This window comes from Pseudomonas sp. NPDC098740, assembly GCF_044760065.1.
Taxonomy (GTDB): domain Bacteria; phylum Pseudomonadota; class Gammaproteobacteria; order Pseudomonadales; family Pseudomonadaceae; genus Aquipseudomonas; species Aquipseudomonas rossensis.
This window is the reverse complement of the sequence record NZ_JBIWAM010000027.1, coordinates 1-56813: the sequence shown is the minus strand read 5'-3', so window position 1 is coordinate 56813 and position 56813 is coordinate 1. Positions and strand designations below refer to the sequence as shown.

Annotated in this window: 51 protein-coding genes and 5 pseudogenes (1 of these 56 running past the window's edge); 26 read left to right on the top strand and 30 right to left on the bottom strand. The window is 59.8% G+C overall.

What is annotated here, in order from left to right; all coding sequences use genetic code 11:
- From ACIQU2_RS24780 to ACIQU2_RS24760, 5 genes are all read left to right on the top strand, one after another.
- On the top strand, positions 1-2769 hold the 3' portion of the coding sequence (locus ACIQU2_RS24780) for an EAL domain-containing protein (RefSeq protein ID WP_403144615.1). It extends 1080 nt beyond the left edge of the window; only the last 2769 of its 3849 coding nucleotides appear in the window; its start codon lies beyond the left edge, outside the window; it ends in the stop codon at positions 2767-2769.
- A 220-nt stretch (positions 2770-2989) separates the two neighbouring features.
- A complete protein-coding gene (gene glyA / locus ACIQU2_RS24775) occupies positions 2990-4243 on the top strand; it encodes a serine hydroxymethyltransferase (protein ID WP_123367763.1) in 1254 nt (417 codons plus the stop codon).
- Between the two features lie 361 nt (positions 4244-4604).
- On the top strand, positions 4605-5918 hold the full coding sequence (locus tag ACIQU2_RS24770) for a C4-dicarboxylate transporter DctA (protein ID WP_347805736.1): 1314 nt from the start codon (positions 4605-4607) through the stop codon (positions 5916-5918).
- A gap of 67 nt (positions 5919-5985) precedes the next feature.
- The gene (locus ACIQU2_RS24765) at positions 5986-6690 is read left to right on the top strand and encodes a FadR/GntR family transcriptional regulator (protein WP_347805737.1); all 705 of its coding nucleotides are present in this window, start codon (positions 5986-5988) and stop codon (positions 6688-6690) included.
- Between the two features lie 25 nt (positions 6691-6715).
- Entirely contained in the window at positions 6716-7432 is a 717-nt protein-coding gene (locus tag ACIQU2_RS24760; protein ID WP_403144610.1) for a GntR family transcriptional regulator, read from the top strand.
- 98 nt (positions 7433-7530) lie between these two features.
- Here the strand turns inward: ACIQU2_RS24760 and yjiA are convergent, their stop codons facing one another.
- The 3 genes from yjiA to ACIQU2_RS24745 form a co-directional block, all read right to left on the bottom strand.
- Positions 7531-8502, bottom strand: a complete 972-nt coding sequence (yjiA, locus tag ACIQU2_RS24755; protein WP_403144608.1) for a GTPase — start codon at positions 8500-8502, stop codon at positions 7531-7533.
- A gap of 171 nt (positions 8503-8673) precedes the next feature.
- The gene (locus ACIQU2_RS24750; RefSeq protein WP_008154232.1) at positions 8674-8871 is read right to left on the bottom strand and encodes a YbdD/YjiX family protein; all 198 of its coding nucleotides are present in this window, start codon (positions 8869-8871) and stop codon (positions 8674-8676) included.
- 14 nt (positions 8872-8885) lie between these two features.
- The gene (locus tag ACIQU2_RS24745) at positions 8886-10952 is read right to left on the bottom strand and encodes a carbon starvation CstA family protein (RefSeq protein WP_403144605.1); all 2067 of its coding nucleotides are present in this window, start codon (positions 10950-10952) and stop codon (positions 8886-8888) included.
- 158 nt (positions 10953-11110) lie between these two features.
- Here ACIQU2_RS24745 and ACIQU2_RS24740 point away from each other — a divergent pair, with 158 nt between their 5' ends.
- The gene (locus ACIQU2_RS24740; RefSeq protein ID WP_150658218.1) at positions 11111-11479 is read left to right on the top strand and encodes a PilZ domain-containing protein; all 369 of its coding nucleotides are present in this window, start codon (positions 11111-11113) and stop codon (positions 11477-11479) included.
- A gap of 132 nt (positions 11480-11611) precedes the next feature.
- Here the strand turns inward: ACIQU2_RS24740 and radA are convergent, their stop codons facing one another.
- Positions 11612-12979: a DNA repair protein RadA gene (gene radA / locus ACIQU2_RS24735; RefSeq protein ID WP_008149143.1), complete on the bottom strand. Its 1368-nt coding sequence runs from the start codon at positions 12977-12979 to the stop codon at positions 11612-11614.
- A 637-nt stretch (positions 12980-13616) separates the two neighbouring features.
- On the opposite strand from radA, the gene mscL reads away from it, so the two are divergent.
- Positions 13617-14042, top strand: coding sequence for a large-conductance mechanosensitive channel protein MscL (gene mscL / locus ACIQU2_RS24730; RefSeq protein ID WP_403144601.1), 426 nt, complete (start codon positions 13617-13619; stop codon positions 14040-14042).
- Positions 14043-14075: 33 nt separating this feature from the next.
- Here the strand turns inward: mscL and ACIQU2_RS24725 are convergent, their stop codons facing one another.
- Positions 14076-14852, bottom strand: coding sequence for a ferredoxin--NADP reductase (locus ACIQU2_RS24725; protein WP_403144598.1), 777 nt, complete (start codon positions 14850-14852; stop codon positions 14076-14078).
- 343 nt (positions 14853-15195) lie between these two features.
- Between ACIQU2_RS24725 and ACIQU2_RS24720 the strand changes: the two genes are divergently transcribed.
- Together ACIQU2_RS24720 and ACIQU2_RS24715 are read left to right on the top strand one after the other, a co-directional pair.
- The gene (locus ACIQU2_RS24720; protein WP_403144596.1) at positions 15196-15927 is read left to right on the top strand and encodes an autoinducer binding domain-containing protein; all 732 of its coding nucleotides are present in this window, start codon (positions 15196-15198) and stop codon (positions 15925-15927) included.
- A 175-nt stretch (positions 15928-16102) separates the two neighbouring features.
- Positions 16103-17227, top strand: coding sequence for a methyltransferase (locus ACIQU2_RS24715; RefSeq protein WP_403144593.1), 1125 nt, complete (start codon positions 16103-16105; stop codon positions 17225-17227).
- A gap of 83 nt (positions 17228-17310) precedes the next feature.
- Here the strand turns inward: ACIQU2_RS24715 and ACIQU2_RS24710 are convergent, their stop codons facing one another.
- From ACIQU2_RS24710 to ACIQU2_RS24700, 3 genes are read right to left on the bottom strand one after another with little or no spacing between them, the layout of a single operon-like run.
- Positions 17311-17481 carry a DUF2474 domain-containing protein gene (locus ACIQU2_RS24710; protein WP_082555883.1) on the bottom strand — a complete coding sequence of 57 codons (171 nt, stop codon included), beginning with the start codon at positions 17479-17481 and terminating at the stop codon, positions 17311-17313.
- A 57-nt stretch (positions 17482-17538) separates the two neighbouring features.
- Positions 17539-18546 carry a cytochrome d ubiquinol oxidase subunit II gene (cydB, locus tag ACIQU2_RS24705; protein WP_140893751.1) on the bottom strand — a complete coding sequence of 336 codons (1008 nt, stop codon included), beginning with the start codon at positions 18544-18546 and terminating at the stop codon, positions 17539-17541.
- A 3-nt stretch (positions 18547-18549) separates the two neighbouring features.
- Positions 18550-19989, bottom strand: a complete 1440-nt coding sequence (locus tag ACIQU2_RS24700) for a cytochrome ubiquinol oxidase subunit I (RefSeq protein WP_347803853.1) — start codon at positions 19987-19989, stop codon at positions 18550-18552.
- A gap of 360 nt (positions 19990-20349) precedes the next feature.
- Here ACIQU2_RS24700 and ACIQU2_RS24695 point away from each other — a divergent pair, with 360 nt between their 5' ends.
- Positions 20350-21588: an MFS transporter gene (locus ACIQU2_RS24695; protein ID WP_403144588.1), complete on the top strand. Its 1239-nt coding sequence runs from the start codon at positions 20350-20352 to the stop codon at positions 21586-21588.
- 22 nt (positions 21589-21610) lie between these two features.
- Here ACIQU2_RS24695 and ACIQU2_RS24690 read toward each other — a convergent pair whose 3' ends face one another.
- Together ACIQU2_RS24690 and ACIQU2_RS24685 are read right to left on the bottom strand one after the other, a co-directional pair.
- The gene (locus ACIQU2_RS24690) at positions 21611-22162 is read right to left on the bottom strand and encodes a DJ-1 family glyoxalase III (RefSeq protein WP_403144586.1); all 552 of its coding nucleotides are present in this window, start codon (positions 22160-22162) and stop codon (positions 21611-21613) included.
- 66 nt (positions 22163-22228) lie between these two features.
- On the bottom strand, positions 22229-22684 hold the full coding sequence (locus ACIQU2_RS24685) for a DUF4879 domain-containing protein (protein ID WP_403144583.1): 456 nt from the start codon (positions 22682-22684) through the stop codon (positions 22229-22231).
- A gap of 214 nt (positions 22685-22898) precedes the next feature.
- Here ACIQU2_RS24685 and ACIQU2_RS24680 point away from each other — a divergent pair, with 214 nt between their 5' ends.
- Both ACIQU2_RS24680 and trmA read left to right on the top strand, forming a co-directional pair.
- Positions 22899-24194 carry an NCS2 family permease gene (locus tag ACIQU2_RS24680; protein WP_403144581.1) on the top strand — a complete coding sequence of 432 codons (1296 nt, stop codon included), beginning with the start codon at positions 22899-22901 and terminating at the stop codon, positions 24192-24194.
- Entirely contained in the window at positions 24191-25270 is a 1080-nt protein-coding gene (gene trmA, locus ACIQU2_RS24675) for a tRNA (uridine(54)-C5)-methyltransferase TrmA (RefSeq protein WP_347803848.1), read from the top strand. Before ACIQU2_RS24680 ends, trmA begins: the two co-directional genes overlap by 4 nt.
- A 54-nt stretch (positions 25271-25324) precedes the next feature.
- On the opposite strand, the gene ACIQU2_RS24670 is transcribed toward trmA, so the two are convergent.
- The 3 genes and pseudogenes from ACIQU2_RS24670 to ACIQU2_RS24660 all read right to left on the bottom strand — a co-directional run.
- Positions 25325-25771 carry a DUF2442 domain-containing protein gene (locus tag ACIQU2_RS24670; RefSeq protein WP_403144577.1) on the bottom strand — a complete coding sequence of 149 codons (447 nt, stop codon included), beginning with the start codon at positions 25769-25771 and terminating at the stop codon, positions 25325-25327.
- Positions 25768-26196, bottom strand: coding sequence for a hypothetical protein (locus ACIQU2_RS24665; protein ID WP_056744643.1), 429 nt, complete (start codon positions 26194-26196; stop codon positions 25768-25770). Before ACIQU2_RS24665 ends, ACIQU2_RS24670 begins: the two co-directional genes overlap by 4 nt.
- 213 nt (positions 26197-26409) lie before the next feature.
- Positions 26410-26508: pseudogene (locus ACIQU2_RS24660) on the bottom strand (4-oxalocrotonate tautomerase family protein); the annotation flags it as partial.
- A 97-nt stretch (positions 26509-26605) separates the two neighbouring features.
- Here ACIQU2_RS24660 and ACIQU2_RS24655 point away from each other — a divergent pair.
- The 3 genes and pseudogenes from ACIQU2_RS24655 to ACIQU2_RS24645 all read left to right on the top strand — a co-directional run.
- Positions 26606-27517, top strand: a complete 912-nt coding sequence (locus tag ACIQU2_RS24655; protein WP_095130673.1) for a LysR family transcriptional regulator — start codon at positions 26606-26608, stop codon at positions 27515-27517.
- A gap of 140 nt (positions 27518-27657) precedes the next feature.
- Positions 27658-27951, top strand: a pseudogene (locus ACIQU2_RS24650) (type II 3-dehydroquinate dehydratase); the annotation flags it as partial.
- Positions 27951-28346 (top strand): annotated as a pseudogene (locus ACIQU2_RS24645) (shikimate dehydrogenase); the annotation flags it as partial. The pseudogenes ACIQU2_RS24650 and ACIQU2_RS24645, both read left to right, overlap by 1 nt.
- Positions 28347-28435: 89 nt before the next feature.
- On the opposite strand, the gene ACIQU2_RS24640 reads toward ACIQU2_RS24645, so the two are convergent.
- Positions 28436-29113, bottom strand: a complete 678-nt coding sequence (locus ACIQU2_RS24640; protein WP_403144572.1) for a TetR family transcriptional regulator — start codon at positions 29111-29113, stop codon at positions 28436-28438.
- Positions 29114-29215: 102 nt separating this feature from the next.
- Positions 29216-29359, bottom strand: a pseudogene (locus tag ACIQU2_RS24635) (hypothetical protein); the annotation flags it as partial.
- 9 nt (positions 29360-29368) lie between these two features.
- Between ACIQU2_RS24635 and ACIQU2_RS24630 the strand changes: the two are divergent.
- The 3 genes and pseudogenes from ACIQU2_RS24630 to ACIQU2_RS24620 all read left to right on the top strand — a co-directional run.
- Positions 29369-29953, top strand: a pseudogene (locus ACIQU2_RS24630) (FAD-binding protein); the annotation flags it as partial.
- Between the two features lie 291 nt (positions 29954-30244).
- Positions 30245-31132: a neutral zinc metallopeptidase gene (locus ACIQU2_RS24625; RefSeq protein WP_403144569.1), complete on the top strand. Its 888-nt coding sequence runs from the start codon at positions 30245-30247 to the stop codon at positions 31130-31132.
- Positions 31133-32089, top strand: coding sequence for an alpha/beta hydrolase (locus ACIQU2_RS24620; RefSeq protein ID WP_403144566.1), 957 nt, complete (start codon positions 31133-31135; stop codon positions 32087-32089). It abuts the gene before it with no gap.
- Positions 32090-32109: 20 nt separating this feature from the next.
- Here the strand turns inward: ACIQU2_RS24620 and ACIQU2_RS24615 are convergent, their stop codons facing one another.
- The 3 genes from ACIQU2_RS24615 to ACIQU2_RS24605 form a co-directional block, all read right to left on the bottom strand.
- A complete protein-coding gene (locus tag ACIQU2_RS24615; RefSeq protein ID WP_403144564.1) occupies positions 32110-32703 on the bottom strand; it encodes an HAD family hydrolase in 594 nt (197 codons plus the stop codon).
- Positions 32700-33569, bottom strand: a complete 870-nt coding sequence (tesB, locus tag ACIQU2_RS24610) for an acyl-CoA thioesterase II (RefSeq protein WP_008149206.1) — start codon at positions 33567-33569, stop codon at positions 32700-32702. Before tesB ends, ACIQU2_RS24615 begins: the two co-directional genes overlap by 4 nt.
- Positions 33570-33672: 103 nt before the next feature.
- Entirely contained in the window at positions 33673-34242 is a 570-nt protein-coding gene (locus ACIQU2_RS24605; protein WP_403144562.1) for a GNAT family N-acetyltransferase, read from the bottom strand.
- Between the two features lie 87 nt (positions 34243-34329).
- Here ACIQU2_RS24605 and ACIQU2_RS24600 point away from each other — a divergent pair, with 87 nt between their 5' ends.
- On the top strand, positions 34330-35250 hold the full coding sequence (locus ACIQU2_RS24600) for a histone deacetylase (protein ID WP_403144560.1): 921 nt from the start codon (positions 34330-34332) through the stop codon (positions 35248-35250).
- Positions 35251-35521: 271 nt separating this feature from the next.
- Positions 35522-36763, top strand: coding sequence for a TIGR03862 family flavoprotein (locus ACIQU2_RS24595; RefSeq protein WP_403144557.1), 1242 nt, complete (start codon positions 35522-35524; stop codon positions 36761-36763).
- Between the two features lie 134 nt (positions 36764-36897).
- On the opposite strand, the gene ACIQU2_RS24590 is transcribed toward ACIQU2_RS24595, so the two are convergent.
- Together ACIQU2_RS24590 and yedA are read right to left on the bottom strand one after the other, a co-directional pair.
- Positions 36898-38232: a DEAD/DEAH box helicase gene (locus ACIQU2_RS24590; RefSeq protein WP_403144555.1), complete on the bottom strand. Its 1335-nt coding sequence runs from the start codon at positions 38230-38232 to the stop codon at positions 36898-36900.
- 78 nt (positions 38233-38310) lie between these two features.
- Entirely contained in the window at positions 38311-39237 is a 927-nt protein-coding gene (gene yedA / locus ACIQU2_RS24585) for a drug/metabolite exporter YedA (protein WP_347803837.1), read from the bottom strand.
- Between the two features lie 163 nt (positions 39238-39400).
- Here yedA and ACIQU2_RS24580 point away from each other — a divergent pair, with 163 nt between their 5' ends.
- A complete protein-coding gene (locus tag ACIQU2_RS24580) occupies positions 39401-39859 on the top strand; it encodes an Lrp/AsnC family transcriptional regulator (RefSeq protein ID WP_347803836.1) in 459 nt (152 codons plus the stop codon).
- A gap of 124 nt (positions 39860-39983) precedes the next feature.
- On the opposite strand, the gene ACIQU2_RS24575 is transcribed toward ACIQU2_RS24580, so the two are convergent.
- The 3 genes from ACIQU2_RS24575 to ACIQU2_RS24565 form a co-directional block, all read right to left on the bottom strand.
- Positions 39984-40595 carry a PolC-type DNA polymerase III gene (locus tag ACIQU2_RS24575; RefSeq protein ID WP_403144552.1) on the bottom strand — a complete coding sequence of 204 codons (612 nt, stop codon included), beginning with the start codon at positions 40593-40595 and terminating at the stop codon, positions 39984-39986.
- A 22-nt stretch (positions 40596-40617) separates the two neighbouring features.
- Positions 40618-41097, bottom strand: a complete 480-nt coding sequence (locus ACIQU2_RS24570) for an NYN domain-containing protein (RefSeq protein ID WP_010467410.1) — start codon at positions 41095-41097, stop codon at positions 40618-40620.
- Positions 41098-41234: 137 nt separating this feature from the next.
- Positions 41235-41990 carry a DUF2076 domain-containing protein gene (locus ACIQU2_RS24565; RefSeq protein ID WP_403144549.1) on the bottom strand — a complete coding sequence of 252 codons (756 nt, stop codon included), beginning with the start codon at positions 41988-41990 and terminating at the stop codon, positions 41235-41237.
- A gap of 178 nt (positions 41991-42168) precedes the next feature.
- On the opposite strand from ACIQU2_RS24565, the gene ACIQU2_RS24560 reads away from it, so the two are divergent.
- Both ACIQU2_RS24560 and ACIQU2_RS24555 read left to right on the top strand, forming a co-directional pair.
- Entirely contained in the window at positions 42169-42843 is a 675-nt protein-coding gene (locus ACIQU2_RS24560; protein WP_347803834.1) for a YciC family protein, read from the top strand.
- 257 nt (positions 42844-43100) lie between these two features.
- Positions 43101-44180 (top strand): endonuclease/exonuclease/phosphatase family protein, encoded by a 1080-nt coding sequence (locus ACIQU2_RS24555; RefSeq protein WP_403144545.1) that lies wholly within the window; start codon positions 43101-43103, stop codon positions 44178-44180.
- 7 nt (positions 44181-44187) lie between these two features.
- Here ACIQU2_RS24555 and ACIQU2_RS24550 read toward each other — a convergent pair whose 3' ends face one another.
- From ACIQU2_RS24550 to ACIQU2_RS24530, 5 genes are all read right to left on the bottom strand, one after another.
- Positions 44188-45024 (bottom strand): ABC transporter ATP-binding protein, encoded by an 837-nt coding sequence (locus tag ACIQU2_RS24550; RefSeq protein WP_403144542.1) that lies wholly within the window; start codon positions 45022-45024, stop codon positions 44188-44190.
- Entirely contained in the window at positions 45012-45815 is an 804-nt protein-coding gene (locus ACIQU2_RS24545; protein ID WP_192410829.1) for an ABC transporter permease, read from the bottom strand. Before ACIQU2_RS24545 ends, ACIQU2_RS24550 begins: the two co-directional genes overlap by 13 nt.
- A 9-nt stretch (positions 45816-45824) precedes the next feature.
- Entirely contained in the window at positions 45825-46811 is a 987-nt protein-coding gene (locus ACIQU2_RS24540; RefSeq protein WP_347803831.1) for an ABC transporter substrate-binding protein, read from the bottom strand.
- 398 nt (positions 46812-47209) lie between these two features.
- Positions 47210-48580 carry an aspartate aminotransferase family protein gene (locus tag ACIQU2_RS24535; protein WP_403144538.1) on the bottom strand — a complete coding sequence of 457 codons (1371 nt, stop codon included), beginning with the start codon at positions 48578-48580 and terminating at the stop codon, positions 47210-47212.
- Positions 48581-48611: 31 nt separating this feature from the next.
- Positions 48612-50105, bottom strand: coding sequence for an aldehyde dehydrogenase (locus ACIQU2_RS24530; protein WP_403144536.1), 1494 nt, complete (start codon positions 50103-50105; stop codon positions 48612-48614).
- A gap of 225 nt (positions 50106-50330) precedes the next feature.
- Here ACIQU2_RS24530 and ACIQU2_RS24525 point away from each other — a divergent pair, with 225 nt between their 5' ends.
- Entirely contained in the window at positions 50331-51245 is a 915-nt protein-coding gene (locus ACIQU2_RS24525) for a LysR substrate-binding domain-containing protein (protein WP_095130716.1), read from the top strand.
- Positions 51246-51353: 108 nt separating this feature from the next.
- Here ACIQU2_RS24525 and hrpB read toward each other — a convergent pair whose 3' ends face one another.
- Complete coding sequence (hrpB, locus tag ACIQU2_RS24520) at positions 51354-53873, bottom strand: ATP-dependent helicase HrpB (protein WP_403144533.1); 2520 nt, start codon at positions 53871-53873, stop codon at positions 51354-51356.
- Positions 53874-54236: 363 nt separating this feature from the next.
- On the opposite strand from hrpB, the gene ACIQU2_RS24515 reads away from it, so the two are divergent.
- Positions 54237-54656, top strand: a complete 420-nt coding sequence (locus ACIQU2_RS24515) for a polyribonucleotide nucleotidyltransferase (RefSeq protein ID WP_403144531.1) — start codon at positions 54237-54239, stop codon at positions 54654-54656.
- A gap of 41 nt (positions 54657-54697) precedes the next feature.
- Positions 54698-55603 carry a cation diffusion facilitator family transporter gene (locus ACIQU2_RS24510; protein WP_403144529.1) on the top strand — a complete coding sequence of 302 codons (906 nt, stop codon included), beginning with the start codon at positions 54698-54700 and terminating at the stop codon, positions 55601-55603.
- Here the strand turns inward: ACIQU2_RS24510 and ACIQU2_RS24505 are convergent.
- Entirely contained in the window at positions 55588-56604 is a 1017-nt protein-coding gene (locus ACIQU2_RS24505; protein ID WP_403144526.1) for a DUF6515 family protein, read from the bottom strand. The genes ACIQU2_RS24510 and ACIQU2_RS24505 overlap by 16 nt on opposite strands.
- Positions 56605-56813: the final 209 nt, after the last annotated feature.

The window sequence follows — 56813 nt, the reverse complement described above, 5'->3', positions numbered from 1 at the left end:
CTCAACGTCAACGCTTGCGATCAAGCCTGGAAACTGCTGATCGACGGCAACCCGCAGGACGGCGCCGCCATCGGCTATCAAGTGCTCGACGCGGTGCTCAACCAGCAGAAACAGCTTGAACTGGAAATCAAACTGCAGGACGCCAATGGCCGCGACCAGCACCTGTGGCTGGTCCTGCGTCTGCCGGAAGACCAGGACGACTATAAAGCGGTGATCCTGAGCATCACTGACATCACCAGCCGCAAGCTCGTCGAACTGTCGCTGTTGGAGCGTGAAGGATTCTGGTCCGATGTGGTGCGCACCGTGCCGGATCATCTGTACGTGCAAGATGTGATCAGCCAGCGAATGATTTTCAGCAACCACCACCTGGGCCAGACGCTCGGTTACAACCGTACCGAACTGCACCAGATGGGCGAGTACTTCTGGGAAATTCTGCTGAACCCCGAAGATGCCGACTTCTACCACCGCTCACGCCAAACCCAGCGGCAGGCCGGTTACAGACAATTGATGCAATGCCAGCTGCGCTTTCGCCACCGGGACGGTAAATGGCGGCGCTTCGACATCCGCGAACAGGCGCTGGCGCGGGACAAGCACGATCAGGTCACGCGGATCATCGGCGTGGCCAAGGACATCACCGATCAGATTGAAGCCAGTGAGTCCCTGCGCGACAGCGAGCAGCGTTACCGGATGCTCGCCGAAAGCATCAGCGACGTGATTTTCTCAACCGACAGCAAGATGGCGCTCAACTACGTCAGCCCATCGGTGCAAGCCGTGCTGGGCTACGACGCCGACTGGATTTTCCAGAACGGCTGGCAATCGACCATCGCCAACCCCCAACAACTGACCGGCATTTACAGCCTGATGGACCGGGTCAGCAAAGCGCTGAATAAACCCGACCAACTGGCGATGTTGCGCAGCCAGGTGCAGACCCAACTGTTTTTGTTCGACTGTCTGCGGGCCGACGGGCGCAAGATTCCTATCGAACTGCGGCTGGTGCTGGTCTGGGATGAACACGGTGCATTCGAAGGCGTGCTGGGCGTCGGTCGCGACATCAGCCAGCAACGCCGGGCCGAAAAAGACCTGCGCATGGCCGCGACCGTTTTTGAGCACTCGACCTCGGCGATCCTGATCACCGACCCGGCCGGCTACATCGTCCAGGCTAACGAAGCCTTCAGCCGTGTCAGCGGTTATGCAGTGGAGCAGGTGCTGGACCAGTTGCCGAACATGCTGACCGTTGACGAGGAGCAGGAAGCGCATCTGCGTTATGTGCTCAAGCAATTGCATCAGCACAGCACGTGGGAAGGCGAAGTCTGGCTCAAACGACGCAATGGCGAGCATTACCCGGCCTGGGTCGGGATTACGGCGGTGCTGGATGACGAAGGCGATCTGGCCAGCTACGTGTGCTTCTTCAGCGATATCAGCGAACGCAAGGCCAGTGAACAGCGGATTCACCGCCTCGCCTATTACGACGCCCTGACCCACCTGCCCAACCGCACACTGTTCCAGGATCGCCTGCACACGGCGCTGCAATCGGCCGAACGGCAGAAGTCCTGGGTGGTGCTGATGTTCCTCGACCTGGACCGCTTCAAACCGATCAACGACTCCCTTGGCCACGCCGCCGGCGATCGCATGCTCAAGGAAATGGCCACGCGCCTGCTCGGCTGTGTCGATGATGACGATACTGTGGCGCGCATGGGCGGCGATGAATTCACCTTGCTGCTGCAACCGCGGGCCAACCGTGAAATTGCCTTGAACCGGGCGATTCATGTGGCCGAACAGATTCTCGCCAGCCTGGTGAAACCGTTCGTGCTTGAAGGCCGCGAGTTCTTCGTCACCGCCAGTATCGGCATCGCCCTGAGCCCTCAGGACGGTAACGAACTCAGCCAGCTGATGAAAAACGCCGACACCGCGATGTATCACGCCAAGGAGCGTGGCAAGAACAACTTCCAGTTCTATCAGGCCGATATGAACGCCAGCGCCCTGGAGCGTCTGGAGCTGGAAAGCGACTTGCGTCACGCCCTGGAGCAGGACGAATTCGTCCTCTACTACCAACCGCAGTTCAGCGGCGATGGCAAACGCCTGACCGGCGCTGAAGCCTTGCTGCGCTGGCGCCATCCGCGACGCGGTCTGGTGCCGCCGGGAGACTTCATTCCGGTGCTCGAAGAGCTCGGCCTGGTGGTGGATGTCGGCGACTGGGTGATCAGCGAGGCCTGCCGTCAGCTCAAGACCTGGCATCAGGCCAAGGTCCGGGTACCGAAGGTGTCGGTGAACATCTCGGCCCGGCAGTTCTCCGACGGCCAACTCGGGACGCGGATCGCCACCATCCTCAAGGAAACCGGTCTGCCGCCGGCGTGCCTGGAGCTGGAACTGACCGAAAGTATCCTGATGCGCGAAGTCAGCGAAGCGATGCAGATTCTCGCCGGGCTGAAAAATCTCGGCCTGAGCATTGCGGTCGACGACTTCGGCACCGGTTACTCATCGCTCAACTACCTCAAGCAGTTCCCGATCGACGTGCTGAAAATCGACCGCACCTTCGTCGACGGCCTGCCGTCGGGTGAGCAGGATGCGCAGATTGCCCGCGCGATCATCGCCATGGCCCACAGCCTCAATCTGGCCGTTATCGCCGAGGGCGTGGAAACCCACGAGCAACTCGACTTCCTGCGTGAGCATGGTTGCGACGAGGTTCAGGGGTATCTGTTCGGGCGGCCGATGCCGGCGAGCCGGTTTGAGGCGCAGTTCAGCAATGATGCGTTGTTCATGTTCGACTGAATCTTCAGCGCTGCTGATGGCCCTATCGCGAGCAAGCTCGCTCCCACAGGGGAACGCATTCCAAATGTGGGAGCGAGCTTGCTCGCGATGAGGCCGGCATGATCACCGCTGATCTCGTCATGAAGCCCACTTGTCTGCGACATGATGTCCTTTCATATGCCATCTAAAACCCATTGGGTTAGAATGCCCCCCTTTTCTGCCCCGATCCTTGAGGACCGCCATGTTCAGCCGTGATTTGACTATTGCCAAGTACGACGCCGATCTCTTTGCCGCCATGGAGCAAGAAGCTCAGCGCCAGGAAGAGCACATTGAGCTGATCGCTTCGGAAAACTACACCAGCCCTGCGGTCATGGAAGCTCAAGGCTCGGTACTGACCAACAAGTACGCCGAAGGCTACCCGGGCAAGCGCTACTACGGTGGTTGCGAGTTCGTCGACGTGGTCGAGCAACTGGCCATCGACCGTGCAAAAGAACTGTTCGGCGCCGATTACGCCAACGTTCAGCCGCACGCCGGTTCGCAAGCCAACAGCGCCGTTTACCTGGCTCTGCTGCAAGCGGGCGACACCATCCTGGGCATGAGCCTGGCGCACGGCGGTCACTTGACCCACGGTGCCAGCGTTTCCTCCTCCGGCAAGCTGTACAACGCCGTTCAATACGGCATCGACGGCAACGGCCTGATCGACTACGACGAAGTCGAGCGTCTGGCGGTTGAGCACAAGCCGAAAATGATCGTGGCCGGTTTCTCTGCCTACTCGCAGATCCTGGACTTCCCGCGTTTCCGCGAAATCGCTGACAAGGTTGGCGCCTATCTGTTCGTCGACATGGCCCACGTGGCCGGTCTGGTTGCCGCTGGCGTCTACCCGAACCCGGTTCCTTTCGCTGACGTCGTGACCACCACCACGCACAAGACCCTGCGCGGTCCACGTGGCGGCCTGATCCTGGCTCGCGCCAACGCCGACATCGAGAAGAAGCTGAACTCCGCGGTATTCCCGGGCGCCCAGGGTGGCCCGCTGGAGCACGTGATCGCCGCCAAAGCGATCTGCTTCAAGGAAGCCCTGCAGCCTGAGTTCAAGACCTACCAGCAACAAGTGGTGAAGAACGCCAAGGCCATGGCCGGTGTGTTCATCGAGCGCGGTTTCGACGTGGTGTCGGGCGGTACTGAAAACCACCTGTTCCTGCTGTCGCTGATCAAGCAGGAAATCTCCGGTAAAGACGCCGACGCCGCTCTGGGCAAAGCGTTCATCACCGTGAACAAGAACTCCGTGCCAAACGATCCACGCTCCCCGTTCGTCACCTCCGGTCTGCGCTTCGGTACTCCGGCCGTGACCACTCGTGGCTTCAAGGAAGCAGAGTGCAAAGAACTGGCCGGCTGGATCTGCGACATCCTGGCGGATCTGAACAACGAAGCGGTGATCGACGCCGTTCGTGAGAAGGTCAAGGCCATCTGCAAGAAACTGCCGGTATACGGCGCTTAATTGCCCCGCAAACCGCAGCAATGAAAAAACCGGTCAGTGATGACCGGTTTTTTTTCATCCGTCATAAAGATCAAAAGATCGCAGCCTCCGGCAGCTCCTACAAAAACTGTATACACCCGTGATTTCGCGAACATACGCACCTTTGTAGGAGCTGCCGAAGGCTGCGATCTTTTGATTTTCAACGGGATCAACTCAACCGGTCAGACCGGTCATGCCAATTTTTCTATTTCCACTTGTAATCCTGAAAAAACCCAGCGTAGACTGCGCCTGCACTGGACATACCGGTAAGACCACAATAATTAAGTCCTGAATCTGATGCGCGAAGCGCACGGCAGCCAGGACACCGACCAGGATTCCTCCCATGCTCAGATGGTGCTCGCGTTCAATCTTCCTCCAAGTGGTTCTCGGACTGGTGCTCGGCATCGTCTGCGGGCTGACCCTTCCTGAATACTCCGCCCAGCTCAAACCGCTCGGCGATGGCTTCATCAAACTGATCAAGATGCTCATCGGTCTGATCGTGTTCTGCGTGGTGGTCAGCGGCATCAGCGGTGCCGGCGACCTGAAGAAGGTCGGACGCATCGGCCTGAAATCGGTGATCTACTTCGAAATCCTGACCACCATCGCCCTGGTGATTGGTCTGGTGTTCGCTTTCACCACCGGCATCGGCAGCGGCGCGAACATTCATCTGGATCAGCTTGCCGCTGCCGACATGGGCGACATCGCCCAGCGCGGTCAGCACATGCAAACCACCTCCCAGTTCCTGATGAACCTGATCCCGACCTCGGTAATCGGCGCCTTCGCGGAGAACAACATTCTGCAAGTGCTGCTGTTTTCAGTGCTGTTCGGCAGTGCGCTGAACCTGGTGGGCGAAGCAGCGTCGGGTATTTCCCGGCTGATCAATGAGCTGAGCCACGTGATCTTCCGCATCATGGGCATGATCGTGCGTCTGGCGCCGATCGGCGTGTTCGGCGCCATCGCTTTCACCACCAGCAAATATGGCCTGGATTCGCTGCAGCACCTGGGCAGCCTGGTTGGCCTGTTTTATCTGACCTGTGTGGCGTTTGTGACATTGATTCTCGGCCTGGTGATGCGCCTTTCGGGCCTGAAGATGTGGCCGTTGCTCAAGTACCTGCGCGAAGAACTGCTGATCGTCATGGGCACCGCCTCCTCCGACGCTGTGCTGCCACAAATCATGCGCAAGCTTGAGCATCTGGGCATCGGCAGTTCGACGGTCGGGCTGGTCATTCCAACCGGTTACTCGTTCAACCTGGACGGTTTCTCGATCTACCTGACCCTCGCCATCGTGTTCATCGCCAATGCGACCGGCACGCCGCTGGCCATGACCGACCTGCTGACGATTCTGCTGGTGTCGTTGATCACCTCCAAAGGTGCTCACGGGATTCCTGGCTCGGCGCTGGTGATTCTCGCGGCGACACTGACGGCGATCCCGGCGATTCCGGTGGTCGGCCTGGTGCTGGTATTGGCAGTGGACTGGTTCATGGGCATCGGCCGGGCGCTGACCAACCTGATCGGCAACTGCGTCGCCACCGTGGCCATCGCGCGCTGGGAAAAGGACATCGATATCCAACGGGCGAACAAAGTACTGTCCGGCCATGTGGGTTATACCTTCCAGCCGAGAAAGCCTGTCGGCCCGGCGCATCAGCAGGAATTCTGAATAATCGCCGTGCCTGCCCACGGGCAGGCACGGTCATCAATCGTTTTGGATGCTCATGGAGCGAAAAGTGATCACCACATCAACCGTCGTCAATTCAGTCGTAGAAAAACTCCGGGCCGCTTTGGCCCGTGGTCAGTGGCGCTCCGGCGAGATGCTGCCGGGGCAGCGTGAACTGGCCGAACAACTGGGCATCAGCCGCCCGAGCCTGCGTGAAGCCGTCATCGTGCTGGAAACCCTCGGGCTGGTGCGCTCCATGCCGGGTAAAGGCGTGGTGGTGCTGGAGGCCAATCTCAGCGACAGCCAACGCCACGACAGCGCAGTCGCCGGTGCGAGCCTGGAAGATGTGTTGCAACTGCGCTACACCCTCGAACCGTTCATTGTCGGTTTGGTGGCGCAGTCGATCAGCAGCAAGGAAGTCGGGCAACTGCGCCTGACCCTGATGGACATGCGCGAAGCGCTGGAGGCCAACGACAGCGAAGCCGGGGTAAACGCCTACATCGCGTTCCACGAAGAACTGTTCACGCTGACCTCGAACCCGATTTTCCAGAGTGTGGTGCAACAGACCAGCAACGCCCTCAAGCAAAGCGCCGACGTGCTGCGCAACTCCCCGGAGCATTTGGCTGAGCGCCTTGAGGAGAACGAAGCCGTGGTGCGCGCTATTCGCAGCAAAAACAGCGCCCAGGCCAGCGCCGAGATGCGTCGGCACATCCTTCGGGAAGGCCAGCGGATGGGCATCGAATTGAATATTCCGGACGACAACCTCGTCAGTTGAATCCGCTTCGAACTGGAGACAAGCCATGAACAGCTTCGCCTCACCGCAAACACTCACTGCCCTGCCCTTCCCGCGGACGAACACTGGGAAGCCGTCGGCGGATGATCTCTACTCACGGGTATTCGATGCCATTCTCGAACAGCGCATCGTCCCCGGCAGTCGCTTCACCGAAGAAAGCCTGGGAGACATGTTCGGGGTGAGCCGCAGCAGCATCCGCCAGGTACTGACGCGCCTGTCTCATCAGCAGATCATCATCCTTCGCACCCATCATCGTCCCCGGGTCGCCGCGCCAGATGTCGAGCAAACTCGGCAGACGCTTCACGCCCGGCGACTGACCGAGCTCACGCTGGTGCGGCTGGCCTGTCAGCAGCCTCGCCCACAAGACCTGAATCGTCTGCGCGACTTGATCGACAGCGAGCGCCGGTGTCTGGAGCGCGATCAGCGTGGCCCGGCGATTCGGTTGTCCGGGGAGTTTCATTTGCAGTTGGCCGAAATGGCGGGGAATGCACCTTTGGCGCATTTTCTTGGCAGTTTGGTACCGCTTACTTCATTGGCGATTGCGCAGTTCGATGCGCAGGCCGAGGGTTATTGCGTGTGGCAGGCGCATGAGGGGATTCTGGATGCGGTTGAGCGTGGGGATGCTCGGAAGGCCGAGACACTAATGAGCCGGCATCTGAATCATCTAGAGGCGACATTGCTGAACGCTGGATCGAGATCCAGCCAAGATCGTGCTGCCGGTTAGATCGCTATCGCGAGCAAGCTCGCTCCCACAGGGGAATGCATTCCAAATGTGGGAGCGAGCTTGCTCGCGATGGGCTCATAGCAGACGCCGACAATGCTTCAGGTTGCTGCCACCCGCGCAAACCCCTCACGGATTTTCTCTTCCGGCAAATCATCGGCAATGAACACGATCACGCTTTCGCGCGTTTCATCGTCCGCCCACTCGGTGTCCCAATCGAATCCGTATAACTTCAACACACCCTGAAACACCATGCGCCGCGGCTCGCCAAGGATGTTCAACACGCCTTTGTAGCGCAGCAATTGCTTGCCATGGTCCTCCAGCAGTTCGTTCATGAACTCGCTGAGTTTGTCGATATCCAGCGGCTTTTCGGTGCGCAGCACCAGGCTGGAAATGCGGTCGATGGACGGCGCTTTGCTCACCGGGCGCAGGCTGACGCCGCCGCCAAGGTCGGCATTGAGATTGAAACCGCGCACGTCGAGCAATTCGGCCAGATCGATCTTGCCGTGCTCGACCACGCGGATCGGTGCGCGACGGTTGATGCGGGTCAGGCGCTCGCTGAGGGCGTTGAACGTCGCCTCGTCCACCAGATCGCGCTTGCTCACCAGTAAGCGGTCGGCGAAACCGATCTGCGCCTGGGCGATGGTTTGAGTCAGGTGAATGTCAGCGTGCGCTGCATCGACCAGGGTGATGATGCCGTCGAGGATGTAGCGCTCGCGCAGCTCTTCATCGATGAAGAACGTTTGCGCCACCGGTGCCGGGTCGGCCAGGCCGGTGCATTCGATCACCAGACGGTCGAAGGCGATTTCGCCGCTGTCCAGGCGTTCGAGCAGCAGGTACAAAGCCTTGGTCAGGTCGGTGTGGATGGTGCAGCAGACACAGCCGTTGGACAGCGTCATCACTTGCACCGGTTCGTCGCCCAACAGTTGGGTGTCGATACCGGCGTCACTGAATTCGTTCTCGATCACGGCGATTTTCAGGCCGTGTTCGGCTTTGAGCAGATGGCGCAAGAGCGTGGTTTTTCCCGCGCCGAGAAAGCCGCTGAGGATCGTGACTGGGATGGGAGAGGACAAACTGGATCTCCTTCTACTACACAAAAAAATGGGAGCGGTCCTGTGGGAGCGAGCTTGCTCGCGATGGCATCACCACGGTTTTAACGATAAACCGAGTTGCCTGCATCGCGAGCAAGCTCGCTCCCACAAAAAACCGCCCCACATCACATCTGATAACACGCCGCTAGTAGATCAACAGCACTTCGGCCCACCCTTGCCACCGTAACGAGCTTCTTGGCGTTCCCGAAAGAACATTTCGTAGGTCATCACCGGTTTGTCCGGGTGTTTGGTTTGCATATGCTCGACGTAATTGTCGTAGTCGGGCATGCCGACCATCAGGCGCGCGGCCTGACCGAGGTATTTACCGAGGCGACTCAGGTCATTGAACATGCTGCAATCCTCGATTACGCATCCGGCAGAGCCTGGAATGGCGCTTCTTTATCCGTACGTTCTTTGCTGCCCCAGGCGGAAATACCGACCTTGAGCGCATAGAACAGGATACTGAATACCACGAACAGGAACAGCGCAGTCAGCGTTGCGTTGGTGTAGGCGTTGAAGATCACGTGCTGCATTTGCGTAATGTCCTTGGCCGGGGCGAGGATCTGACCGTTGGCCAGCGCATCGCTGTACTTCTTGGCCAGCGACAGGAAGCCGATCGCCGGATTGGCATCGAACAGCTTGATGAAGCCGGCGGTGGTGGTGCAGATCAGCAGCCACACGGCGGGCAGCATGGTGACCCAGACATAACGCTGGCGTTTCATTTTGATCAGCACGACGGTGCCGAGCATCAGCGCGATACCGGCCAGCATCTGGTTGGAGATACCGAACAGCGGCCACAAGGTGTTAATGCCACCCAGCGGATCGATCACGCCCTGGTACAGCAACCAACCCCACATCGCCACGCACCCGGCGGTTGCGATCAGGTTGGCGGTCCAGGATTCGGTGCGTTTGAGCGCCGGCACGAAGGAGCCGAGCAAGTCCTGCAGCATGAAACGGCCGGCGCGGGTACCGGCATCGACTGCCGTCAGGATGAACAGCGCTTCGAATAGAATCGCGAAGTGGTACCAGAACGCCATGGTGTTTTCACCCGGCAGGACACTGTGCAGGATCTGCGCGATACCAACCGCCAGGGTCGGCGCACCGCCAGCACGGGCCAGGATCGTGGTTTCACCGATGTCCTTGGCCACCGCTTGCAGCGCTTCCGGGGTGATTGCAAAGCCCCAGCTGCTGACGGTTTGTGCCACGGCCACCACGTCACCGCCGACGACTGCCGCCGGGCTGTTCATGGCGAAATACACGCCCGGCTCGATCACCGAAGCGGCGACCATGGCCATGATGGCGACGAAGGATTCCATCAGCATGCCGCCGTAACCGATGTATCGGGCGTTGACCTCGTTATCCAGCAGCTTCGGTGTGGTGCCAGAGGAGATCAGCGCGTGGAAACCCGAGACCGCACCACAGGCGATGGTGATGAACAGGAACGGGAACAGACCGCCCTTCCACACCGGGCCGGTGCCGTCGATGAACTGGGTCAGTGCCGGCATTTTCAGCTCAGGCATGGTGATCAGGATGCCGATCGCCAACGCCACGATGGTGCCGATTTTCAGGAAGGTCGACAGATAGTCACGCGGCGCCAGAATCAGCCAGACCGGTAACGAGGCGGCCACGAAACCGTAACCGACCAGCATCCACGTAATCTGCACGCCCGTGAAGCTGAACGCCTTGGCCCAGACCGGATCAGCGGCAATCTGCCCGCCGAGCCAGATCGAACCGAGCAGCAGCAACACGCCGACAACGGAGATTTCACCGATGCGACCCGGGCGGATGTAGCGCATGTAAATGCCCATGAACATCGCGATCGGGATGGTCGCCATCACCGTGAAAATACCCCACGGGCTTTCGGCCAGGGCTTTTACAACGATCAGCGCCAGCACCGCGAGGATGATGATCATGATCAGGAAGCAGCCAAACAGCGCGATGGTCCCGGGGATGCGGCCCATTTCTTCACGGACCATGTCGCCCAGGGAACGGCCGTTGCGGCGGGTGGACATGAACAGGACCATGAAGTCCTGAACGGCACCCGCCAGCACCACGCCGGCAATCAGCCACAGCGTCCCGGGCAGGTAACCCATCTGCGCCGCCAGAACCGGACCGACCAGCGGCCCCGCGCCAGCGATGGCGGCGAAGTGGTGACCGAAGAGGATGTGTTTGTTGGTGGGGACGTAGTCCAGACCGTCATTGTTGAGCACGGCGGGGGTGGCCCGTCGCGGGTCGAGCTGCATCACATTGTTAGCGATGAACAGACTGTAGTAACGATACGCAACCAGATAGATGGCCACGGCGGCGACCACAATCCACAAGGCGTTGATCGCCTCGCCTCGGCGCAATGCCACTACCCCTAGGGCGCACGCCCCTACGATTGCCAGCAGCAGCCAGGGTAGGTGGCGTAGCAGGCTATTATTATTTTTCATTTTATGATTCCAGCCAGGGTGGACAAGAAAGACAGCCATCCCGAGTTTAGCGCTAACGGCCGCAAAGGCCATCCCCCGACATGGGTTGAGCCATCACTTTGCTGGCAGCCTTTGACAATGCGGGTCTATAGTCAGCGAACACTTACGAGGATTGCGCCATGAGCGAGCACCCTGCCGATCGCCGCCGCTTCAAACGTATTGCGTTCGATGCCCGAACCGAACTGAGTCAGGGGGAATTCATCTGGCCGGTGAAGTTGATCGACCTGTCACTGAAGGGACTGTTGATCGAAAAGCCCGAACCGTGGCTGGGGAATCGGGAGTGGCATTTCCTGGTGGATATTCATCTCAACGAGGACGTCGCCATCAAGATGGATGTGCAACTGACCCACGATGATCATGGTCAGCTCGGCTTCGTCTGCCGACATATCAGCCTGGAATCCATCGAACGCTTGCGGCGATTGGTTGAACTCAACCTTGGCGATCCGCAGGAGCTGGAGCGGGAGTTGGGTGCACTGATTGAAGTCTGAGGGCCAATCCCCATTCCAATGTGGGAGCGAGCTTGCTCGCGAATGCGGTCTGACATTCAACATTTAAGTCGACTGACATACCGCTTTCGCGAGCAGGCTCGCTCCCACAAGGATTGTGTTCTATCTGGAAGGTTATTCGAACAGAGCGTCCAGCGCCTGCTCCAAACGCGTTACGGCAATAATCTGCAACCCCGGTGGCGCCTCTTTAGGCGCATTGCCCTTGGGCACGATGGCGCGTTTGAAGCCGTGCTTGGCGGCTTCTTTCAAGCGTTCCTGGCCGCTCGGCACCGGGCGTACTTCGCCGGAAAGCCCGACTTCGCCGAACACCAGGAGATCGTGGGGCAGTGGCCGGTTGCGCAAACTGGACATGACCGCCGCCATCAGCGCCAGATCGGAGGCCGTTTCCAGCACCTTCACCCCGCCAACCACGTTGAGAAACACATCCTGATCGTGGGTCGGAATGCCGCCGTGACGGTGCAGCACCGCCAACAACATCGCCAGTCGATTCTGGTCCAGCCCCAGCGTTACCCGACGTGGATTGGCCAGGTGACTGTCGTCCACCAGCGCCTGGACTTCCACCAGCATCGGTCGCGTCCCTTCCCACGTCGCCATGACCACACTGCCCGGCACTTCTTCCTGCGCACGGGTGAGAAAAATCGCCGAAGGGTTGGAGACTTCTTTCAGCCCCTTGTCGGTCATACCGAATACGCCCAGTTCGTTGACGGCGCCGAAACGGTTCTTCACCGCCCGCAGCAAACGCAAGCGCCCATCGGATTCGCCTTCGAAATACAGAACCGTGTCGACCATGTGCTCCAGCACTCGCGGCCCGGCCAATGCACCTTCTTTCGTCACGTGACCGACCAGGAAAATGGCCGTGCCGCTCTGCTTCGCATAGCGCACCAGCAACGCCGCGCTTTCCCTGACCTGGGACACGCCGCCCGGTGCCGATTGCAGCTGCTCGGTGAAGATCGTCTGGATCGAGTCGATCACCATCACCTTGGGCTTTTCCTGCCGGGCGGTGGCGATGATGGTCTCGATGCAGGTTTCGGTCATCACCCGCAGTTGATCCTGAGGCAAGCCGAGACGACGGGCGCGCATGGCCACTTGCTGCTGGGATTCTTCGCCGGTGACGTACAGTGCTGGCATGACTTTGGCGAGGTTGCACAAGGTTTGCAGCAGAATGGTCGATTTGCCGATGCCCGGATCACCGCCGATCAGCACCACCGAGCCGTCTACCAGACCACCGCCCAGCACCCGATCGAGCTCGCTGGACGCTGTGGAAAAACGCGGGATTTCTTCGACGCTGACTTCGGCCAGGGTCTTGATCTGTGCCTGTTGACCGGTCCAGCCGGTGCGACCGCTGGGGGCTGCGGCACCGCCACTCTCAACCATGGTTTCAGTCAGGGTGTTCCAGGCCCCGCACTCGCCGCATTGGCCGGCCCACTTGGGGAAGGTTGAGCCGCACTCGGTGCAGCCGTACATGCGCTTGGCCTTGGCCATCTGAACTCCCGGCAAAAAAACGCGATGATAGCTCAGCTGGAGCGGATCAGTACGCCGAAGTTACCCAGCGAATCTTCGGTAGAAACTTGTTCAGCCCTGGAATACATACACGGCATTACTAACTATGAAAACCTGTACAACGACTCCAAACATATCCAACCCGACATTAGTCTCGCCCCATGAAACAAAAATCAAACCTGTACAAATCCTTGTCATTCAGAACTTGAACGTACAATCCAAGCTAATGGCAATAAAATGGCATTCTCACCATCTAACACAGGGAGTTTGTTTGAGGTGCGAGTCCGTACACCCTGCAAACCATTAACATAAAACTGCATATACCGCACATTGCCCTTGCATCAACCAGTGATGCTAAAGCCCCTACTTTCTATGTTTTTATCCTGCATCTCCCTCCACTCAGCAGAGACGAGCGATCGATGGGTAAAATGTCCTGCGGGCGCGCTGGAGCGCCCTACGTTAAAGCGGCTACCCCGAACAAGAGCAGTGGCAATTTCAAACTTTTTACCGCTGAGAAGGTCGCTAGCCGGCAAGCTGTGTAAGCAGTTGTTTCGAGCAGGATGCATCGTGCTGATTTACACTGCGCTCACCAACCTCATCTGTAACAAGGAAATAACCTATGGGCGTGATAAGTGAGTTCAAGGCCTTCGCGGTCAAAGGTAATGTGGTCGACATGGCCGTCGGTATCATCATTGGCGCCGCCTTCGGCAAGATCGTTTCATCGTTTGTAGGCGACGTGGTCATGCCACCCATTGGCCTGCTGATCGGTGGGGTGGATTTCAGTGACCTGGCCATTACGCTCAAAGCAGCCAACGGGGACATCCCGGCGGTGGCGCTGGCGTACGGTAAATTCATCCAGAGCATGATTGACTTCATCATCGTCGCCTTCGCGATCTTCATGGGCGTCAAAGCCATCAACCGCCTGAAACGCGAAGAGGCCGTTGCGCCAACGCTGCCGCCGGTTCCGACCAAGGAAGAAGAGCTGCTGGAAGAGATCCGCGATCTGCTCAAGGCTCAGAACAACCGGCCCTCAACAGGTCAGTAAAACAAGCAACGGCGCCCTTGAGGCGCCGTTTTTTTACCAGTAGTTTTCCACCGCCACTTGCCCGGGTCGGCGACTGAGGCTCAAGTGCATATGGCGCTGTTTGAGCAATTTGCGCGTGTCATCGATCATCTGCGGATTGCCGCAAAGCATGACCCTTGAGTCCTCGGCCGTCAGCGCCAGGCCTGCCGCCCGCTCCAGCTCGCCATTTTCGATCAGCGCAGTGATCCGGCCGCTCAGAGCGCCATGATGCTGCTCGCGCGTGACCGTGGTGATGAACTGCAGCTTGTGCGCAAACTCCGCTAAATAGTCGCGCTGGGCCAACCCGCTGACGAGGTCCTGATAAGCCAGTTCCCGGGCTTCGCGCACACTGTAGACCAGGATGATTCGTTCGAATTTCTCCCAGACCTCGAAGTCCTGCAGGATCGACAGAAACGGCGCCAGGCCGGTGCCTGTGGATAACAACCAGAGATCACGGCCGTCGACAAAGCGATCCAGCGTCAGGTAACCGAAGGCCTGACGCTCGACCAGCAGCGTATCGCCGACTCCGAGCCGACTCAGCTCACTGGTGAACTCCCCCCCCGGCACCACAATGGAAAAGAATTCGAGGAACTCGTCATAGGGCGACGACACCATGGAATAGGCCCGCCATACGGTGCTGCCGTCAGCCTTGGTAACGCCCAGCCGGGCGAATTGCCCTGCACGAAAACGAAAACCCGGATCCCGGGTGGTCCGCAGGGTGAACAGACTGGGGGTCTGCGACTGGACGTCGAGCAAGGTCTGGCGAGTGAATTTTTCTGCACTGGCGGTCATGGGGTGCTCCATTCAACAGATAGCCACAGTGTCCCGCAAAGCGGAGGGCTTAAACACCGGTGATTTGTAGTGGCTTTAGCCAGGGCCTCATTCGCATTGATTTCATAGTACGACTTAACATTAACTATCCAGTTAACGCATAAATCCAAGGCTTTTATAGTAAGCCCGACCTTTCGTTATCCATATCAGTACTCCCTAACGTTAGAACCAGATACTTGTTTAAAAATCACAAACAAAGCCAAAAATTCTCAACACCTTCATAGGAAACATCCTACACTCGGTTCGTGCCGGATCTTGGATCCAAAACGGCAGCCCCATGTAACGTCACATCTGGAGAGACACTATGGAGAGGTGGAAGGAATCACAACTCAACCAATTATCGCGGACAACGGAGATTGAGACTGCCTACCGGATTTCACTGGGTTTCGCGAAAAATATAGGCTTTAAATTTTTTGCCTTTTCAATAACATACCCAACAAAAACTGACCACTTCAATACAGTCCAGCTCAACAACTACCCTACGGACTGGAACATTGAATATGAACAAAAAAATTTCGGTGCAATAGACCCAATAGTGGCTCACTGCAATCACTCCAGGCTGCCTGTCCTATGGAGCGAAGAACTTTTTTCCAAGACCCCGTGCTTGTGGGATGCGCTTGAGAAACAAGGATTGCAGCACGGCTGGTCACAATCGGTCCATGACGAGGACAGTGGTGTTTCCAGCATTCTGAGCCTGGCCAGAAGCCATTGCCCGATCACTGCGTTTGAACTGTATGAAAATCTCGGTTTTTCAGTGTTCATCGGGCGCCATCTGCATGCGTTGATCGCACAGACACTGCCCAGGAAATCGACGAAGCCACCCGTGCCGCATTTGTCCCCCCGCGAGATCGATGTATTGAAACTGGCGGCTGATGGCAAGACTGCGTATGAGAGTGCCAGAATTCTTAACCTCAGCGCACGCACGGTCAATTTCCATGTGCAAAGCGCCATTCTGAAGCTCGGGGTCAATAACAAGATTTCGGCAGTCATCGCCGCCACCAAGGACGGTATTCTCAACAGCAGCGCGATGCGCTGACCCAAAAAACCTGCAAGTAATCCAAAAGAAAAAAACGTACCATTTGCGGTCCCTCCTGAGTGATGACGTGTGAACCTTCACGACGAAGTACACTCGGACGGTTTCGCCCGCTACAACGCCCTTGGGCCGCGGGACACCTGTTGATGACCCCGTTGATTACCCAGAGCCCCGCCTCATGCCCTTGCTCGAAACACCCTTCGCCCGACTCGACCTGATCCGCCAGCCCGAACAGCAGAACGAACCGCTGCAGGCGTTTGATGCCGCAGACGAATACCTGCTCACCCATCTGGCTGACCAACAGCCCTCGGCCGACACTCGGGTTTTGGTGCTCAACGACAGCTTTGGCGCATTGGCTGCCAGCCTGGCGGGCAAGGTTCAAGTGACCAGCAGCGGTGACTCGTTCCTGGCCTTTCAGGGACTGGAAAAAAATCTGATCCGTAACGGCCAGGCGTTTGATGCGGTGCCAAGCGTACCTGCCAGCGAAGCCTTTTCAGGCCCCTTTGACCGGGTACTGATCCGGGTCCCGAAAACCCTCGCCTTGCTGGAAGAACAACTGATTCGTTTGCAGGGTCAACTGGCGCCGGGAGCCCAGGTGATTGCGGCGGCGATGATCAAGCATTTGCCCCGCGCCGCGGGCGATCTGCTGGAACGCTACATCGGGCCGGTGCAAGCCTCGCTGGCAGTGAAGAAGGCTCGGCTCTTGATCGCGACCGCTGAAGTCAAAGCACCTGTCGTGTCCCCCTACCCGACCCGTTATCGACTCGACGCCCCTGAGATCGAACTGCTGAATCACGCCAATGTGTTCTGCCGCGAAGGGCTGGATATCGGCACGCGAGCGTTTTTGCCGCACCTGCCAAAGAACCTCGGCTCAGCGCGGGTTGCCGACCTCGGTTGTGGCAATGGGGTGTTGGCCATCGCCAGCGCCCTGCAAAACCCCGAGGCCCACTACACGCTCGTGGACGAGTCGTTCATGGCCGTGCAATCGGCAGCCGAAAACTGGCGCGCGGCGCTCGGTGTCCGGGAAGTGGTTGTACGTGCCGGCGATGGTTTGGCGGGTCAGGAACCTCAGTCTCTGGACGTCGTGCTATGCAACCCTCCGTTTCACCAACAACAAGTCGTCGGCGACTTCCTGGCCTGGCGCATGTTCCAGCAGGCCCGAGAGGCGCTGGTGGTGGGCGGCGCGCTGTACATCGTCGGCAACCGTCATCTGGGTTATCACAGCAAGCTCGCGCGGTTGTTCCGCGGCGTCGAGCAAGTGGCGGCCACACCCAAGTTCGTGATCCTTAAAGCCCGAAAATAATCCCAGGCAAAAAAAACCCTCCAGCAAAGGAGGGTTGTAGATCCGTGCCGCACGGCAACGGGATGGGATCAGGTGCAAAAAAATCAGTGGGTCGTCAGGCCCGCGGCATTCATGAACATGCGCATCAGGCTGGCCACGATGAACAGCGCCACAACGCTGCCGGTCCAGATCATCGCCAGCCAGCCGAGTCGCTGCCAGAGCGGCTTTTTCTCTGCTGCTTCGATTTCCTGCAAGGAATGTTTACCCGCCTTCATCGCAATCTCCTCTGACGAAATGACGCAGGTCTCAGCCCTGCGCCACTGTCGCGTGCTCTAGTGATAGCCATCTTCGTGGGTGACCTTGCCGCGGAACACGTAGTAGCTCCAGAAGGTGTAACCCAGGATGAACGGGATGATGAACAAAGTGCCCACCAGCATGAAGCCCTGGCTTTGCGGCGGTGCGGCGGCGTCCCAGATCGAGATCGACGGCGGCACGATGTTCGGCCACAGGCTGATGCCCAAACCGCTGTAGCCGAGGAAGATCAGCACCAGCGTCAGCAGGAATGGCGTGTAGTGCGCATTGCGAGCCACCGCGCGGATCAGACCGTACATGGTCACCAGCACCAGAATCGGCACCGGCAGGAACCAGAACAGGTTCGGCAGGGTGAACCAGCGAGCAGCAATATCGGCGTGGGCCAGGGGTGTCCAGATGCTGACAATCCCAATTACCGCCAACACCACGAAGGCCAGTGGTCGTGCCAGGTGATGCATCTGCTCCTGCAACTTGCCTTCGGTCTTCATGATCAGCCAGGTGCAACCGAGCAGCGCGTAAGCCACCACCAGCGCTGCGCCACAGAACATTGTGAACGGGGTGAACCAGTCCAGTGAGCCACCGGCAAACTGACGGTTGACCACTGAAAACCCATCGATGAACGCCCCCAAGGCCACACCCTGGAAGAACGTTGCAGCGATCGAGCCCCCGATAAAGGCCTTGTCCCAGAGGTGGCGCTTGTCATCCTTGGCCTTGAAGCGGAACTCGAAGGCCACGCCGCGGAAGATCAGCCCGATCAGCATAAAAATCAGCGGCAGGTACAACGCCGAGAGCACCACCGAATACGCCAGCGGGAAGGCACCGAACAACGCTGCACCGCCCAGCACCAGCCAGGTTTCGTTACCGTCCCAGACCGGCGCGACGGTGTTCATCATGACGTCACGATCGGTCTTGCCCGGAATGAACGGGAAGAGAATCCCGATCCCCAAATCGAAACCGTCCATGACCACGTACATCATGATGCCGAAGATGATGATCACGGCCCAGATCAGCGGAAGATCAATACCCATGAGTCAAATCTCCTTGGTCAGGCTGGGGCTGTGGTCGCCGTCACCGTTGTCATCGGCGGCGGACAGCGGCCGGGCCGGTGTGCGTTTCTTGCCTGGACCGCCCTCGGGCGTTTCCTTGCCTTCGTCGATCTTCGGCCCTTTGCGCACCAGGCGCATCATGTAGCCAAGCCCGGCACCAAACAGCGCGAAGTACACCACCACGAACAGAATCAGCGTGATGCTCATCTGCATGAAGCTGTGATTGGAGGAGGCGTCCGCCGTGCGCATCAACCCGTAGACCACCCACGGTTGACGGCCGATTTCAGTGGTAAACCAACCGGCGAGGATCGCGATCAGGCCGGACGGCCCCATCCACAACGCCAGATAAAGGAACGGCCGGGAGGTATAGAGCTTGTCGCGTTTACGCAGCCACAGGCTCCACAAACCGGTGAAGATCATCAGGAAACCCAGGCCGACCATGATCCGGAACGACCAGAACACGATGGTCGAATTCGGCCGGTCTTCAGGCGGGAATTCCTTGAGCGCCGGGACCTGTTTGTCCAGCGAGTGCGTGAGGATCAGGCTGCCCAGATACGGGATCTCTACAGCGAATTTGGTCCGTTCTTCTTTCATGTCCGGCCAGCCGAACAGGATCAGCGGGGTCGGCTCATCGCCGTGGTTTTCCCAATGACCTTCGATCGCAGCGATTTTCGCCGGCTGATGCTTGAGCGTGTTGAGGCCGTGAAAGTCACCGATGACCGCTTGAATCGGCGCCACGATCAAGGCCATCCACATGGCCATCGAGAGCATGGTGCGGATCGCCGGGTTGTCCTTGCCGCGCAGTAAATGCCAGGCCGCCGAGGAACCAACGAAGAAAGCAGTCGCGACAAACGCCGCCGTCGACATGTGTAACAGACGGTAAGGGAACGACGGGTTGAAAATCACCGCCAGCCAGTCCACCGGAATCACCTGGCCATTGACGATTTCGTAGCCTTGCGGCGTCTGCATCCAGCTGTTGGAAGCGAGAATCCAGAAGGTCGAGATCAGTGTGCCGATGGCGACCATGACCGTGGCGAAGAAGTGCAGATTGCGCCCGACCTTGTTCCAGCCGAACAGCATGACACCGAGGAAACCGGCTTCGAGGAAGAACGCTGTGAGCACTTCGTACGTCAGCAGCGGCCCGGTCACGGAGCCGGCGAAGTCCGAGAAGCGGCTCCAGTTGGTGCCGAACTGATAGGCCATGACGAGTCCGGAGACCACGCCCATGCCGAAGTTGACCGCAAAGATCTTCGACCAGAAGTGGTACAGATCGCGGTACGTGTCGTTATGGGTTTTCAGCCACAGACCTTCGAGCACCGCAAGGTAACTTGCCAGGCCAATGGTGATGGCGGGAAATAGAATGTGAAACGAAATGGTGAACGCGAACTGAATCCGGGCGAGATCAAGTGCCTCCAAACCGAACATAAGTCTTCCTCTGTCAGGTAATACCGGCTGAAGGCTTGTGGCCTACACCCACTGCCCCCACGGATATGGAGTGCGGCGAATTTGAATTCGTTCTTTTTTTACAAACATCACAACGTAGGGAGTCTGGCCATCTGGCCGCCGGATCAATTCCACGAGCGGTCTTGATCTGGATCAAGCAACGTTAAAAGAGTAGTCCCATTTTTGGCGATGGACGGTGTGGTCTTTTGCCGCGTGACAGGTTGCCTCACCGATGCGGGCCAGCATATCGGTGTCTAGCTAACGAAATTTCCCAACCCTGCAACTTTTGGTTACAGCTTGGTGATAATCTCGACCCTCCCCCCGCTCAAGACCGGCCCTCAGATGCCCAGCCCAGCGCCCTTGCTGTTACGTCATCACCGCCCATTTATCGCGTTCTGGTTGGCTCGGGTGTTTACCGCCAGCGGTTTCCAGATGCTCACGGTGGCCATTGGCTGGAACCTCTACCAACTGACCGGCAATGTGCTCGATCTGGGCTTGGTCGGTCTGGTGGAGTTTGCCCCGCGAGTGCTGTTCATGCTGCACACCGGGCATGTCGCGGACCGCTATGACCGGCGCAAGGTCGCGGCAATCTGTCAGTCCCTGCAAGCGTTGATCGCCCTGTCGCTGGCCATCGGTAGCGCGACCGACAATGTCACCCGGGAGATGATCTTCATCCTCGCGTTCCTGCTCGGTGCCGCCCGCTCCTTCGAAATGCCGACCACTCAGGCCTTGTTGCCGAGCATCGTGCCCAGCGCGCTGTTCCCCCGCGCGGTCGCCGCCGCCCAATCCGCACAGCAATCGGCGACTATCGTTGCCCCGGCCCTCGGTGGGTTGCTATACGCCTTTGGCAGCGTCTGGGTCTATGGCCCGACGGTGATCCTCTACATCATCGCCTGCATGCTGATGCTCAACCTGCCTGCACGGCAGACACCGCTGAACAAGGGCAAGGCAACCCTGGATTCGCTGCTGGCGGGCATCCGCTTCATTCGTAGTCGTCCGGACATTCTCGGGGCGATTTCTCTGGATCTGTTTGCCGTCCTGCTCGGTGGCGCGACGGCGTTGCTGCCGGTGTTCGCCAAGGACATTCTGCTGACCGGACCTTGGGGCCTGGGCCTGCTGCGTTCAGCGCCGGCAGTCGGTGCGCTGCTGATGTCGCTGTACCTGGCGAGATTTGCCGTGGAGCGCAAAGTCGGACGGGTCATGTTCACCGCTGTGGGTGTGTTCGGTGTCGCGACCATTGCGTTCGGCCTGTCGACCTCGTTCTGGTTTTCCCTGGCGGTGTTGGTGGTGTTGGGCGCGGCGGACATGATCAGCATGGTGATCCGCGCCTCCTTCGTGCAACTGGAAACCCCGGACGAAATGCGCGGCCGGGTCAGTGCAGTGAACGGTCTGTTCATCGGCGCTTCGAACCAGTTGGGCGAGTTTGAATCCGGCTTGACCGCCCATTGGTTCGGCACCGTGCCAGCGGTGGTCATGGGCGGTATTGGCACGTTGGTGGTGACCGGGGCGTGGATCAAACTGTTCCCGACCCTGGCCAACCGCGACCGCATGCATGTGCCGGTGGAAGAAGTGAAGGTTTGAAGCAGTTTGTCCGGAGGACTCTCTAGAGCACCAACTCCCCCGCCACCGCCGCTCGCCTGGCTTTGCCGCAGAGTTGTTCCACCAGCGTCAGGGCGAATTGCAACGCCGCCCCTGAACCTTGGGCAGTGATGCAGTTGCCATCGACCACCACCGGTTGATCGACGAAGTTGCACCCCAACAGTTGATGGCTGGCCGATGGCAGGCAGGTCATGCGCCGCTGACGCAGTACGCCAAAGGCTTGCAGCGCCAGCGCCGGGGCCTCGGCGATGCCGGCGAACAGGCGCCCGGCCGCCGCCTGATCCTTGATCAATTGTTGCAGGGGTTGATGCGCCGCCAGATGTTGCGCCCCTACGGCACCGCCGGGCAGGACGATCAGATCGAACGGCTGTGCCAGCACGTCTACCAGCATCGCATCGGACGTCACTCGGGTGCCGCGCGCGCAGGTGAGCATGCGCCGTCCCTCGATGCTGGCCACCACCACTTCAACCTTGGCACGGCGCAGCACATCGATCAGGGTCACTGATTGCAGGTCATCGATGCCCTCGGCGAGGGTAATCAGAGCTCTAAAGGTCATGGGCGCAGTCCACTGGATGATCTTTAAAGCGTAGTCAGCTTTCCTGCCCCTTGTTCGAGCCCGCCGTTACTTGATGTAAAGCTGCGTCGACAGCGTATTGCCTGGCGCGTTGATCGACGTGTTGCTGAAGGTGAACGTGCCTTCCTGTTTACCCGCCAGATCGAAGACATACAGATAGCCGACGGTTTTTTTCCCTGGGGTGCAATCGGTCAGATTGCCGTTATCAAAAGCACAGACCGGGGTCCGGGTGCCGTTCACCTCAAAACCATCCAGCCCGACATGCGCGCTACGACCGTAACCGACTTCCAGCACGTAGACCTTGATGTTCGGTCCGCTGTGATTGCAGCGGGTTTGCTCTTGCCCCAGCGCAATGTCTTCAAAGCCGCAGCCCGGCGACTCGACCTTGAGTACCTTCACCTGACTCAACGGCGCCGCCGATGCAGCCGAGGCGGTGTGTGCCCCCAGGAACAAGGCGATCGCCATTGCGAATACGGCAATCAGACGTTTATTCATGCAATACATAAGTACCCCCAAAACCAGCGCGCAGTATGGCGCACTTGGCTTTACCGCAAAACATCGACGACGATCGCAGCCATAAGCAGCCATAGCCCCACGCTGCTGGTATGATGCGCGGCTTTTTCCGACCCACAGAAAATTACCAGGCGCCAGCAGCGGTCTGTGCTTTGCTGTTGGGGTCGATACATTCACGGCGCCTGGCGCGCCACGGGGAGCAGACATGCTGGAAAGGCTGTTTCAACTCAAGGCACACAACACCAACGTGCGGACCGAGATTCTGGCGGGCGTCACGACCTTTTTGGCCATGGCCTACATTCTGTTCGTCAACCCGAGCATCCTCGGCGAGACCGGCATGGACAAGGGCGCGGTGTTCGTCGCCACGTGTCTGGCAGCCGCCATCGGCTCCACGGTGATGGGCCTGATCGCCAACTACCCGATCGCCCTCGCACCGGGCATGGGCCTGAACGCCTTCTTCACTTACACCGTGGTCCTGCACATGGGCCACACCTGGCAAGTAGCGCTGGGCGCGGTGTTCATCTCGGCGGTGATGTTTTTCCTGTTGTCGATCTTCCGCATCCGTGAATGGATCATCAACAGCATCCCACTGGCGCTGCGTTCGGCGATTGCGGCCGGTATCGGTCTGTTCCTGGCGCTGATTGCCCTGCACAACGCCGGCATCGTGGTCAGCAACCCGGCAACCATGGTCGGTCTCGGCGATTTGAAACAACCAGCCCCGATCCTCGCGACCCTCGGCTTTGCCCTGATTGTGGCGCTCGAAGCGCTTAAAGTGCGCGGCGCGGTACTGATCGGCATTCTGGCCGTGACCATCGCTTCGATCGTGATGGGCTTCACCCCCTTCGCCGGCGTAATGTCGATGCCACCGTCCCTGGCCCCGACCTTCCTGCAACTGGACATTATGGGCGCCCTGGACATCGGTCTGGTCAGCGTGATCTTCGCTTTCCTGTTCGTCGACCTGTTCGACAACTCCGGCACCCTGATCGGCGTCGCCAAGCGCGCAGGCCTGATGGGCAAGGACGGCCACATGCCGAAAATGGGCCGCGCCCTGATCGCCGACAGTACCGCGGCCATGGCCGGTTCGCTGCTGGGCACCTCGACCACCACCAGCTACATCGAATCCGCAGCTGGCGTGAGTGCCGGTGGCCGCACCGGCCTGACCGCCGTTGTCGTAGCGATTCTGTTCCTGTTGGCGCTGTTTTTCTCGCCATTGGCGGCCAGTGTTCCAGCCTTCGCTACCGCACCTGCACTGCTGTTCGTCGCGGTATTAATGACATCCGGCCTGGCCGAAATAGACTGGGACGACATCACCGTCGCCGCACCGGTCGTGGTCACTGCTCTGGCCATGCCGTTCACTTATTCCATCGCCAACGGCATCGCGTTCGGTTTCATCTCCTGGACCGCAATCAAGTTGCTGTCCGGCCGCGGCCGTGAGCTGAACTCGGCACTGGTGATTCTGTCGATTCTGTTCGTGATCAAGTTGGGTTGGTTCAACGCATGACTTTTGATTCCCAGGCTTACGCCGTTCAGCTCGAAGAGAAGGTCACGCGCCTTCGTGACTTGTTGGCCCCGTTCGGTGCGCCAGAACCTGCGGTTTTCGACTCGCCGCTGAAAAACTTCCGCCTGCGCGCCGAATTCCGCCTGTGGCGCGAAGCCGGTGAGCGTCACTACGCGATGTTTTCCCAGGAAGACAAGCGCACGCCGATCCTGATCGAAGAATTCCCGATCGCCAGCCTGCGCATCAACGAGTTGATGCCGCAGCTGAAGGCAGCGTGGCAAGCCAGTGCGGCCCTGAGCCACAAGCTGTTTCAGGTGGAGTTCCTGACCACCCTGGCCGGCGATGCGATGATCACGCTGTGCTATCACCGCCCGCTGGACGAGCACTGGCACACGGCGGCGTCGAAACTGGCAGCCGACTTGAACGTCAGCATCATCGGCCGTTCCAAAGGTAAACGCGAAGTGATCGGTCACGATTACGTGGTCGAGCAGATGGACGTCGGCGGTCGCACCTTCAGCTATCGCCAGCCGGAAGGCGCGTTCACCCAGCCCAACGGCACCGTGAACCAGAAGATGCTCAACTGGGCTTACGACTCACTCGGTGATCGCCCCGACGATTTGCTGGAGCTGTATTGCGGCAATGGCAACTTCACCTTGCCGCTCGCGACGCGTGTGCGCAAAGTGCTGGCCACCGAAATCAGCAAGGCGTCGGTCAACGCCGCGTTGAGTAATCTCAGCGAAAACGCTGTGGATAACGTCACCCTGGTGCGCTTGTCCGCCGAGGAGCTGACCGAAGCCCTGAACGAAGTTCGTCCGTTCCGTCGTCTGCACGGTATCGATCTGAAGAGCTACGAGTTCGGTAGCGTCTTCGTCGATCCGCCTCGCGCCGGCATGGATCCGGACACCTGCGAGCTGACCCGTCGCTTCGACAACATCCTCTACATCTCCTGCAACCCGGAAACCCTGGCGGCCAACATCGCCCAGTTGCACGACACCCATCGCATCACCCGATGCGCAATGTTCGACCAGTTCCCGTGGACCCATCACATGGAATCCGGGGTGTTGTTGACCCGCCGGTAATTGCTGGCGCCAGATACAAATCAGCCGTCATCACGACGGCTTTTTTGTGCGTGCTTAAAGGGGGATATCTGTCTTGCGCGGACGCCCGCCCTTACGGCCATTCGCCCGCGCAGCCTCTGCTTTGGCGGCGCTGCTTTGGCGACCATTACGCGAGGCGATAACCGACGCGGCCATATCCATCAGCGGCTTGCTGGCCGAAACCATCCCGGCGATGGAGACCTGCAGATCCTTGCCCTGGTGGCAAAGGGCTGTCCCGGAAAAGCCGACTTTCAGGTCTGCGAAATCCTCGACGTCGAAATCATCGAACTCCGGATAGTGCTGCACGGGCAACAGCACGCCACTGCCATCAATGAAATTGACCGCCAGGCACGGTTCCACAAAGGTCACCGAAGTCGCCCGCAAACCGCCTTTGTGACGCACTTGGCCACGCTGGATGGCTTCATCCAGCACGGCTTCGGTTACGGGCCGATCCACCAACATTTTTGCTGTTATCGTTTTCATAGTTCGATCTCCACGCCCTCTGGAACGCCCATCAGCGCCAGTAGGGTCTTGTTCGTCTCGGGCTCATAGCAAGCCGAGCCAATCATGCAGGTCGTACTGGCGACCCTTTTTACCACCACGACTTCGCTGGTTTGCCAGTCCCATATCTGATGATCGAGGCAGACCGTGTGCAGCTTGTCCCACCAGATACACCGAGCGCGGCGCAAATGAGCGGGTTGTCCGAGCGCGTGACGCAACCCTTCCAGCACCGCCACAGGTGGCCTGCGAGAATGAGGAACCACGTCCCACAGTTCGACACTGTTGTGCCAGAAGCTGAATTTGAAGCGCGCACTCCAGGTTCCGGCATCCACATGTGCATGCGGCGGGCAGTGCTCATCGCGCAACATGATCACCATTGAAAACCCTTTGTAGCTGAATAATCTCATGCTAACCCATCCGTTAGGTTAATGAGCCCGAAGACCCGACATTCCCTGGAAAATCCGATAACTGGCGCTGTGTTGAATCATCACTGCGACTTTTGAGACTAGCGCCAAGGCTCGGCTCGAGCCGGTGGAGAACACCGCAAAATGGTAAGCAATCCTTTCCTCGCGCCGACAAAAAAGCCGTCTCGAGGACGGCTGTCTTGGCTTGTCAGGAAATCAACCCGACTGTTTTTTTCGATATTCGGTGGTGGTGATGCCCGCATACCCCCAGTTATCCGTGTCGACTTCCTCGATCACAATGTGGGTCAGCTCCGGAGGCTGCCGCTGCTCATCACGAACTCACTGTATCTGTGTGCAGGCATCTGATAAATACTGACTCACACACTTCATTTGATCCCCGGTGTAATCAATCATGCAGCGACAATTCGACGATCTCCAACTGGGCAGCATCGAACTGTTTTGTCTGGCGGCCGAAGCCGGCAGTTTTACCGCCGCCGCGCTGGTGGCCGGCGTGACGCCCGCCGCCGTGAGCCGTTCGGTGTCGCGCATGGAGGAACGCCTGGGCGTGCGGTTGTTCGCCCGCACCACCCGCAGCGTCAAACTGACCGACAGTGGTCGGCGGTATTACGAGGAGTGTCGCCAGGCGCTGGCGCAATTGGTCGAGGCCCAGCGTGAGGTCATGGGTCAGCAGCAACAGCCTTCCGGCACCTTGCGCATCAGCATTCCCACCACCTATGCCCATCACCGGATTCTGCCGTTGTTGCCGGCTTTTCGGGCACGCTTTCCAGCGGTGAAGGTCGAGTCGCACATCAGCAATCGCAACATCGATTTCGTCGGTGAAGGCTATGACATGGCGATCCGCGTGCGGGCGATTCCGGACTCCGGCCTGATCGCCCGACAGTTGGAAGACGCCGCGCTGGTGATGATTGCCAGTCCTGACTACCTCAAGCACGCGGGCATTCCACAAACGCTGGATGATCTTAAACAGCACGAGTGCATCCAGTACGAATTGCCCAGCAGCGGTCGGCGGATTGCCTGGCTGTTCAACGACAATGGCGTGCACCGGGAGATACTGGCCGAGGGCAATCTCAGTTGTTCCGACGATGTGCTGGGCGGCGTGACCCTGGCCAAACATGGCGCGGGACTGTTTCAGACCTATCGCTTCATCGTCGAAAACGAACTGGCCGATGGCTCGCTGGTGGAAGTGCTCAAGCCCTATGGCGGACGCTCGCGACCGTTCACCCTGCTCTACCCGCAAACTCGCCATATGCCGTTGCGTTTAAGGGCGTTCATCGATTTTCTGGTGGAGCATCTGCCTCGCTGAAAAGCCGAAACCGTCCGATCACCGCACACAATAACCCTGCGAACCTGCTCTTCAATTGATCAATTTAACCAGCTAGTACAATTTATCTCCACAGGCTGAACCCTCGGCCAATGCCAAAAATAATAAGTGGAGAGACTCCGATGCCCCCTATCGTTCTGGTGCTCAACGGTCCGAATCTGAACCTGCTCGGCACCCGTGAACCGGCGACTTACGGTCACGAAACCCTGGCCGACATCTCAGCCTTGTGCGGTCGTGCCGCCGAAGAGTTCGGCCTGGCGGTGGAATTTCGCCAGACCAATCATGAAGGCGAACTGCTCGACTGGATTCACGCCGCCCGCGGCCGTTGCGCCGAGATCGTCATCAACCCGGCCGCCTGGACCCACACCTCGGTCGCGATCCGCGATGCCCTGGTCGCCAGCGAATTGCCGGTGCTCTGCTGAACATTTTCGACGTGGAGATAAGCCGCACCCAGAGCCTGGCGGACAACCTCAATCAACATTTCGGCGTCGGCCGGGCGGTGGCGGGTCATGATTTGCCGAGCACCCTGGCCCAGGCTGACGGTCTGGTGAACACCACCCCCATGGGCATGAAAAAACTGCCGGGCATGCCAGTGCCGGTGGAGCTGCTTCGAGGTGAGTTATGGGTGGCGGAGATCGTTTACTTCCCGCTGGAAACCGAACTGCTGCGCAACGCCCGCGCGTTGGGTTGCCGAACGCTGGATGGCGGCAACATGGCCGTGTTTCAGGCGGTGAAGGCGTTTGAGTTGTTCAGCGGCGTGGTGCCGGATGCGCAACGGATGCTCGAGCATTTTCAGAGTATGAATGGTTAAACATCAAAAGATCGCAGCCTGTGGCAGCTCCTACAATGGATGGCGCACATTCTGTAGGAGCTGCGCAGGCTGCGATCTTTTAAAATGAATCAGGCCTCCAGATACCGCAAAACCGACTCGCAAATCATCTCTCGATGACGCTGCTTGATGCTTTCGTCCGGCAAGTCGACCTGAAAGATCTCACCGAAAGTATGGCGGTTCGACACGCGATAGAAGCAGAACGAGCTGATCAGCAGATGCACATCCAACGGCTCGAGCCCGGATCGGAATACACCTTCTTCAGCACCGCGACGTAAAATCTCGCCCAGTGAATCGAGAATGGTGTTGTTCATCGCCTTGATCGCATCGGAGCGCTTCACGTATTCAGCGTTGTGAATGTTCTCGATGCTGACGATACGCACAAAATCGACATTGTGATCATGGTGATCGAAGGTGAATTCCACCAGCCGCCGAATCGCCTCCACCGGCGCCAGTTCGGCCAGGTGCAGACGGTTTTCGGTGCTGCGGATATCGCCGTAGAGTTTCTCCAGCACCTCGACGTAGAGCTGTTCCTTACTGCCGAAGTAGTAATAGATCATGCGTTTTGAGGTGTGGATGCGCTCGGCAATCGCATCGACGCGAGCGCCGGAAAGCCCCTGCTGGACGAACTCGACAATCGCCTCTTGAAGGATATTCTCGCGGGTCTTTTCCGGGTTGTTCTTGCGACTCTTGCGCGGCTCGACAATCGGTTCGTCGGCCGCTGCGGAGAGTTCTGAAGTTATCGTCATTGCGGGCTCACGGCCATCACTGCACAGGTTGGCGATTATGGGCCGCGCCGCACAGTGAAGGAAGCCGCGCGGCAGCGGTTTGTATCCGTGTTTACGATTTTCCTACAACTTTGCCTGACGTACGGCACCGCTTCGAGACTTGGCGATGGCCGCCAGTCGCACCGCGACGTTGGCTGCGCCGTAACTTGCGTAACCGTTCTTGCGCTGGATGATCTCGAAGAAGAAGCGTCCTTCGAACGGTTCGGTATTTGGTCGACAGGTGAAAGCCGCAGGTTTCTGCCGCCCCTCGGAGTAGCCGGCGATGGCTTGCGACTGGGTGAAAGCGCTGGCGCCCGAGTCAACACCGACATGGCCTCCCCCGTGGCCTGGGCACCGGTTTCGCAAGTACCACACAAGGACGGCAGCCTCTGCCACTTCCCGCACATCATCGAGCGCGGCAAACCGGGGATCATGGCGTGTTGAGCAACGGCCAGCGCTTTGTCAACGAAGCCAACGGCTACTACGACTATGTGACGGCCATGGTCGCCGCCGCCCCGAAAGGCGAAGCGGTCGCCTCCTGGCTGGTCTGCACTCATGGCTTTCAGCGGCGTTATGGTCTGGGTATCTCTCGGCCGTTTCCGGTGCCGCTGTCATCCTTTGTCCGCAGCGGCTATCTGAAAACCGGCAACCATCACCGGGTTGTACGCAGCAGGCAGTGACATGGCCAGCATCATGGGCGGGCACTACCCCGCCGGCGGCATCAATCTTGGCCCGGCGCTGACCTTCGGCTACATCGCCGCGCGGCATATCGCCGGTATTAGCGCTTACGAACAGGAGATCGACCATGCAGCGCATCGTTAACGCACAGGGTTTGAACAAACGCGAACGCCAGGTCAATCCGGATTTTGCGCCGGTGTGGGATGCGTTCGACCGGTAATTCCCTCGACGCAGGCGGTCGCCTGCTCGATAAAAACCCGTCGCCTGAAGGAATTAGATGGGTTGTCCGTGTTCAATACGAGTCAGGAAGACTCCCGGCCACCCACCACAGGTTGCCGGGAAGGCTGCTGTGCGCAACAAAAGATGGACGACCGGACTGGCGCCGCTCCCACTCAGCAGCAACACTCATCCCACGGACAATCAGAGGGTTCCCACATGCTATGGAAAAAAGGCCGACGCAGCGACAACGTGGTCGATGCCCGTGGTGGTGGTGTCGGCGGTGGCGGGATGCGCTTCGGTGGCGGCAAGGGCCTGAGCCTGACGGCGATTATCTTGATCGTCGGGATCGGCTGGATCACCGGCCAGGACCCGATGCAAATCCTCGGGCAACTGACCGGACAAATGAGCGAGCAATCGGCACCGGCACCGACTCAAACCCGCAAGGCGCCACCGGCCACTGATGAAGGAGCCGAGTTCGTGCGCTCGATCCTCGGCGATACCGAAGACACCTGGGGTCAGATTTTCCAGCAGGCCGGTCGTCAATATAAGGACCCGACCCTGGTGCTGTTCAGCGGCCGCGTCAACTCGGCCTGCGGTCTGGCCAGTTCGGCTACGGGCCCGTTCTATTGCCCGGCGGACCAGAAGGTCTACCTGGACATGAGTTTCTTCCAGGAAATGTCCCAACGTTTTTCCGCCGCTGGCGACTTCGCTCAGGCCTACGTGATCGCTCACGAAATCGGACACCATGTGCAGACCTTGCTCGGTGTTTCGGCGAAGATTCAGACCGCCCGCCAACAGGGTCGGCAGATGGAAGGCGACGGTGGTTTGCTGGTACGCCAGGAATTGCAGGCCGATTGCCTGGCCGGAGTCTGGGCCAATAATGCGCAGAAACGGCTGAACTGGCTGGAACCCGGTGACATCGAAGAAGCCTTGAACGCCGCCAATGCCATCGGCGATGACCGTTTGCAGCAGCAAGGTCAGGGGCGTGTCGTCCCGGACTCGTTTACTCATGGTACGTCGGCGCAAAGGGTGCGCTGGTTCAAAACCGGATTTGCGCAAGGCCAGGTTGGCCAGTGCGATACCTTTGCAGCGAAAAATCTATAAATGAATAAGTGGCTGTTAGCTCTACTGATCACCTGCGCAAGCGCACAGGCTGCCGAGCATGCGGTCAAGGACGTCAGCCCCGGGCGCCTGCTGTTGACTTCAGGTGAAATCGCGGTGGGCATCGGCCCGGCGCCGACGAAAATCGAACGCGTGCTGATCATCATCCATGGTCGATTGCGCAATGCCGATACCTATCGCCAGAGCGCCGTGCACGCGGCCGAACAGGCCGGGCAAACCGCGAGTACCTTGGTGATCGCCCCGCAATTTCTCAATGACACCGACGTCGCGGCCCATCCCGTGGCTGACAGCGTATTGCGCTGGCAGGGCAATGACTGGATGGCGGGCGGTTTATCCACCGCTCCGTTTTCCATGAGTTCCTACGCGGCGCTCGACGAAATCATCGCCCGAATCGGCGACCGGAAACAGTTTCCGGACGTGAAGCAAATTGTCATTGCCGGTCACTCCGGCGGCGCTCAGGTGGTGCAGCGATACGCGTTGCTGGGCCACGATCAGCCAGCGCTCAAGGCGGCCGACATACAGGTGCGTTACGTCATTGCCAACCCGTCGTCTTATGCGTACTTCGATGAACGACGGCCGGTGGCGTTCAAACACGCCGGTTGCCCGAATTTCAATCGCTGGAAATATGGGCTGGCAAATTTACCCGCCTATGCCGAAGGGCAAACCGCCAAGCAGCTGGAGGAAAACTACGTCAAACGCGATGTCGTTTATCTACTCGGGCAGCAGGACAGCGACCCTAAGCAGCCGGCGCTGGATAAAAGCTGTGAAGCCCAAGCTCAGGGAGCCAATCGATTGGCTCGCGGGCGCAATTATTTTGCTTATCTGAAGCGGCTGCATCCTCAAGGTTTGAATCAGCAGCTGATTGAAGTGCCCGGGGTCGGGCATGACGGGGATGGGATGTTTAACTCGCCGCAGGGGCAGAAAGCGTTGTTTCAATAAAAGCAAAAAGATTTTGAATCTCAAGCCGACAACATTTCCCGCAACGCCACGCAATCGGCGGCATGCCAATCCGTCAATTCCGGCCAGGGATTATCCGGCAGGTTCACCAACACCGTCCGCGTCCCTGCCGCCCGACCGCAATCCAGATCAAAGCGGTAATCGCCGACCATCACCATCTCACTGGCCGGGACATTCCAGGCCTGGGCCAACTTCAGCAAACCACCGGGATGCGGTTTTGGCGGTGCTTCATCACGGCCCAGCACATCTTCCACCGCAAAACAGTCGGCCAGGCCGATCGCCTCCAGCGTGACGTGCGCCAGTTCGCGAGCATTGCGCGTGAGAATGCCCAGGCGATAACCGCGCCCGGCCAGCTCACGCACCAGTTCTACCGCACCCGGTGCCGCTTTCGAACCCAGCGCCAGGTCCCGCTCGTGTTCCAGCAACCACGCATGTTTGGCTGCGGCTTCATCGGCCGGGAGCGCGGCGAGGTGGGTGAGGATGTCGTCTTCGGCAGGAATCGCCAACGCCACGCGGATCGCCGCGAAGTCATGCACGGCCACCGTCAGGGTGCCGTCCATGTCGAACACCCAGTGCCGCACCTCGGCCAGGCTCATGCCCAATCCTTGCGGTGGCGAATCAGGCCTTCCTGCGTGACCGAAGCCACCAATTGCCCGGCGCGGTTGAACACGCTGCCACGGGAGAAACCGCGCGAGTTGCCCGCCCAAGGACTGTCCATCGCATACAGCAACCAATCATCGGCACGTAGATCCTGATGGAACCACAGCGCGTGATCGAGGCTGGCAACCTGCATGTCTTTCTGCCAGACCGATTTGCCATGGGGCTGCATCGAGGTGGTCAACAGGCCGAAGTCCGAGGCGTAGGCCAGCAGGTATTTATGCAGCGCCGGGGAGTCGGCCAAGGCACCGTCGGCGCGAAACCAGACGTATTTGATCGGATCGGACGGTTGCGGGTTGTAGGGATCTTTCTCGGTGATCGGTCGGAACTCGATCGGTTTCGGGCACAGAAATTTTTCGCGCATGTGCTCGGGAATCAGGTGCGCGCGCTGTTGAGTGAGTTCCAGCTCCGACGGCAGGTTTTCCGGGCCGACCACAACCGGCATCTCGGCCTGGTGCTGAAACCCTTCTTCGTCGTACTGGAACGACGCACTGCAGGTGAAAATCGGGTTACCCTTCTGGATCGCCGTCACCCGACGCGTGCTGAAACTGCCACCGTCGCGCACCCGATCAACCTGATAAACCACAGGCAGCGCGGAATCGCCCGGACGCAGGAAATAGCCGTGCATCGAATGCACGTGGCGCGCTTCTTCGACCGTCTGACTGGCCGCCGACAGGGACTGACCGATCACCTGACCGCCGAACAGCTGACGAAAACCCAGGTCCTGGCTGCGGCCACGGAACAGGTTTTCTTCGATCGGTTCCAGGGTCAGCAGGTCAACCAGATCATCCAACACTTGGCTCATTCAGACTCTCCTCACACAACGCATGCCGCGCAGTCTTGGCTGCGACGGTCGATTCAATTTCTGGCCAGGGCCCATGGGCGCCATTGTAAACGTCCGTGCCGGCTTATCCATGCAAGGTTTGCAGCCATTGTTCACGGGTGATGCGGTACAGCGCATGGTGACGCAGGGGATGATCGGCGGCGAGCATCGGGTGGTCGAAATCATCGACTGAATCATGGTGCATGCCGATTGCCTGCATGACTTTCTGCGACGGCATGTTGGTTTCGCTGGTGAAGGACACCACTTCTTTCAGCGCCAACCGGTCAAACCCGCAGCGCAGAGCGGTCCACGCCGCTTCACTGGCGTAGCCAAGGCCCCAGTGCTCGCGGGCCAGGCGCCAGCCGATTTCGGTGGCCGGGGTAAAACGCGCGTCGAAGCCGACCTCTGCGAGCCCGGTAAAACCGATGAACGCCCCGGTGTCCTTGCGCTCCAGCGCCCAGAGACCGAAGCCATGCTCGGCAAAATGGCCACGAATCCGTCCGATCAATGAAGCACTTTCCAGTCGACTCAAGGGCGCCGGAAAATATCGCATCACCTGTGGATCGGCGCACATCGCCGCAAACTCCGGCAAATCCTCATCGCGCCACTGCCGCAACAGCAGTCGTGCGCTCTCGAGTTCCAGTATCGGTTCCATCGTGCCCCCCCCGTTCCCATGCCGCAAGTCTACATCGCTGGTAGGATCCTTCACTCATTCCTACCTACCGTCCTGTATAAATCAGCCATGCCCCTGCCCCTGATCTACCACGAAGACTACAGTCCCGAGTTCCCGGCGGATCACCGCTTCCCCATGGACAAGTTTCGCCTGTTGCGCGATCACCTGGTGGACAGCGGACTGACCCGCGACGCCGACCTGCTGCGCCCCGACCTCTGCCCGCCAGAGATTCTCGCGCTCGCACATGACCCTGCGTATATCGAACGTTACATGGGCGGCGAGTTGTCCCGCGAAGACCAGCGGCGCCTCGGGCTGCCGTGGAGCGAAGCCCTGGCCCGGCGCACGGTGCGGGCGGTTGGCGGCTCGCTGCTGGCGGCCGAGCAGGCGCTGGAACATGGTTTGGCCTGTCACTTGGCCGGCGGCACCCATCACGCTCACTACGACCATCCTGCCGGGTTCTGCATCTTCAATGACCTGGCGGTGATCAGCCATTTCTTGCTGGAAAGCGGCCGTGTGAACCGGGTACTGATCTTCGACTGCGATGTGCATCAGGGCGACGGGACTGCACGGATCCTGCACAACACCCCGGAGGCTGTGACCGTTTCCCTGCACTGCGAGAAGAATTTTCCCGCACGCAAAGCCGAAAGTGACTGGGACATTCCACTGCCCAAGGGCATGGGCGATGCCGATTACCTGAAGGTGGTGGACGATGCGCTCAACTATTTGCTGCCGCTCTATCAACCGGATCTGGTGCTGTATGACGCCGGCGTCGATGTGCATAAAGATGACGCGCTCGGCTACCTGAAGCTGACAGACGAAGGCGTCGCCGCTCGCGATGAAAGCGTGATGCGTCATTGCCTGGGCCGGGATATTCCGGTGGTCGGGGTGATCGGCGGCGGCTACAGCAAAGACCGCAAGGCGTTGGCGCGCCGTCATGGAATCCTGCATCACAGTGCGCAACGGGTCTGGCAGTCATCAGGTTGTCAATGAGGTGTGAGTCTTTACCCACAATGCCTGTGGATAACCTGAGTGAAAGCTCCTGCAGGCTATGTGCTGTGTAGCCTACAGAGCGCTGGTTGTTTTTTGATCACTATCTTATAAACACAACAGAGCCCATGTGGGAGCGAGCTTGCTCGCGATGGCGGCGGCACATCCAGCAATTGAAGTGACTGTCAGACCGCTATCGCGAGCAAGCTCGCTCCCACAGGGAATGGTGCTGATAGAATGCTCGGCTTCATTCCGCCATACCGCAGCGCTTCCCATGACTCAGCTCTCGACTTCCCTCCCCCCTCACGTTGCCATCATCGGTGGCGGCCCCGCCGGTTTGATGGCGGCCGAAGTGCTGAGCCAGGCCGGGATCAAGGTTGATCTGTACGACGGCATGCCTTCGGTGGGGCGAAAATTCCTGCTGGCCGGCGTGGGTGGCATGAACATCACCCATTCCGAAGCCTACCCGGCATTTCTCTCACGCTACGCCGAACGCGCGCCGCAGATTGCGCCACTGCTGCGTGGCTTCGGTGCCGATGCGCTGTGCCAATGGATTCATGACCTGGGCATCGAAACCTTTGTCGGCAGCTCCGGGCGAGTCTTTCCTACAGACATGAAAGCCGCCCCCCTGTTGCGTGCATGGCTCAAACGTCTGCGAGACAGCGGCGTCGTTATCCACACCCGTCACCGCTGGCTCGGCTGGGATGACAGGGGTGGATTGCGCATCGACAGCCCCGAGGGCGAAAAAACCATCAAGCCTGACGCAACCTTGCTGGCCCTCGGCGGCGGCAGCTGGTCGCGGCTCGGCTCGGACGGCGCCTGGATGCTGCCACTGGAACAACAACGCGTAGGACTCGCGCCGCTGCAACCGAGTAATTGCGGCTTCGAGGTGCAGGCCTGGAGCGAGTTGATGGTCAGCAAATTCGCCGGCGCACCGCTGAAAAACATCGCCATTGGCCTCAATGACGACGTGCCGCGGCTCGGGGAATGTGTGATCACGGCAACCGGGATTGAAGGCAGTTTGATCTACGCCTTGTCGGCGCCGATCCGCGAAGCCATCAATCAGCACGCCTCGGCAACCATTCACCTGGACCTGTTGCCGCGCAAGCCTGCGGATAAGGTGCAGGCTGCGCTGAGCAAACCACGCGGTTCACGCTCCATGGCTAAACATCTGCACAGCCAGCTCGGGATCGATGGTGTGAAAGCGGCGTTGCTGCGCGAACTCACTCCGGCCGAAAGCTTCGCTGATCCGGCGCTGCTGGCCAAAGCGATCAAGGCGCTTGCACTGACACTGGTGAAAACCCGCCCACTGGACGAGGCCATCAGCAGCGCGGGTGGCGTGATGTTCGAATCGATGGATGAGCGTTTGATGCTCAAGCAACTGCCCGGCGTGTTCTGCGCGGGGGAAATGCTGGATTGGGAAGCGCCGACGGGGGGCTATTTGCTGACCGCGTGTTTCGCCAGCGGGCGCGCGGCGGGGTTGGGGATGGTGGAGTGGTTGAAGCGCAAGGACTGAGGACTGAGGCGCGGCCATCGCGAGCAAGCTCGCTCCCACACTGGTTCTTCATTCGCCGTAGATTTTGCGTACGACTCAGATCAAATGTGGGAGCGAGCTTGCTCGCGATAGCGGTCTAGCCGGCGCAGCGAATATTAAGGCTTACGCTTACGCGGCCCAGTATTAAACACCGGCACCTTCCGCACAGGTTTGATCGAAGGCTCCGGCGCCGACGCATCACCGCTCTCAACCCACTTACCCAGATTGCGTTTACCGCCACTGGAGGTCTTCGGCTTCTTCGGTTTTTTCGGCTTCTTGACTACCTGACCGCTGACATCGGTATCCGGCACCCGGTGCTCAGGCTCGAAATCATGCTCCATCTGGCGAGGCAATGTCTGACGGGTCAACGTCTCGATGGCCGACAGCAGATTCACTTCATCGGCGCAGACCAACGAAATCGCCTGCCCGGTTGCACCCGCGCGACCGGTACGACCGATCCGGTGGATGTAGTCCTCCGCCACGATCGGCAGGTCGAAGTTGACCACCAATGGCAAATCTTCGATATCCAGACCACGGGCCGCAACGTCGGTGGCCACAAGAATCTGCACTTCACTGGCCTTGAAACGGTCCAGTGCGCGCTGGCGAGTTGCCTGAGGTTTGTCGCCGTGGATGCCGTCGGCATTGATGCCCAGACCCTGGAGTTTTTCCACCAGCGCGTCCACGCCATTGCGGGTCTTGGCGAACACCAGCACCTGCTTCCACTTGCCCTTGCGCAGCAAATGGATGAACAGCTCCGGCTTGCGCTTCTTGTCTACCGTCACCACCCATTGCTTGACGGTGTTGGCAGCCACGTTGCGCGGGCTGACTTCGATGCTCAGTGGATCGTTGAGCATTTGTCCAGCAAGCAAGCGGATAGCGTCGGAGAAAGTCGCGGAGAACAGCAGCGTCTGACGTTGCTTGGGCAGCACGCGGTAGATATTCCCCAGTTCCTCGGAGAAACCCAGATCAAGCATGCGATCGGCTTCGTCCAGAATCAGGGTTTGCAGCTGATTGAACTTGAGGGCCTTCTGGCGATACAGGTCGAGCAAACGACCCGGCGTCGCCACCAGCACGTCAACACCCTTGCGCAGCTTCATCATTTGCGGGTTGATGCTGACGCCGCCGTACACCGCGTAAGTGCTCAACGGCAGATTCTCGGCGTACTGACGCACGGCTTCGTGAACCTGTTCGGCCAATTCGCGGGTCGGCACCAGGATCAGTGCGCGCACCGAGTTAGACGCCACTTTCGGCCCTTCCATGGCCAGCAATTGCAGGAGCGGCAGCGCGAAGCCGGCGGTCTTGCCCGTCCCGGTCTGAGCGGCGGCCATCAGGTCACGACCGGCCAGCACCGCCGGAATGGCTTGCGCCTGAACCGGCGTCGGGGTCTGGTAGCCGAGCGTCTCGAGAGAGCGCAGCAAGGGTTCGATCAGGCCAAGGGAGGCGAAAGTCATGGGATTACCGTAGGAAAATTCAGCGCGGGTTTTTCAAAACAAGTGTGCAAAACGAGATGCAATGGCGCGCAGTTTACCCTAATTCACACGGGATTCTGTCTGCACCACGGCAGCAGGTCGTTCCGGAGCCCGGCGCCACTGCGGCAATCCGATCAACACCACGGCGCTGATGATCACCAACATGGCCAGCGCTTCCTCGATCCCGATGGTCTCGCCGACAAACACGATCCCCAGCAACACCGCCACCGCCGGGTTGACGTAGGCATAACTGGTGGCCGCCGCCGGCCGCACGTTTTTCAACAGATACATATAAGCGTTGAAAGCGATGATCGAGCCGAAGAAGGTCAGGTAGGCCAGGGCCGCCCAGCCTTCGATCGGCGGCATGGCTTCCAGATGCTCACCACTCAGCGCACTGCCGATCAGCAACGCCACGCCGCCGACCAGCATTTCCACAGCACTGGCCATCGCGCCCTGTGGCAACGGCAAATGCTTGCTCCACACCGAACCGAAGGCCCAGGACGCTGCCGCAAAAATCAGTAACGCGGCGCCCAACGGACTCGATTGCAGGTTGGAACCGAGGTTGAGCATGGCAATGCCAATCAGTCCGAGCACAATCCCGGCCCATTCGAGACGGGTATTACGCGCGCCCCAGAAATACCCGCAGAGCAAGGTAAACAGCGGCACTGTCGCCACCGCCAACGCAGCCACACCCGAGGCGACGCCCATGTGTTCGGCCACGCTCACCCCGCCGTTACCGCACGCCAACAGCAAAATCCCGATGATTCCGGCGGCTTTCCACTGCTCCCAGGTCGGTGCCGGCGCCCCGCGCCAACGCAGGAACGCGTACATCAACGTCCCGGCGATCACGAAGCGGATACCGGCGAGCAGCAACGGCGGCCAGTACTCCACGCCGATGCGAATCACCAGGTAAGTCGAGCCCCAAATCACGTACAACGCGAAAAAGGCAGCGATCAACGGTAAGGGAAAACGACGTAAGCCAGGCATGGGGCAGCTCGTAGGCAAGACAAGTGAACAGCTATTCTAGAAAGGCCAGCGGCGCAAAATAAGTTACAAAACCTGTTTATAGCGCCGGTACACTTTTCAAAACACGGAGATCAGCGCTATAAACCGTGTTTTCGAAAGCCAGTCATTTTTCAGGAGTCCGACGATGGACAAATACGACCGCATGCTCCTCAGCGCCCTGTTGGAAAACGGTCGTGCGTCCTACGCCGACCTGGCGCGCAAAGTGAACCTGTCCGCCCCGGCCGTGGCCGAGCGCGTCGCCAAACTGGAAGCCTGCGGGGTCATCACGGGTTACCAGGCGAAAGTCGACATGGCCAAGCTTGGCTTGCCGATCCAGTGCGTGATCGAACTGCGCCTGAACCAGCACGGCAACCAGAAGGCCTACGACGACCTGATCAAAATCCCGCAACTGACCGAATGCCACCGGGTGACGGGTGATCCGTGCGTGATCATGCAAGCGGCGGTGGGTTCGATGCCGGAGCTGGAAGAGTTGATCAACCGGATCGCCAAGTTCGGGTTCAGCAAGACGTCGATTGTGTTGTCGAGCGCGATAGAGAAGCGCGTGCCGTTGGGGCAGTTGGAGGGGAATGGAAAGACCATCTAATGTTGCCGAAGATCCAATGTGGGAGCGAGCTTGCTCGCGAAGGCGGTGTGTCAGTCAACATCAATGTTGAATGATAAATCGCTATCGCGAGCAAGCTCGCTCCCACAGGGGGTTTGCGGTGTTTTCAGAATCCGCGATGCCGTTTGAGGTGCTCATTGATCTTCGCCGCCGGCACTTTCTGCAAGCTGACCAGCAGATCATGGGACAACTCGCGCAACCCGTGCTTCTGCCGCAACTCCTGGGCCAAATGCGCCGTCAGGTTGGCGGCCATTTCCGCATCGGCCATGGCCCGGTGAGCTTTACCGGTGTGAGGCAGGTTGGCGAACGTGGTGAGAGTACCGAGTTTGTGGTTCGGCGCGGCGGGCATCAAACGGCGGGCGAGTAGCAGCGAGCAGGCAAAGTTCTGCAAGCGTGTGCGTTTGATACGCCCCAGCTCAAAGTCCCAGAACTTCTGGTCGAACGCGGCGTTGTGGGCCAGCAGCGGTGTGATACCGACGAATTCGTTGACTTCGTTCATCACCTGCTCCGCCGATGGCGCGGTGCGCAGCATGGCGTTGCTGATGCCGGTGAGTTGTTCGATGAAGGGCGGGACGCGCACGCCGGCATTCATCAGGCTTTGGTAACGCTCGACGATGCGCCCCTGTTCAAGGATCACCACGGCAATTTCCGTGGCCCGGCAGCTGCTGCTCGGGGAGATCCCGGTGGTTTCAAAGTCGATGACTGCTATGCGTTCCAAACCTGTTTCAACTCCGTAAAAATCAATTCTTGAGCAGCAACGCGCCTTCGATCGGCACGTAGCGGCTGGCGGCGCGGATCAGCGAGTTGGCCGTCAGGCCCGGCACGCCGTAGGCCACGGCTTGCACCCCGTGCTTGGTGATGATGCGCTCCAGCAGCATGTCGAAATCACCGTCACCGGAAGCCAGCACCACTTCGTCGACATGATCGGCGGCGTCCATGATGTCGAGGGTGATGCCCACGTCCCAGTCACCTTTGGCCGAACCATCGCTGCGCTGGATGTAGGGCTTGAGCTTCACAATGAAGCCGAGGTTGCGCAGGATCTGCTGGAATTGCTGTTGTTTGCTGTCGCCGCGATCGATCGCGTAGGCATAGGCCTCGACGATCTCGCCCTGTTTGCTGATATCAGCCCACAGCGCGGCATAGTTGAAATGGCAACCATAGGCCTGACGCACGGTGTAATAGAGGTTCTGGACATCGGCGAACACTGCGATTTTTTTCACCGGTCATCCTCGTTGGCGCGCCGGAGCGCGGGCAGGATCAGGCACCAGGCCCGAAAAGTTGCCCAGTATGCCAGCCTGAAGGATTGTTCCGCGAATAATCGGCCCGGAGCGCCCCGGCGCTCCGGACGAATGGCGTGTCAGACGAAGGAATCGTCGTCACCGCCGAAGAACGATGAGCTGTCATCGCTGTAGTCGGCGTCGGTAAAGCCGCCCTGATCACTGGAGTTGTCAGCCACGCGCTGATCTTCGCCCGAGCCGTTGTCACCGCTCTGATCGGCGACCTGAGCCGGTTCTTCCTTGATGACTTCAGCCACTTCCGGCTGCTGATTGTGGTGGAACAGGCTGCTGATGCCTTGCGCCAACATCACACCACCGGCCACACCGGCGGCGGTTTTCAGCGCCCCCCCGAGGAAACTGCTGCCGGCAGGCTGTTGCGGGGCATAATTCTGCTGAGGCGACGCCGCACCGAAGTTCTGTTGTGGCGACTGCGAATTGAACGACGGCCGCGCCGGTTCACGCCAGCCGCCACCACTCGATGCGGGTGGGCTTTGGGTGGACGCTGGCTGCGGATCACGGGAACCGCCACCAAAGATGCTCGACAAGAAGCCACCACTGCTCGGCGCCGGAGCAGCCGGCTGAGCCTTGGCCGATTGCAGCTCGGCCTGCAATTGCTGGACTTGTTGGGCGAGCTGTTTGTTCTGTTCGTCGAGGCTTTTGAGGGCGGCCTCTTGCACCAGAATCGCCTGGGTCATGAAATAGCCTGCCGCTGGCTGGCGAGTCAGGTGTTCCTTGATCCGCGCCTCGGCCTGGGCGTCGCGCGGGGCTGAGTCCGTTTCGGCCTGTTGCAGCCGGGAAAACAGTCCATCGATCAGGGTTTGTTCTTCGCTGTTCATGGCGACCTCGTAGATTGCCGGGAATATCGTCGCCCTTACCCACTGTGGATAAGGTGCTCATCCGTAATGGAGGCTGATACAGGATGTTTCAATGGTCTTTACCGAACGTTTACGTTTGCGCCCCAAAGCGCTTCATCGGTTAAAGTGGGCCACTGCTTTCAACCTGCGATACCGACTGATGAATTCGTTAGATGTACTGCGTGACTCTCTGTATTTCTTCAAGCGCAATCTGGGCCAGATCGTGCGGCTGTGCCTGCCGCTGGTGATCTTCGAAGCGCTGCTGCAACAAGTGGTCGACCACTCCACCGAGCCGGACAGCTTCCCCGGCATCAGCGTGATGGTCGGCTTGTTGGTGTATCCGCTGTACACCGCCGCGCTGATCCTGTTTCTCGATGCCCGCAGCCGTGGCGAATCACCGAGCAACCGCGAATTGTTGTCGAGGTCGGCCTACCTGTGGCCACGCTTCGCCCTGCTCACCGCGCTCAATACCTTGCTGATCCTGATCGGCCTGTCGCTGTACTTCCTGCCGGGCATCTGGCTGATGGTGACCCTGGCGTTTGGCGAGTACCTGCTGGTGCTGCGCGGCTTCGCCCCGCTGGCGGCGATGAAGGAAAGCCTGCGCCTGACCCGTGGCCATTTTCTGCGCATTCTGGTGTGCATTCTCTGTGTAATGGGCCCGTTGTGGGTGCTCAAGGGCGCGACCCTTGCGGTCTACCCGGAACCGCAGAACCCGGTGATTTCCCTGCTGATCGACAGCGCCCAGAGCTTCCTGCAATTGTTCGTCAGCGTTGTGCTGTTCCGCTTGTTCATGCTGATCAACGAGGTGCCCGAGAAAATTGACGGGCCGCTTTGACTGACAACCCACCCCCTTGTAGCAGCTGGCGAAGCCTGCGTTCGGCTGCGCAGCAGTCGTAAATCCGGCACACACGGTGTATCAGAGACCACGCGGTGTCTGAATGGACTAACGGCTGCTTCGCAGCCGAACGCAGCCTTCGGGCTGCTACAGGGTGCGTGTTTCGGCTAATTGATGGGCAGGCCGTTTCACCCTTGGGATTAAACCCGACGCTCGGTTATGCTCGGGTCAACTTTTGTAACGCTATAAGCCGAGCCATGACCCGTCTACTGCGCTACACCCTGCTGGGCCTGTTGATCGTGACCGGCCTGATTGCCTTGCTGATCTACAACCTGACCTGGCGTCCCGAAGCCAAGGAAGCCTTACCGGTGAGTTGCAACGCCCAGGCGCCGACGCTGGTGCCCGGTCAGGCGCTGAAGGTGATGACCTGGAACGTCCAGTACCTGGCGGGAAAACGCTATGTGTTCTGGAATGACCTGGCGGCTGGCAATGACGAAAAACCCACGTCCGAAGACATGGCCTTCAGCCTCGATGAAGTGGCGCGGGTGATCCGCGACGAGCAACCGGACGTCGTGCTGTTGCAGGAGCTCGATGAAGGCGCCAAGCCCAGCGATTACCAAAACCAGTTCAAACTGCTTCAGGAGCGACTCGCGGACCTGTATCCGTGCAGCACTCACGCCTTCGACTGGAAAGCCGACTTCGTGCCTGAGCCGCACATCTTTGGCAGCGTCGGCCGGCAACTGGCCACCCTCAGCCGCTACCAGATCGAACACGCCGAACGCCTGCAATTACCGATCGCGCCGGCCAACTTCGTCACCCGTCAGTTCAAACCGAAAAACGCCTTGTTGGTCACGTATCTGCCGTTGAGCGACGGCAGTCAGATAGCGGTGCTCAACACCCACCTGGACCGTGTTATCCCGCCAGACGAAACGCTGCAATCCCAGGTGGCGGCCATGGTCAAAGTCCTCGACAAGTTCGAAAGCCGCGGCACGCCGTGGTTGATCGGTGGGGACTTCAACCTGTTGCCGTTGGGGCAATATCGACGCCTGCCCGACGAGCAACGCACGGCGTACGCCGCCGACAGCGCGCTGCATGTGCTGTGGGACAAATACCCGATGATCCCGACCAACAACGAAGCCAGCGGCATCGACCGGGCGCGGTGGTTGACCCATTACCCGAACGATCCGGGCTTGAACGGCCCGGACCGGACTGTCGACTACCTGTTCTACAGTCCGCGGATCAAACGGGTCGAGGCGACGGTGAGACAGGACGATACCTTGCGGATCTCCGATCACTTGCCGGTGATCGCCCGTTTCCTCTTGCCTGCTGCGCCCTAGGGCTGAATCAATGTTCCTCCTCCAGCTCGTCGTGCAATAACCCGAAGATCTTGCGCTTCATGTCGATGAACGAGCGCTCCATGACCATGTCCAGGGTCCGTGGGCGTTCGATCGGCACGTCCAGAATCTGCTTGATCCGCCCCGGCCGCGCGCCCATCACGTAGACCCTGTCGCCCAGCAGAATCGCCTCGTCGATATCGTGGGTCACGAACAACACGGTCTTCTTGCTGTTGCCCCAGACCCGCAACAACAGCTGCTGCATTTGCAGGCGCGTCTGGCTGTCGAGGGCACCGAAGGGCTCGTCCATCAGCAGGATTTGTGGGTCGTTGGCCAGCGCCCGAGCAATTGCCACACGCTGCATCATGCCCCCGGACAGCTGCTTGGCGTAGTTGTCGGCGAACCCGGCCAGGCCCACTTCGTTGACGTAGTAGTCGACGATCTCCTTGCGCTGGGCGGCCGCCATGCCTCGACGCTTGAGGCCGAACTCGACGTTCTGCCGCACGGTCAGCCACGGGAACAGCGTATAGCTCTGGAACACCATGCCGCGATCCGCACCCGGCCCTTGAACTTGCTGGCCACCGACGTAGATCTCGCCTTCCGTGGGCTCATTCAATCCGGCGGTGAGGTACAGCAAACTCGACTTGCCGCAGCCCGAAGGCCCGACCAGTACAGCGAACTGCTGATCCGGCACTTCGAACGACACCTGATCCAAAGCGGTGAACACTCCACCGTCGGGCTTTTGATAGCGAAGGCTGACCTTATCCACTTGCAGCCGTGGCGCGGCGTGCACCGGGGCAGCCTGTGGCGTGACGAAACGAGGGTTGACGGCGCTTACTGAGCCCATGCGGCGATCCTCAGACGGAGAAAACGGAACAGTTGATCGGTGACCAGGCCCAGCAGGCCGATGATCGCGATTGCCAGGAAAATCACATCCACCTGAAAGCCGCGCATGGCTTTAAGGCTCAAGTAACCCAGACCACTGGAAGCCGCGACCAGCTCGGCGACCACCAGGTAAGTCCAGGCCCAGCCCATGGTCACACGCAAGGTGTCGAGCACACCCGGCAACGACGCCGGGGCGATCACATGCAGCACCGCATCGCGACGGTTCGAGCCCAAGGTGTAAGACGCGTTGATCAGGTCCTTGGAGATGCCTTTGGACACGTCCGCGATCATCACCAGTTGCTGAAAGAACACGCCGAAGATGATCACCGAAACCCGCTGCTCCAGACCGATGCCGATCCACAAAATAAACAGCGGCACGAACGAAGTTACCGGCAGGTAACGGATGAAGTTCACCATCGGTTCAAGGAACGCCTGAACGATACGGAAGCTGCCCATCAGCAGCCCCAGTGGCACCGCCACCAGCGACGACACGATGAAGCCGACCATTACCACTTCGAGACTGGCCCACACATGCTGGCCCAGTGTGCCGTCGCGGCTCAGGCGCACGGCGGCCTCGACCACCGCGCCCGGTGTCGGCAGGAACATGCCCGGCACCACGCCGCCGTAAGACAACCCGGCCCACAGGCCGACCAACAACACCCAGGCCAGACCGCTCGCGCTCCAGATCACCGACACCGGCAGGCCGGTCTTGGGCGTGATGCAGCGGCTCAGCCATGAATTGCGCTTGAACATGCAAACCTCCTAGAGCGGGCTGACGAAGCGGTTGTCGATCAGATCGTCATTGCTGACGTTGTAGGGTTTGCCCTGCAATTCGCTGGCGGTCTCGTTGGCCAGTTTTATCAGCGGTTCGCTGTCACCCGGTTTGCCCGGCGAGCCAAGAAGTTTTTCGCTCATGGCCTGATCGTAGAAGCGCACGCCTTGCGCGGCAGCGGCCAATTCCTTCGGATCGGCCAGGTATCCGCCGACGCCTTTGGCCATGATTTTGTAAGCTTCTTGCGGATGATCCTTGGTGTACTGGACCGCCTTGTACAGACCCGCCACCAACGCCTTGACGTCTTCCGGCTGCTTCTCGATGACCGTGCAGTTGAGCGCGACCACGTCAACAATCACTCCCGGCGTACTGCTGCTGTCGATCAGCACCTTGCCTTGTTGCTTATTGCGGACCATCGACAGATGCGGCTCCCAGGTCACGGCGGCTGGCACGCGACCGGCGATGAACGCGGTAGCGGCATCGTCAGCTGTCATGTTCTGCACGGTGATGTCGCTCATGGTCATGCCGTGTTTTTTCAGCAGGTACGACAGCCAGAACTGCGAGGTCGAACCTTCGTTCACCGCCACGGCTTTGCCTTTCAGCTCCTGCAGACTCTTGACGTCCTTGCCGACCAAAACACCGTCGCCACCATGGCTGTCATCCAGTGCGGCCACCGCTTTGAAGCAGAATTGCGGGCGGTACTTGAGCACTTCGTCGATGGTCGACGCCGAGCCCGACAATTCACCCGAGGCTTGCGCGGCCATGTACATCGAGGCTTCTTCGACGACGGGTAATTCGACGGTCAAACCGTTTTCCTTGAAATAGCCCAGGTCCCGAGCCAGGTAGAGCGTGCCGTAACCGACCCACGTGGTGTGGCCGATAGAGAGGGTGCCGGCCTGGGCGCTGGTAGCGACCGTCGCGGCGATGGCGGTGACCGCCAGTGGATGAGCAAAGCGGGTAAGCAAGGACTTGATCATGGAGCACTCCCAAAGCTGTTGATTTAGTTTTGTCATGGGCAGTACGGCCAGCGGCCTTGGAGAAGAGCTGCCACCTGAGGTCTCTGATGGACCTTTCGGTGAGCAGCGTTTGGCTGACTGGCGAGGTCGATGTTGGCCCAAGGCCGGGATTAGGAAAATTAGGAAATATGTCGAGGCGAGCGATGAAAAAACTGGGTAGCGCGCGCTGTAAAAGGGCGCTGTGGGCGGGGATGCCCGGGGTGGGTGCAAAAGGTGAGAAGTGTGTTGAATGGATAAAAGCAATCGCGGGCAAGCCCGCTCCCACAGGGTTGTGTGTCGGTCGGATAAGTTAGACACGACACATAACCTGTGGGAGCGGGCTTGCCCGCGATTAAGGTCCGCAGGACCTTCCAGCATTCTTAAATCCGGCCGTATTCCTGCGCCGTACGATCAACGGCTTTCAGGGTTTTCCCCACCAGTTCATCAACCTCTTCACGACTGGCAATCAACGCAGGCGCCATGATCATCCGCCCCAGCGTCGAGCGAATAATCACCCCCTCTTCAAAGCCAATCGTGCGGCAACGCCAGGCAATGTCGTTCTCATTGGCAAAGCGCTTGCGACTGGTTTTGTCTTCAGCCAATTGCAGCGCCGCCACCATCCCGACACCCTGAATATCGCCCACCAACGGGTGATTGCCGAACACCTCGCGCAAGCACCGTTGCAGGTAGGGCCCGATGTCATCCTTGACCCGCGCCACCACCCCTTCATCGCGCAATGCCGTGAGGTTGGCGATGGCCACCGCCGCTGCCACCGGGTGTCCGGAGTAGGTCAAGCCGTGGGCAAACACCCCGCCCTGTTCCACCAGTACCTGAGCCATTTTCTTCGACAGAATCAGACCGCCCATGGGGATGTAACCGGAGGTCAAACCCTTGGCGATCGACAGCGTGTCCGGCTCGAAACCGAAGTGCTCGTGGGCAAACCATTCACCGGTACGACCGAAGCCACCGATCACTTCATCGGCGCACAACAGCACATCGTACTTGCGGCAGATCCGCTGAATTTCCGGCCAGTAACTCTCTGGTGGGAAGATCATCCCGCCCGCGCCCTGGAACGGTTCGGCGATAAACCCGGCGACCTTGTCCGCGCCGAGTTCGAGAATCTTCGCTTCCAGCTGCTGAGCCGCCCGCAGGCCAAACTCAGCCGGGGTCAGGTTGCCCTCGTGGGCGAAAAAGTACGGCTCATCGATGTGCTCGATGTCGGGAATCATGCCGCCCATTTCGTGCATGAACTTCATGCCACCGAGCGCCGTCGCCGCCAGCGTCGAGCCGTGATAACCGTTCCAGCGACCGATCATGACTTTCTTCTCGGGCTTGCCGAGGATCGTCCAGTAACGACGCACGGTACGGATCAGCACCTCGTTGGCCTCGGAGCCGGAGTTGGTGTAGATCGCGTGGCTGTAGTGCCCCGGCAACAAGCTGAACAGCAGCTCCGAGAGCTCGATGACCTGCGGGTGGGTGGTGTGGAAAAACATGTTGTAGTACGGCAATTGCTCAAGCTGTCGGGTCGCTGCAGCCGCCAAGTCCTTGCGGCCGTAACCGAGGTTGGTGCACCACAGCCCGGACATGCCGTCGAGGTAACGCCGACCATCGTTGTCCCACAGGTGCAGGCGCTTACCACGGACCATCACCCGGGGCCCTTCGTCGTTGAGTGCCTTTTGATCGACGAATGCGTGGATGTGGTGCGCAGCGTCGGCGGCCTGGTAGTCGCGGGTTTCACGTGGTGTGGTCATCGCCAGTTCTCCGTTTTGTTATTAGCGGCTGTTATGAGCGCAGCTGAAACCAGGTGGTCTTCAACTGGGTGTATTTATCGAATGAGTGCAGCGACAGGTCGCGGCCGAAACCGGATTGTTTGCCGCCACCGAAAGGCACGGTCACGTCCAGCGCATCGACGCTGTTGACCGACACCGTGCCGGCTCGCAATTGCCGCGCCACGCGGTGGGCGCGATTGAGGTCGTCGGTCCACAGCGACGCGGCCAAACCGTAGACGCTGTCGTTGGCCAGTTGCAAGGCGTGTGCCTCGTCATCGAACGCCGTGACCGCCAGCACCGGGCCGAACACTTCATCGCGAAACAGCGGCATGTCCGGGCTCACGCCGGTGAAAATGGTCGGCTGAATGAAGTTGTCGGAGCCGTTGAAAATCGACTGTCGACCGCCACAAAGTTTCGTTGCGCCTTGGCGTTCGGCCTGCTGGATGAACTTCATGATGCGTGCCGTCTGGCGGTTGTCGACAATCGCCCCGGCGCGGCTCGACGGGTCCAGCGGATCACCCGGTTGCCAACGTTCGGCCTGTACTTTGAGGCGCTCGACGAACTCGTCATGAATCGACCGTTCCACCAGCAACCGTGAGTTGGCCGAGCACACTTCACCCTGATTGAAGAAGATCCCGAACGCAGCTTTCTCTGCGGCGAGGTCAAGGTCCTGACAATCAGCAAACACCAGATTGGCGCTCTTGCCGCCGCACTCCAGCCACACCTGTTTCAGGTTCGATTGCGCCGAGTACTGCATGAAGTATTTGCCGACTTCGGTGGAGCCGGTGAACACCAGGCAATCGATGTCCGGGTGCAAACCGAGGGCTTTGCCGGTCTGCTCGCCAAGCCCCGGCAGCACGTTCAGTACGCCGGCTGGCAGGCCGGCTTCCAGCGCCAGTTCGGCCAGACGCAGGGCGGAAAACGGTGACTGCTCGGCGGGTTTGAGGATCACCGAATTGCCCGCCGCCAGTGCCGGTGCGAGTTTCCATGCAGCCATGTCCAGCGGAAAATTCCACGGCACCACGGCCGCAACCACGCCCAGCGATTCGCGGGTGATGGTCGCCAACACGTTCTGCGCGCTGGGGGCGATCTGGTCGTAGAGTTTGTCGAGGCTTTCGGCGTACCAGCGAAACACCCCGGCGGCGCCCGGCACGTCAATGTTGTAGGCGTCCATCACCGGTTTGCCCATGTTCAGAGAATCGAGCAGCGCCAGTTCTTCGCGATGGATCATGATCAGATCGGCCAGGCGCAACAGCACTTGCTTGCGCTCATTCGGCGAACGCGCCGACCAGGTTCCGGCCTCGAACACTTGCCGCGCATTGCGCACCGCGGCGTCTACGTCTTCTTCGCCGCACGCGGCCACGTTGGCCAGGCACTGGCCGGTGGCGGGGTTGATCGCGGCGAAGGTCTGCCCCGACTGAGCCGCACGGGGCTTGCCGTCGATCACGGCCTGATCGGGAAACCGCAGCGCAGCGGCTTTGTTTTGCCAGAATGTAAGCTCGAACACGTTCAGATGCTCCATGGGCTTTCTTGTGGATTGGATGGTGGCCCAGGCCTGCGTCAAGGAAAAATAGTAAAAATGTCTTCGCAGACCATGAAAAAACTGGGCAGCCAATCTCCCCGGTGGCGCGGTATGTGGTTATTGTTCAGGCATAACAACACCGTCGTCAGAACGGATGCAGTCGGCGCAAAAATTGCCTGGATGTCGAGTCCATCCACCCCGAGGTTTGCCGTGGCTGCCTACAACCTGCGTCAATTGAAGTACTTCATCACCACCGTCGAATGCGGCAGCGTCGCCGAAGCGTCGCGCAAGCTGTACATCGCCCAGCCGGCCATCTCCACGGCGATCAAAGGCCTGGAAGACAGCTTCGGCGTGCAACTGCTGATCCGTCATCACGCCCAGGGCGTGTCCTTGACCCCCAGCGGCGCACGCTTCTACCGCAAGGCCCAGGAACTGCTGCGCATGGCCAAGGAGTTCGAACAGAACGCCCTGGCCGACAACGACGTGGTGGCCGGGCAAATCGATATCGGTTGCTTCGAAACGGTCGCGCCGCTGTACCTGCCGCAGTTGATTGCCGGGTTCTCGGCGCTGTATCCGGGGGTGAAAATCCGCATCCGCGACGGCGAGCAGCAAGAGCTGGTGCAAGGCCTGACCTCGGGCACCTTCGACCTGGCGATCCTGTATGAACACGACCTCGACGCCACCATCCAGACCGAACCCTTGATGCCGGCGCAACGGCCTTATGCGTTGCTGCCGGCGGATCATCGCTTTGCCCAGCTCAAGCAAGTATCGCTGCGCGATCTGTGCCTGGAGCCGATGATTCTGCTGGACGTGCAACCGAGCCGGACCTACTTCGTCAGCCTGTTCGAAGAGTTGGGACTGACGCCGAACATTGCCTTCAGCTCACCGTCGATCGAGATGGTCCGGGGAATGGTCGGGCAAGGGTTCGGCTTCTCGATTCTGGTCACCCGGCCGCATTCGGAATGCACCTATGACGGCCAGAAAGTGGTGTGCGTGGACATCGTCGAAGACGTCACCGGCTCAGGGCTGGTGGCGGCGTGGTTGAAGCGCGGGCAGTTGACCAAACCGGCGCAGTTGTTTGCCGATTATTGTCGGGAGCAGCTCACCGCGAAGGCCGCCTCTTGAACATCAACGTCAAAAGATCGCAGCCTCGTTTCACTCGACAGCTCCTACATGTACCGCGTATCCCTTGTAGGAGCTGTCGAGTGAAACGAGGCTGCGATCTTTTGATCTTCAGCTTTTACGCGGTTTGATCCGCGCGGTCGCTTCGGCCACCAGCGGATCATCCGGCCAGTAGTGCTTCGGATAGCGCCCTTTCAAATCCTTCTTCACCTCGGCATACGTGCTGCGCCAGAAGTTCGCCAGATCCTGGGTCACCTGCACCGGCCGTCGCGCCGGGGACAGCAAATGCAGTTTGACCACCTGCCGGCCACCGGCAATCCGCGGGGTCTCGGCCAAGCCGAACAACTCCTGCAACCGCACCGCCAGAATCGGCGGCTGTTCGCTGTAATCCAGACGAATCGATGAACCTGACGGCACGCTCAGATGATGCGGCGCCAGTTCATCCAGCCGTTGCGGCAGCGGCCACGGCAACAGGTTATGGACGATGCTCGACAGGTCCAGATTGGCGAAATGACTGAGCCGCGAGACTTTGCCCAGGTACGGCATCAACCAATGTTCAAGGCTTTTGAGCAGGGCGGCGTCGCTGACATCCGGCCATTCACTCTCACCTTTCGCGCCAAGGTCCAACTGACGCAACAACGCAACCCGCGCCTGCCACTGACGCAGCTCCGGAGTCCATGGCAACAGTTCCAGACCTTTGCGCCGCACCAGATTCACCAGCGCCTGGCTGCGAGCGGTCTCATCGAGTCCGGTCAACGGCTCGCGGCTGAGGATCAATTCACCGACCTTACGCTGACGCTCGGCGCGCAACACGCCTTCGCGCTCGTCCCAATCCAGTTGATCGACCACGCGAACCTGCTCGGCCAGCACTGAATCGAACAGCGCAGGATCGAAATCCGCCGCCAGATAAATGCGTTCTTCACGCTGACCCTGCCGGCTGCCGAGATCGGCGATCACCAGCCACGGTTGCTTCATCAAACTGTCGGCTTCGGCAAACAGCGCTGCACGACCGTTAGCCAAGCGATATTCCGCTCCACCGGCCCGGCGCTGTTGAGCGACCCGATCGGGATAGGCCAACGCCAACAGCGCACCGAGCCAGCGCGGATGATCGGGATCGCTGACCGGTTCCGACGCTTTACCCCGCAGGTAACCGCGATACTGCCGCGCCAATTGCCGGGCACGTTGCACGCCACCCTGAGCGCCACGTGCGGCGCGTTCTTCGCCGGACAACAGCACCAATCGGCTGTGCAGATCCGCCCCGGCGCCACGCAAAATATCTCGCTCGCCGAGCAAGGCCGCGACATCGCAGGCCATGTTGGCCAAGCCGAGCGCCTGACCGCGCAACAGCAAATGCGCGATACGTGGATGCGCCGGCAGTTCGGCCATGGCCTGACCGTGATGGGTCAGCGCTTCGCCGTCCAATGCGCCCAGGCGATCAAGCAGGTCCTGAGCCTGCGCATAAGCGGCCGGGGGCGGTACGTCGAGCCACACCAATTGCCCCGGCGTCACGCCCCAGCGGCCGAGTTGCAAAGCAAGTCCGGCAAGATCCGCCGAGAGGATTTCCGCGCTGGCGTAGGCCGCCAGTTGCTCGTGCTGATCCTGCGACCACAAGCGATAACACACACCCGGTTCCAACCGCCCTGCCCGGCCCGCGCGCTGAGTGGCGCTGGCTTTGGAAATACGCTGAGTATCGAGGCGGGCCATGCCGCTGCCCGGATCGAAACGCGGCACCCGCGCCAGCCCGGCATCGATCACCACGCGTACGCCGTCGATCGTCAGGCTGGTCTCGGCGATGTTGGTGGCCAGCACCACTTTGCGTTTGCCGACAGGCGCGGGATCAATCGCGGCGCGTTGCGCAGCCAGATCGAGTTCGCCGTGCAACGGGCAAAGCAAAACCTGTGTGCTCTCGCCCAGTGCATCGGCCAACTGTTGATGCACGCGACGGATTTCCGCCTGCCCCGGCAGGAACACCAACACGCTGCCGGTTTCATCGTTCAAGGCGTCGAGGATGGTTTGCACCACGCGCGGCTCGATGAATTCGCCAGGTTGGAACGGCCGGCCCCAACGCATCGCCACCGGGTACATGCGGCCTTCGCTGCGCAGGATCGGCGCGTCATCGAGCAACCCGGCCAGGCGTTCGCCTTCCAGCGTTGCCGACATCAACAGGATTTTCAGCGGTTGATCGTCACGAAACAGCTCGCGGCCATTCAGGCTCAGGGCCAACGCCAGATCGGCGTCGAGGCTGCGCTCGTGGAATTCGTCGAAGATCAGCAGGCCAACGCCTTCGAGCGCCGGGTCGTCCTGCAAGCGTCGGGTCAGAATCCCTTCGGTGACCACTTCGATGCGGGTGTTGGGCCCGACTTTGCTGTCGAGACGAATGCGATAGCCGACGGTTTCACCGACCTTCTCGCCCAGCTCACTGGCCAAACGCTCCGCCGCCGCCCGCGCAGCCAATCGGCGCGGTTCGAGCATCAGAATGGTCTGCCCGGCCAACCAGGGCTCGTTGAGCAAGGCCAGTGGCACGCGGGTGGTTTTACCGGCGCCGGGCGGTGCTTCGAGCACGGCTTCGTGGCGTGTAGCCAAGGCTTCACGCAGGGCGGGTAAAACTTCATCAATTGGCAAAGAAATCATGCTGGCTCCCCAGGGCGTGCCCACAGTAAATTGCGAGTCGCGTTGAAGCTGTGGGCGTGCCAGGCAAGGCGCGGGACGCAGGCAAGGGTCGTTTCCTTGCCAAGTCCCGCAACGCAGCATGGCGCGTCCACAGCTTCAGCCCGGAGGGCCGAACCCCGAAAAAATCCATCAGCCGTCACGCGTTGTCGATCTGGAAAAAACAACATCAATCCTCAACTATTCCAGTGGGGGTGAGACGAGGCCGCAATTTACTGTGGGCACGCCCTGCCGAGCGCGAGTATAACGGCGAACTGCCTAGCGTTCGTCGTGGTCCTAATTCATATAGACGCCCCTTCGTTTTCCAGATGACTCAGGAGATTTCATATGCGTGCTCCCTTTCGCTTGATTGGCGGTGTATTGGTCGCGACGTTGCTGACCCAGGTGACCGCTTGCGGATCGATTTTCTACCCTGACCGTCGCGGTCAGATCGACGGCAAGATCGACCCGGCCATCGCCGCGCTGGATGCCGTGGGCCTGCTGTTCTACATCATTCCCGGCCTGATCGCGTTTGCCGTGGACTTCGCCACTGGCGCGATTTACTACGCGCCCGGCGAGACCGCACAGGTGGCTCCGGAAAAACTCAAGGAAGCCATCGGCGCCGACGGCAAGGTCGATAACCACAAGTTGCAGACTATTCTCGAAACCGAACTGGGACGTAGCTTCCCGCTGGACGACCCACGCCTGATCCAGCACAAGGGCAGCGCTCAGCAACTGGCCATGCTGGGTCTGCAACCTGCCGCGTAATCCGTGCCGGTGAAGGAACACTTAAAGGACAAGCAGCCCCTATGATCGCAAGCTCCGAACACGCCCGCCTGTTGCGGCTGGCGACCCGTGCCTCGGTGGCGGTGGCATGCACGCTGATCGTCGCCAAAGCCATCGCCTGGTGGTTGAGCGGTTCGGTCAGCATGCTCGCCGGGTTGACCGACTCGGCCCTCGACGGTGTCACCTCGCTGCTCAACCTGCTCGCTGTGCATTACGCCTTGCGCCCGGCCGACGATGATCACCGTTACGGGCACGGCAAGGCCGAGTCGCTGGCGGGCATGGCTCAGGCGTTGTTCATTGGCGGCAGCGCGGTGCTGATTGCCTTGCAGGCGATTGATCGACTGAAACACCCGGAACCAGTGGGGGCGCCATGGATCAGTATCGGGGTGATTGTGTTTTCCCTGGCACTGACCCTGGCCCTGCTGATGTTGCAACATCGGGTCGTCAAGGCGACCGGTTCCAACGCGGTGCGCGCCGACGCCCTGCATTACCGCTCGGACATGCTGCTCAACGGCAGCATTCTGGTGGCGCTGGTGCTCGCCGGGTTTGGCTGGCATCAGGTCGACCCTTGGTTCGGATTGGGGATCGCCGCCTACATTCTATGGAGCGCGATTCAGATCGCCCGGGAAAGTTTTACGGTGCTGATGGATGAAGAACTGCCGTCGGACGTCAGCCAGCACATGCTCGAACTGGCCTGCGGCGTACCGGGAGTATTGGGGGCGCACGACCTGCGTACGCGGGTTTCCGGCAACCAGTGGTTCGTGCAGTTGCACCTGGAATTGCCGGGCGATTTGACCCTGTCAGTCGCTCACGGCATCAGCGATCAAGCCGCCGATGCCATTCATGCCGCCTACCCGCGAGCCGAAGTGCTGGTGCACGCTGACCCGCAGGAAGTGGTACTGGCAGGCAGGGCTCAGAAAGAAACCTGATAACCGCGACTGCTCAGGCAGTTGCCCTGGGCCTGTCGGTAGGCTTGCACCACCGACGGGGCCGGCTGGTAGGTGGCCGTTCGCGGATCGAAGCCACTCTGCTGCACCGCGTATTGATAGCACTCGTAACCGTCCCGGTTGACTTGCTCTGGCGACTGACCGTTGGCCGGATACGCCACCACGTCATAACCATTGCTGACCGGTTGCGGCTGCGGTTGTACGGGGGGCTCGACCACGACGTAATCCTGAGTGCTTTCCTGATAGGCGTAATAAGAGCCGGACGCCAGGAACAACAGCGCACCGCCGATCCACACTTCACGCGCGTAATCGGGCAAGTAGCTGACGCGAATCCCGCGTGGCGGCTGAACCACCACATAACGCGGACCGAGCGGACGATACCAGTAGCCGCCGGAGTAGAAGAAATCCTGACCACGGTACGGCACACGGTAATCACGGTCGGGGAAACGATCGATCACATGACCGGGGCGATACTGCGGGCCGGCGCCCCAACCATTACCGTGCCCGTCCGGGCGACCGGCCCAGCGATGGTCATCGGGACGCGGACCGTTGTTCTGCCAATGCTGGTTGTTATCGTTGCGCCGCGGCACGTCCTGGTAGTAACCACGCTGTGGCTGCTGGGTCTGGCGCACGGTGTCGGGCCGGCCCTGAATCGGCAGGTCATTGGCCGGTAGCTGCGGCGGTGGCGGCGGTGGTCGAACCGGGTTGTTGTAGTCGTGCGGCGCACGGTTCTGCCGTTGACCGTCGTTCTGATTCTGGCCGTTGTGCTCGAACTGGCGACTGTTGTCGCCACGAATGATGTCGTTATTCTGCGCACGCGGCTGGTTATTGCCGCCGTGGCCCTGATTGTTTCCCTGATGGCCATCCGAGCCGCGTTGCCCGCCATCGGCGCCACGGTTTTGCGGCTCATCCGCCAGCGATTGCGCAGTGACACTGATACACAACAAACCAACACCGGCCAAACGCCAGATGCGCGACTTCATGCTTTTCCTCACTGCGGGTCAGGGCCTGTACTTAAGACTGGGAAAGCACAGGCCGGTTCTGCAACAGGTTATCAGTCGCGAAACTTATTTATTGAGGGCAGTCGGCAAATTCCGGGATCGAGTAGGAGGCGGGGTTGCCCCCGCCGTCCTCTCACACCACCGTACGTACGGTTCCGTATACGGCGGTTCCTGCCTACTGACAAACAACG

Excerpts from the sequence above, each read along its gene's own strand:
- ACIQU2_RS24715 (WP_403144593.1), top strand. The coding sequence starts at position 16,103 with ATGCCCTTGCTCGAAACACCCTTCGCCCGACTCGACCTGATCCGCCAG.
- ACIQU2_RS24555 (WP_403144545.1), top strand. The coding sequence starts at position 43,101 with ATGACCCGTCTACTGCGCTACACCCTGCTGGGCCTGTTGATCGTGACC.
- ACIQU2_RS24540 (WP_347803831.1), bottom strand. The coding sequence starts at position 46,811 with ATGATCAAGTCCTTGCTTACCCGCTTTGCTCATCCACTGGCGGTCACC.
- ACIQU2_RS24685 (WP_403144583.1), bottom strand. The coding sequence starts at position 22,684 with ATGTATTGCATGAATAAACGTCTGATTGCCGTATTCGCAATGGCGATC.
- ACIQU2_RS24535 (WP_403144538.1), bottom strand. The coding sequence starts at position 48,580 with ATGACCACACCACGTGAAACCCGCGACTACCAGGCCGCCGACGCTGCG.
- ACIQU2_RS24710 (WP_082555883.1), bottom strand. The coding sequence starts at position 17,481 with ATGAAGGCGGGTAAACATTCCTTGCAGGAAATCGAAGCAGCAGAGAAA.
- ACIQU2_RS24580 (WP_347803836.1), top strand. The coding sequence starts at position 39,401 with ATGGACAAATACGACCGCATGCTCCTCAGCGCCCTGTTGGAAAACGGT.
- ACIQU2_RS24595 (WP_403144557.1), top strand. The coding sequence starts at position 35,522 with ATGACTCAGCTCTCGACTTCCCTCCCCCCTCACGTTGCCATCATCGGT.
- ACIQU2_RS24670 (WP_403144577.1), bottom strand. The coding sequence starts at position 25,771 with ATGAAAACGATAACAGCAAAAATGTTGGTGGATCGGCCCGTAACCGAA.
- ACIQU2_RS24600 (WP_403144560.1), top strand. The coding sequence starts at position 34,330 with ATGCCCCTGCCCCTGATCTACCACGAAGACTACAGTCCCGAGTTCCCG.
- ACIQU2_RS24620 (WP_403144566.1), top strand. The coding sequence starts at position 31,133 with ATGAATAAGTGGCTGTTAGCTCTACTGATCACCTGCGCAAGCGCACAG.
- ACIQU2_RS24770 (WP_347805736.1), top strand. The coding sequence starts at position 4,605 with ATGCTCAGATGGTGCTCGCGTTCAATCTTCCTCCAAGTGGTTCTCGGA.
- ACIQU2_RS24545 (WP_192410829.1), bottom strand. The coding sequence starts at position 45,815 with ATGTTCAAGCGCAATTCATGGCTGAGCCGCTGCATCACGCCCAAGACC.
- ACIQU2_RS24725 (WP_403144598.1), bottom strand. The coding sequence starts at position 14,852 with ATGACCGCCAGTGCAGAAAAATTCACTCGCCAGACCTTGCTCGACGTC.
- ACIQU2_RS24550 (WP_403144542.1), bottom strand. The coding sequence starts at position 45,024 with ATGGGCTCAGTAAGCGCCGTCAACCCTCGTTTCGTCACGCCACAGGCT.
- glyA (WP_123367763.1), top strand. The coding sequence starts at position 2,990 with ATGTTCAGCCGTGATTTGACTATTGCCAAGTACGACGCCGATCTCTTT.
- ACIQU2_RS24565 (WP_403144549.1), bottom strand. The coding sequence starts at position 41,990 with ATGAACAGCGAAGAACAAACCCTGATCGATGGACTGTTTTCCCGGCTG.
- yedA (WP_347803837.1), bottom strand. The coding sequence starts at position 39,237 with ATGCCTGGCTTACGTCGTTTTCCCTTACCGTTGATCGCTGCCTTTTTC.
- ACIQU2_RS24560 (WP_347803834.1), top strand. The coding sequence starts at position 42,169 with ATGAATTCGTTAGATGTACTGCGTGACTCTCTGTATTTCTTCAAGCGC.
- mscL (WP_403144601.1), top strand. The coding sequence starts at position 13,617 with ATGGGCGTGATAAGTGAGTTCAAGGCCTTCGCGGTCAAAGGTAATGTG.
- ACIQU2_RS24640 (WP_403144572.1), bottom strand. The coding sequence starts at position 29,113 with ATGACGATAACTTCAGAACTCTCCGCAGCGGCCGACGAACCGATTGTC.
- ACIQU2_RS24625 (WP_403144569.1), top strand. The coding sequence starts at position 30,245 with ATGCTATGGAAAAAAGGCCGACGCAGCGACAACGTGGTCGATGCCCGT.
- trmA (WP_347803848.1), top strand. The coding sequence starts at position 24,191 with ATGACTTTTGATTCCCAGGCTTACGCCGTTCAGCTCGAAGAGAAGGTC.
- ACIQU2_RS24665 (WP_056744643.1), bottom strand. The coding sequence starts at position 26,196 with ATGAGATTATTCAGCTACAAAGGGTTTTCAATGGTGATCATGTTGCGC.
- ACIQU2_RS24655 (WP_095130673.1), top strand. The coding sequence starts at position 26,606 with ATGCAGCGACAATTCGACGATCTCCAACTGGGCAGCATCGAACTGTTT.
- ACIQU2_RS24720 (WP_403144596.1), top strand. The coding sequence starts at position 15,196 with ATGGAGAGGTGGAAGGAATCACAACTCAACCAATTATCGCGGACAACG.
- ACIQU2_RS24750 (WP_008154232.1), bottom strand. The coding sequence starts at position 8,871 with ATGTTCAATGACCTGAGTCGCCTCGGTAAATACCTCGGTCAGGCCGCG.
- ACIQU2_RS24745 (WP_403144605.1), bottom strand. The coding sequence starts at position 10,952 with ATGAAAAATAATAATAGCCTGCTACGCCACCTACCCTGGCTGCTGCTG.
- ACIQU2_RS24760 (WP_403144610.1), top strand. The coding sequence starts at position 6,716 with ATGAACAGCTTCGCCTCACCGCAAACACTCACTGCCCTGCCCTTCCCG.
- ACIQU2_RS24505 (WP_403144526.1), bottom strand. The coding sequence starts at position 56,604 with ATGAAGTCGCGCATCTGGCGTTTGGCCGGTGTTGGTTTGTTGTGTATC.
- ACIQU2_RS24510 (WP_403144529.1), top strand. The coding sequence starts at position 54,698 with ATGATCGCAAGCTCCGAACACGCCCGCCTGTTGCGGCTGGCGACCCGT.
- ACIQU2_RS24605 (WP_403144562.1), bottom strand. The coding sequence starts at position 34,242 with ATGGAACCGATACTGGAACTCGAGAGCGCACGACTGCTGTTGCGGCAG.
- tesB (WP_008149206.1), bottom strand. The coding sequence starts at position 33,569 with ATGAGCCAAGTGTTGGATGATCTGGTTGACCTGCTGACCCTGGAACCG.
- ACIQU2_RS24740 (WP_150658218.1), top strand. The coding sequence starts at position 11,111 with ATGAGCGAGCACCCTGCCGATCGCCGCCGCTTCAAACGTATTGCGTTC.
- ACIQU2_RS24690 (WP_403144586.1), bottom strand. The coding sequence starts at position 22,162 with ATGACCTTTAGAGCTCTGATTACCCTCGCCGAGGGCATCGATGACCTG.
- ACIQU2_RS24680 (WP_403144581.1), top strand. The coding sequence starts at position 22,899 with ATGCTGGAAAGGCTGTTTCAACTCAAGGCACACAACACCAACGTGCGG.
- radA (WP_008149143.1), bottom strand. The coding sequence starts at position 12,979 with ATGGCCAAGGCCAAGCGCATGTACGGCTGCACCGAGTGCGGCTCAACC.
- cydB (WP_140893751.1), bottom strand. The coding sequence starts at position 18,546 with ATGGGTATTGATCTTCCGCTGATCTGGGCCGTGATCATCATCTTCGGC.
- ACIQU2_RS24695 (WP_403144588.1), top strand. The coding sequence starts at position 20,350 with ATGCCCAGCCCAGCGCCCTTGCTGTTACGTCATCACCGCCCATTTATC.
- ACIQU2_RS24515 (WP_403144531.1), top strand. The coding sequence starts at position 54,237 with ATGCGTGCTCCCTTTCGCTTGATTGGCGGTGTATTGGTCGCGACGTTG.
- ACIQU2_RS24615 (WP_403144564.1), bottom strand. The coding sequence starts at position 32,703 with ATGAGCCTGGCCGAGGTGCGGCACTGGGTGTTCGACATGGACGGCACC.
- hrpB (WP_403144533.1), bottom strand. The coding sequence starts at position 53,873 with ATGATTTCTTTGCCAATTGATGAAGTTTTACCCGCCCTGCGTGAAGCC.
- ACIQU2_RS24590 (WP_403144555.1), bottom strand. The coding sequence starts at position 38,232 with ATGACTTTCGCCTCCCTTGGCCTGATCGAACCCTTGCTGCGCTCTCTC.
- ACIQU2_RS24700 (WP_347803853.1), bottom strand. The coding sequence starts at position 19,989 with ATGTTCGGTTTGGAGGCACTTGATCTCGCCCGGATTCAGTTCGCGTTC.